This window comes from Cryobacterium cheniae (assembly GCF_004403395.1).
GTDB classification, from domain to species: domain Bacteria; phylum Actinomycetota; class Actinomycetes; order Actinomycetales; family Microbacteriaceae; genus Cryobacterium; species Cryobacterium cheniae.
Window position 1 is genome coordinate 1 of sequence record NZ_SOGN01000034.1, and the last position, 57671, is coordinate 57671.

47 protein-coding genes and 1 pseudogene (1 of these 48 running past the window's edge) are annotated in these 57671 nt (G+C 68.9%); 21 read left to right on the forward strand and 27 right to left on the reverse strand.

Going from position 1 to position 57671, the window contains the following annotated elements:
• The first annotated feature begins 301 nt into the window (after positions 1–301).
• The 4 genes from E3T23_RS05985 to E3T23_RS06000 all read left to right on the forward strand — a co-directional run bounded on the left by E3T23_RS05985 (position 302) and on the right by E3T23_RS06000 (position 2698).
• Positions 302–961 carry a nucleotidyltransferase family protein gene (locus E3T23_RS05985; RefSeq protein WP_134369478.1) on the forward strand — a complete coding sequence of 220 codons (660 nt, stop codon included), beginning with the start codon at positions 302–304 and terminating at the stop codon, positions 959–961.
• 153 nt (positions 962–1114) lie between these two features.
• Positions 1115–1804, forward strand: coding sequence for a YoaK family protein (locus E3T23_RS05990; RefSeq protein ID WP_338145445.1), 690 nt, complete (start codon positions 1115–1117; stop codon positions 1802–1804).
• Positions 1805–1853: 49 nt separating this feature from the next.
• Positions 1854–2138 (forward strand): ATP-dependent Clp protease adapter ClpS, encoded by a 285-nt coding sequence (gene clpS / locus E3T23_RS05995; RefSeq protein ID WP_241977656.1) that lies wholly within the window; start codon positions 1854–1856, stop codon positions 2136–2138.
• Positions 2138–2698 (forward strand): DUF2017 family protein, encoded by a 561-nt coding sequence (locus tag E3T23_RS06000; RefSeq protein ID WP_241977668.1) that lies wholly within the window; start codon positions 2138–2140, stop codon positions 2696–2698. The genes clpS and E3T23_RS06000 overlap by 1 nt, the downstream gene beginning before the upstream one ends.
• 117 nt (positions 2699–2815) lie before the next feature.
• On the opposite strand, the gene E3T23_RS06005 is transcribed toward E3T23_RS06000, so the two are convergent.
• Both E3T23_RS06005 and E3T23_RS06010 read right to left on the reverse strand, forming a co-directional pair.
• A complete protein-coding gene (locus E3T23_RS06005; protein WP_134369480.1) occupies positions 2816–4132 on the reverse strand; it encodes a glycosyltransferase in 1317 nt (438 codons plus the stop codon).
• On the reverse strand, positions 4129–6387 hold the full coding sequence (locus E3T23_RS06010) for a glycosyltransferase (RefSeq protein ID WP_134369481.1): 2259 nt from the start codon (positions 6385–6387) through the stop codon (positions 4129–4131). Before E3T23_RS06010 ends, E3T23_RS06005 begins: the two co-directional genes overlap by 4 nt.
• 101 nt (positions 6388–6488) lie before the next feature.
• On the opposite strand from E3T23_RS06010, the gene E3T23_RS06015 reads away from it, so the two are divergent.
• Entirely contained in the window at positions 6489–8804 is a 2316-nt protein-coding gene (locus E3T23_RS06015; RefSeq protein ID WP_241977658.1) for an FdhF/YdeP family oxidoreductase, read from the forward strand.
• A gap of 8 nt (positions 8805–8812) precedes the next feature.
• Positions 8813–10213, forward strand: a complete 1401-nt coding sequence (locus tag E3T23_RS15635; RefSeq protein WP_241977660.1) for a phosphatase PAP2 family protein — start codon at positions 8813–8815, stop codon at positions 10211–10213.
• 1 nt (position 10214) lies between these two features.
• Here the strand turns inward: E3T23_RS15635 and fdhD are convergent, their stop codons facing one another.
• The 3 genes from fdhD to fdhA all read right to left on the reverse strand — a co-directional run bounded on the left by fdhD (position 10215) and on the right by fdhA (position 13446).
• Positions 10215–11051, reverse strand: coding sequence for a formate dehydrogenase accessory sulfurtransferase FdhD (fdhD, locus tag E3T23_RS06025; RefSeq protein WP_134369483.1), 837 nt, complete (start codon positions 11049–11051; stop codon positions 10215–10217).
• A 6-nt stretch (positions 11052–11057) separates the two neighbouring features.
• Positions 11058–12086: a GTP 3',8-cyclase MoaA gene (gene moaA, locus E3T23_RS06030; RefSeq protein WP_134369484.1), complete on the reverse strand. Its 1029-nt coding sequence runs from the start codon at positions 12084–12086 to the stop codon at positions 11058–11060.
• Positions 12087–12231: 145 nt separating this feature from the next.
• Positions 12232–13446: a formaldehyde dehydrogenase, glutathione-independent gene (gene fdhA, locus E3T23_RS06035; protein ID WP_134369485.1), complete on the reverse strand. Its 1215-nt coding sequence runs from the start codon at positions 13444–13446 to the stop codon at positions 12232–12234.
• A gap of 193 nt (positions 13447–13639) precedes the next feature.
• Here fdhA and E3T23_RS06040 point away from each other — a divergent pair, with 193 nt between their 5' ends.
• The 8 genes from E3T23_RS06040 (at position 13640) to E3T23_RS06075 (ending at position 20159) form a co-directional block, all read left to right on the forward strand.
• Positions 13640–14863: a ThiF family adenylyltransferase gene (locus tag E3T23_RS06040; RefSeq protein ID WP_134369486.1), complete on the forward strand. Its 1224-nt coding sequence runs from the start codon at positions 13640–13642 to the stop codon at positions 14861–14863.
• Entirely contained in the window at positions 14827–16158 is a 1332-nt protein-coding gene (locus E3T23_RS06045) for a molybdopterin molybdotransferase MoeA (protein WP_338145446.1), read from the forward strand. Before E3T23_RS06040 ends, E3T23_RS06045 begins: the two co-directional genes overlap by 37 nt.
• Positions 16155–16652, forward strand: coding sequence for a cyclic pyranopterin monophosphate synthase MoaC (gene moaC / locus E3T23_RS06050; protein ID WP_134369487.1), 498 nt, complete (start codon positions 16155–16157; stop codon positions 16650–16652). The genes E3T23_RS06045 and moaC overlap by 4 nt, the downstream gene beginning before the upstream one ends.
• A gap of 2 nt (positions 16653–16654) precedes the next feature.
• A complete protein-coding gene (gene mobA, locus E3T23_RS06055; RefSeq protein WP_241977662.1) occupies positions 16655–17353 on the forward strand; it encodes a molybdenum cofactor guanylyltransferase in 699 nt (232 codons plus the stop codon).
• Complete coding sequence (locus tag E3T23_RS06060; protein ID WP_174843843.1) at positions 17350–17637, forward strand: DUF6457 domain-containing protein; 288 nt, start codon at positions 17350–17352, stop codon at positions 17635–17637. Before mobA ends, E3T23_RS06060 begins: the two co-directional genes overlap by 4 nt.
• Complete coding sequence (locus tag E3T23_RS06065; RefSeq protein WP_134369488.1) at positions 17637–17876, forward strand: MoaD/ThiS family protein; 240 nt, start codon at positions 17637–17639, stop codon at positions 17874–17876. Before E3T23_RS06060 ends, E3T23_RS06065 begins: the two co-directional genes overlap by 1 nt.
• 256 nt (positions 17877–18132) lie before the next feature.
• Positions 18133–19458 carry an MFS transporter gene (locus E3T23_RS06070; protein WP_134369489.1) on the forward strand — a complete coding sequence of 442 codons (1326 nt, stop codon included), beginning with the start codon at positions 18133–18135 and terminating at the stop codon, positions 19456–19458.
• Between the two features lie 182 nt (positions 19459–19640).
• On the forward strand, positions 19641–20159 hold the full coding sequence (locus E3T23_RS06075; RefSeq protein WP_134369490.1) for a flavodoxin family protein: 519 nt from the start codon (positions 19641–19643) through the stop codon (positions 20157–20159).
• A gap of 12 nt (positions 20160–20171) precedes the next feature.
• Here the strand turns inward: E3T23_RS06075 and E3T23_RS06080 are convergent, their stop codons facing one another.
• From E3T23_RS06080 to E3T23_RS06165, 18 genes are all read right to left on the reverse strand, one after another.
• Positions 20172–20693: a DUF2231 domain-containing protein gene (locus tag E3T23_RS06080; protein ID WP_134369491.1), complete on the reverse strand. Its 522-nt coding sequence runs from the start codon at positions 20691–20693 to the stop codon at positions 20172–20174.
• Between the two features lie 55 nt (positions 20694–20748).
• Positions 20749–21345 carry a DUF2252 family protein gene (locus tag E3T23_RS06085; RefSeq protein WP_241977670.1) on the reverse strand — a complete coding sequence of 199 codons (597 nt, stop codon included), beginning with the start codon at positions 21343–21345 and terminating at the stop codon, positions 20749–20751.
• Positions 21288–22061: a respiratory nitrate reductase subunit gamma gene (narI, locus tag E3T23_RS06090; protein WP_134369492.1), complete on the reverse strand. Its 774-nt coding sequence runs from the start codon at positions 22059–22061 to the stop codon at positions 21288–21290. Before narI ends, E3T23_RS06085 begins: the two co-directional genes overlap by 58 nt.
• On the reverse strand, positions 22058–22750 hold the full coding sequence (gene narJ, locus E3T23_RS06095) for a nitrate reductase molybdenum cofactor assembly chaperone (RefSeq protein ID WP_134369493.1): 693 nt from the start codon (positions 22748–22750) through the stop codon (positions 22058–22060). The genes narI and narJ overlap by 4 nt, the downstream gene beginning before the upstream one ends.
• The gene (gene narH / locus E3T23_RS06100; protein WP_134369494.1) at positions 22747–24426 is read right to left on the reverse strand and encodes a nitrate reductase subunit beta; all 1680 of its coding nucleotides are present in this window, start codon (positions 24424–24426) and stop codon (positions 22747–22749) included. Before narH ends, narJ begins: the two co-directional genes overlap by 4 nt.
• On the reverse strand, positions 24427–28212 hold the full coding sequence (locus E3T23_RS06105; protein ID WP_420898303.1) for a nitrate reductase subunit alpha: 3786 nt from the start codon (positions 28210–28212) through the stop codon (positions 24427–24429). It abuts the gene before it with no gap.
• Positions 28213–28291: 79 nt separating this feature from the next.
• Entirely contained in the window at positions 28292–28978 is a 687-nt protein-coding gene (locus E3T23_RS06110; RefSeq protein WP_134369495.1) for a helix-turn-helix transcriptional regulator, read from the reverse strand.
• The gene (locus E3T23_RS06115; protein ID WP_241977664.1) at positions 28978–30879 is read right to left on the reverse strand and encodes a heavy metal translocating P-type ATPase; all 1902 of its coding nucleotides are present in this window, start codon (positions 30877–30879) and stop codon (positions 28978–28980) included. Before E3T23_RS06115 ends, E3T23_RS06110 begins: the two co-directional genes overlap by 1 nt.
• A 32-nt stretch (positions 30880–30911) precedes the next feature.
• Positions 30912–31184: a heavy-metal-associated domain-containing protein gene (locus E3T23_RS06120; RefSeq protein ID WP_134369496.1), complete on the reverse strand. Its 273-nt coding sequence runs from the start codon at positions 31182–31184 to the stop codon at positions 30912–30914.
• A gap of 45 nt (positions 31185–31229) precedes the next feature.
• Positions 31230–31910, reverse strand: a complete 681-nt coding sequence (locus tag E3T23_RS06125; protein ID WP_134369497.1) for a Crp/Fnr family transcriptional regulator — start codon at positions 31908–31910, stop codon at positions 31230–31232.
• 142 nt (positions 31911–32052) lie between these two features.
• Positions 32053–34701, reverse strand: a complete 2649-nt coding sequence (locus E3T23_RS06130) for a multicopper oxidase domain-containing protein (RefSeq protein ID WP_134369498.1) — start codon at positions 34699–34701, stop codon at positions 32053–32055.
• Positions 34698–35819, reverse strand: coding sequence for a hypothetical protein (locus tag E3T23_RS06135; RefSeq protein ID WP_134369499.1), 1122 nt, complete (start codon positions 35817–35819; stop codon positions 34698–34700). Before E3T23_RS06135 ends, E3T23_RS06130 begins: the two co-directional genes overlap by 4 nt.
• A gap of 21 nt (positions 35820–35840) precedes the next feature.
• A complete protein-coding gene (locus tag E3T23_RS06140; protein ID WP_134369500.1) occupies positions 35841–36131 on the reverse strand; it encodes a DUF2249 domain-containing protein in 291 nt (96 codons plus the stop codon).
• Between the two features lie 84 nt (positions 36132–36215).
• On the reverse strand, positions 36216–36677 hold the full coding sequence (locus E3T23_RS06145; protein ID WP_241977666.1) for a molybdenum cofactor biosynthesis protein MoaE: 462 nt from the start codon (positions 36675–36677) through the stop codon (positions 36216–36218).
• Between the two features lie 4 nt (positions 36678–36681).
• A complete protein-coding gene (locus E3T23_RS06150; protein ID WP_134369501.1) occupies positions 36682–37875 on the reverse strand; it encodes a DUF6544 family protein in 1194 nt (397 codons plus the stop codon).
• A 117-nt stretch (positions 37876–37992) separates the two neighbouring features.
• Positions 37993–40443, reverse strand: a complete 2451-nt coding sequence (locus tag E3T23_RS06155; RefSeq protein WP_338145447.1) for an ABC transporter permease — start codon at positions 40441–40443, stop codon at positions 37993–37995.
• 113 nt (positions 40444–40556) lie between these two features.
• Positions 40557–41411 (reverse strand): ABC transporter ATP-binding protein, encoded by an 855-nt coding sequence (locus E3T23_RS06160; RefSeq protein ID WP_134369542.1) that lies wholly within the window; start codon positions 41409–41411, stop codon positions 40557–40559.
• 147 nt (positions 41412–41558) lie between these two features.
• Positions 41559–42182, reverse strand: a complete 624-nt coding sequence (locus E3T23_RS06165; protein ID WP_134369503.1) for a TetR/AcrR family transcriptional regulator — start codon at positions 42180–42182, stop codon at positions 41559–41561.
• Between the two features lie 191 nt (positions 42183–42373).
• Here E3T23_RS06165 and E3T23_RS06170 point away from each other — a divergent pair, with 191 nt between their 5' ends.
• From E3T23_RS06170 to E3T23_RS15990, 4 genes and pseudogenes are all read left to right on the forward strand, one after another.
• A complete protein-coding gene (locus E3T23_RS06170; protein WP_134369504.1) occupies positions 42374–43312 on the forward strand; it encodes a CPBP family intramembrane glutamic endopeptidase in 939 nt (312 codons plus the stop codon).
• Positions 43313–43416: 104 nt separating this feature from the next.
• Complete coding sequence (locus E3T23_RS06175) at positions 43417–43776, forward strand: hypothetical protein (protein WP_134369505.1); 360 nt, start codon at positions 43417–43419, stop codon at positions 43774–43776.
• A 66-nt stretch (positions 43777–43842) separates the two neighbouring features.
• Positions 43843–44898, forward strand: a pseudogene (locus E3T23_RS15985) (enoyl-CoA hydratase/isomerase family protein); the annotation flags it as partial.
• Between the two features lie 27 nt (positions 44899–44925).
• Positions 44926–46104, forward strand: coding sequence for an acyl-CoA dehydrogenase family protein (locus tag E3T23_RS15990; RefSeq protein WP_420898305.1), 1179 nt, complete (start codon positions 44926–44928; stop codon positions 46102–46104).
• A 38-nt stretch (positions 46105–46142) separates the two neighbouring features.
• On the opposite strand, the gene E3T23_RS06185 is transcribed toward E3T23_RS15990, so the two are convergent.
• Complete coding sequence (locus tag E3T23_RS06185; protein ID WP_134369506.1) at positions 46143–47267, reverse strand: AI-2E family transporter; 1125 nt, start codon at positions 47265–47267, stop codon at positions 46143–46145.
• A 167-nt stretch (positions 47268–47434) separates the two neighbouring features.
• On the opposite strand from E3T23_RS06185, the gene E3T23_RS06190 reads away from it, so the two are divergent.
• Both E3T23_RS06190 and E3T23_RS06195 read left to right on the forward strand, forming a co-directional pair.
• On the forward strand, positions 47435–50854 hold the full coding sequence (locus E3T23_RS06190; protein ID WP_134369507.1) for a DNA polymerase III subunit alpha: 3420 nt from the start codon (positions 47435–47437) through the stop codon (positions 50852–50854).
• Between the two features lie 37 nt (positions 50855–50891).
• Entirely contained in the window at positions 50892–51416 is a 525-nt protein-coding gene (locus E3T23_RS06195; RefSeq protein WP_166806220.1) for an SOUL family heme-binding protein, read from the forward strand.
• Here E3T23_RS06195 and E3T23_RS06200 read toward each other — a convergent pair.
• The 3 genes from E3T23_RS06200 to pflB all read right to left on the reverse strand — a co-directional run bounded on the left by E3T23_RS06200 (position 51413) and on the right by pflB (position 57324).
• Positions 51413–53866 (reverse strand): transglycosylase domain-containing protein, encoded by a 2454-nt coding sequence (locus tag E3T23_RS06200; RefSeq protein ID WP_166806221.1) that lies wholly within the window; start codon positions 53864–53866, stop codon positions 51413–51415. The two genes, E3T23_RS06195 and E3T23_RS06200, sit on opposite strands and share 4 nt — an antisense overlap.
• 301 nt (positions 53867–54167) lie before the next feature.
• On the reverse strand, positions 54168–55025 hold the full coding sequence (pflA, locus tag E3T23_RS06205; RefSeq protein ID WP_134369510.1) for a pyruvate formate-lyase-activating protein: 858 nt from the start codon (positions 55023–55025) through the stop codon (positions 54168–54170).
• 40 nt (positions 55026–55065) lie between these two features.
• Complete coding sequence (gene pflB / locus E3T23_RS06210; RefSeq protein ID WP_134369511.1) at positions 55066–57324, reverse strand: formate C-acetyltransferase; 2259 nt, start codon at positions 57322–57324, stop codon at positions 55066–55068.
• A 224-nt stretch (positions 57325–57548) separates the two neighbouring features.
• Here pflB and E3T23_RS06215 point away from each other — a divergent pair, with 224 nt between their 5' ends.
• Positions 57549–57671, forward strand: the beginning of a protein-coding gene (locus tag E3T23_RS06215) for a GntR family transcriptional regulator (protein WP_134369512.1). Its footprint extends 561 nt past the window's final position; the window shows 123 of its 684 coding nt (coding positions 1–123); its start codon is at positions 57549–57551; its stop codon lies beyond the right edge, outside the window.

A 57671-nucleotide genomic window follows, 5' to 3' on the forward strand; every position in this document is an offset into this window, starting at 1 on the left:
CTCTGCTGGTACCACCACCACAGCATCGACACCTCCGGCTGGGAAATCCGCATGATCCGCGGCAAACCCGAAGTCCGGGCACCCTTCTGCTACGACCCCCGCCGCACCTGGCGGCCAGCAGCCGGCCATCGGGCGGGGACTCGGAAGGCAAGTCCGCGACTCGGGTCCCGACAGGCTCGACCAGCGTCAACGTGAGTTCCCGGGATCGGCTCGCCGGGGTCTTGACGGGTTCGACCAGCGGGAGGTTCGACCAGCGGGAGGTTCGACCAGCAGAGGCCCGCACCGCCCTACGATGGCAGGCATGTCCACCTCTCGCGCACCGGTCGCCGGCCTCGTGCTCGCGGCCGGCGCGGGCTCCCGCTACGGGATGCCGAAAGCGCTTGCGCGGGGCGACGACGGTCGCCCCTGGTTGGTGCGCACGATCCGCACGCTCACGGATGCCGGCTGCTCGCCGGTGATCGTCGTGCTCGGGGCCGAAGCAGCAGAGGCCCGAGCCCTGCTCGACGAATCCGGCCTCACCCCGGCGGTCGTCGTCGCCCTGGCCGACGACTGGGCAGAGGGACTCTCCGCGTCCCTGCGGGCGGGCCTCCGGAAGGCAATCGCCCTGTCGAGCGCGCCGGTCGCTGTGGCGGTCGTTCCGGTCGATGTCCCGGGCCTTCGGCCGAGCACGGTCGCCCGACTGATCGGCACTCTGCCCGGTGATACGAATGCCGACACGAATGCCGACACGAATCCCGACACGGCCGCCGACACGGCGCCGGTCGGTTCGCACACGCTGCGGCAGGCAAGCTTCAACGCCCGTCCGGGTCACCCGGTGGTGATCGGGCGGGCACACTGGGCCGCACTGATCGGCACCGTCACCGGCGACACCGGTGCCCGACCCTACCTGCAGTCCCACGAAACCCGGCTGGTCGACTGCGCCGACCTCGAGACCGGGCTCGACGTCGACACGCGCGACTGAGCCGCGACGGAGCCGCGACGGAGCCGCGAAACTCACCGGACAGACCACCACGCCCGCGTGCGCGGAAGTGCCCGACATCCGTGGAATCATGGGGACCACGTGCCCGGCACCCGGGTCAGCACCCCTGCAGACGCGCCCTCCGTTAGGACCCCCGTGCTCGAGATCCTCCGCCGCCATCCCGCCAACCTGCACCTGGGCCTGATGCTGGCCCTCACCTTCTCCACGGGCGTGGCGGATGCCGTGGGCTACCTCGGCCTCGACAAGGTCTTCACGGGCAATATGACCGGCAACGTCGTCATCCTCGGAATGGCCATCGCGGGTGCCCCCGGCCTGCCCGTCGCCGGGCCGCTGCTCGCCCTGTTCACCTTCATGCTCGGCGCCGCCGTCGGCGGACGCGTGCTGCGCCCGGTCGCCATCGGCTGGACCACGCACGCCACCGTGTTGTTCGGCGCGCAGGGCCTGATCATGCTGGCCCTGGCGATGGTGCTCTTCGCCGGCGGCGGCGTGCCGCCCCAGCCCTTCGACCTCGCGATCACCGGGTCGCTGGCCGCCGTGATGGGGCTCCAGGCCGCCGTCGCCCGCCACATCGGGGTGAAGGATGTCACGACCGTCGTCGTCACCTCGACCATCACCGGTTTCGCGGCGGACTCCCGGCTCGGCGGCGGCAAGGGCCAGCCCTGGTTCCGCAGGCTGGCCGCCATCGTGCTCATCCTGATGGGAGCAGGAGTCGGGGCGCTGCTGCTGACCCAGGGCATCGCCTGGGGCGTCGCCCTGTCGGCGGTGATCACCCTCCTCGTCACCGCCGTCGGCCACGCCGCCGGCCGCCCGCACCACGCACCCTGACCGACCCAGCCCGGTTGGAATTGTGCCGGCTCCGTGTGAGGCTTAACCTGTGCCGAAGACTGACGAACGACTCGATCTGCGGGGCGCCGTGTCCCTCGATCGCCCCTGGATCACCATCGTCTGGGACGACCCGGTGAATCTGATGTCCTACGTCTCCTACGTGTTTCGCAGCTACTTCGGCGTCTCCGCCGAGGAAGCCGAACGCCTGATGCTGCAGGTGCACAACACCGGGAAGGCCGTCGTCGCCACCGGCAACCGGGAAGCGATGGAACGCCACGTCGAGGCCATGCACGGCTACGGCCTGTGGGCCACCCTCGCCAAGGCCGACTCGTGATGCAGTTCATGCAGGCCGGAGAGAATGCCGGCCGCGTGACGGGACGGTTCGAGCCCGTCGAGGTCGGTCTGCTGCGCCTGGCCGCGAGCCAGCTGATCGAACTGCTGGAAGCCGCCGAAAGCCACGCGGTCGGCACATCCGGCGACCCGGCCCTGCGTCGACTGTTGCCTGATGCCTACATCGACGACACGGATGCCGCCGCAGAATTCCGCCGGTTCACCGCCGACGACCTGTTGGAGCGCAAGGTGCGGAACGCCCGGTGCGTGCTCGCGACACTCGGCGAGGAACCCCTCGACGAGGTCGCCGACGAACCGGACGACGCCGCCCTGCACGCCGCCGCCGATGCCGAAGAACAGCCGGTGACCATCGACCTCGACGCCGACGACGTGCAGTCCTGGCTGCGCACGCTCACCGACCTGCGTCTCACCCTCGCCGAACGCCTCGAGATCGGGCCCGACGGGGTGCCGCAGCGGAGCGACGACGAGGCACCCTTCCTGCACGACGTCTACGACTGGTTCGGCATGGTGCAGGAGTCCCTGGTCTACGCGATCGACGTCTGACACCGCCCGCAGCCCCGCTCCGGCTCCGGCTCCGGCTCCCGCTCCCGCTCCGGCTCCGGCTCCGGCTCCGGCTCCGGCTCCCGCTCCCGCTCCGGCTCCGGCTCCGGCTCCGGGAATCTACAGCTCGGCCGGCACCGCCCGCAGCGCCGCGTACGCGCGCTTGGGCCCGGCCCCGCCCCGCAGCGACGAGCTCAACCGGTCCAGGCTCCGCCGTGCGCCCCCGTCGAGCGCAAGCAGCTCGGCCATGGCGACCCGGAGCTCATCGGCCGTGACCGTGTTCGGCGCGAGGGCCAGCCCGAATCCGGCTGCCTCGACCGCGGCGGCCCCGGCGAACTGGTCGGTGGAGAAGGGCAGCAGCAGCAGCGGCACCCCCGACGTCATGGCCTCGGTGACGCTGTTGTTGCCGCCGTGCGACACCGCCAGCACCGAGCGCTCCAGCAGGGTGACCTGCGGCAAAAAAGCGCGCACGAGCCACGAGTCGGGGATCGGACCGAGCTCGCTCGGATCGGTGGCCCCGGTGGCGACGGCGACCCGCACCTCGAGTGTGCGGAGCGCCTCGGCCACCCGGGCGAGAACGTCCCCGCGCACCGACAGGAAGCTGCCGAAACTGACGTAGACGATGGGCAGGTCGCTGTCCGTGGCGAGCCAGGCATCCACCTCCCCGTCCGCGGCCTCCTGGCGCACGGCCGAGCCGAGGAAGGCGTGCGCCGGCAACAGCTCGCCCCGCGCGGCGGAGTGCAGTTCGGCCGGGTAATTGAGCAGCAGGATGTCCCCGGACTCCATGAAGGCATCCGCGCTCGGCGTCGCGGCCGGGTCGAGAACCCGCAGGGCGTCGTTCCACTGGGTGGTGAACGCGTCCCGCACGCTCTCGCAGATCGCCCGCAGTGCACCGAGGTCGTCGGTGTCGGGCGCGAAGGCGAGCGGCCACTCCGGCGGGAAGCCGTAGACCTCCGCGCCCACGGGCAGGGCCGAGGGATGGCCGAGCACCACGTCGGCGTGACGGATGCCCGCACTGATCAACGCGAGGCGCGCGCTGAAGGCCAGATGGTCGACGATGACGTGGTCGGGTTGCACCTCCGCCACGATGAGCTGCACCGCGCGGGCCACCTCCACCGGGTTCCAGAGCAGGTCGCTGCTGCGGGCCTCGGCCTGGAAGGTGAGTGTCTCGACCATGCCGCGCCGGGTGGCGTCGAAGAACCCGCGGAGCGCGTCATCCTCACCCGTCGGCTGCTCCTCGGCGCGGATCGTGCCCGGGTTCGAGCCGCGCCCCAGCTGCAGGTGCACGCGCTCGAAGCCGAACGCGGCCACGATCTCGGCGGTGGCCGGACCGCTGGCCACCACGACCCGTTCCCCGGCTTCGCGCCAGGCGGTGCCCAGCGTCGCCAGCGGGAACAGGTGCGAGGCGTAGTCCGGGCTGATGATCAGCAGCGTCATGAAACGCTCACCAGGTACGCGCCCGACTCGTTGGTGTCGGCAACGTCGCGGTAGACCCGCGTCAACGTGTCCGCCATGGCCTGGATCGTGAAGGACCGGGACACCATCTCCCCGGCCCGGTCGGCGTACTCCGGGCCGAGGGGGCCGGACGCCAGCTGCAGGGCCGCGCTGATCCCCCCGGCCAGGGACGCCCGGTTGCCGGTGTCGACGAGGAAACCCGTCACTCCGTGCTCCACATAGGTGGCCGGGCCGCCGGAATTCGGGGCGACCACCGTGAGGCCGGTCGCCATGGCCTCGAGCAGGGCGATCCCGAATTCTTCCTTCATGCTCGCGCAGACATACACCCCATGGGGCGCCGCAAGTCCGGGCCGGCCGTACCGGGCCGCGGCCAGCCAGTGCAGGGCGGTGTCGTTGGTGCGGTGCCCGGCGAGCAGCAAACCCTGACCGGCGGCCTCGCCCGGGTCGACGACCGCGTTCATCTGATCCAGCTGGCTTTTCTCGTCGAGCGACGGGGAGTCCAGGTCCCCGCCGAGGATGAGCAGGTTGCAGCGGGCGCGCAGGTCGGCATCCGCGGCCCACGCCTGGACCAGGGCTGCCATGCCCTTGACCCGGTGCAGCCGCCCGACGGTGACGGCCAACGGAAGGCCGCGCCGGCTCGGCGGGAGGGTGGCGAGCAGGTCGTCCAGTTCAGCCAGCGCCGCCGCGCCGGTCGCGCTGGTCGCGCCGGTCCCATCGGCGGACGGGGGTGCGGCGGACGGGGGTGCGGCGGACGGGGGTGCGGCGGACGGGTCGGCGGTGAGGCGGGCGTCCGCCAGGGCACGCTCGATCATGGCGAGGTCGATGCCCTCCGCGATCACGGAGTGGCGTTCCGGATGCTGCCGGATGTCGATTCCGACGAGGTCGCGCATGTCGCGCCGCAGCTCGGGCCGCGGGAAGAGCACGGTGTGCGCGGCATCCGCTGCCAGCCGCTGCACAAGCCGGGCCCGGAACCAGAAGTGCTCGGTCTCGTCGACCGTGCCGAAGTTCGCCCGGGTGAGCGCCCCGGAGGTGTCGAGGGAGTGGATGACGCTGTGCGGGTCGGGGGCGACCGTGAACACGATCGGGATGTCCAGTTCGCGGGCCACGGTGGAGGCGGCCAGCGTGCCGATGTCGGCCATCCGCAGATGGATCGCGTCAACGGTGCCGGCGGCGCGCAGAATGCGACGGATGCCGCGCTCGGTCGCAATCCGCCGCGGCCAGGCGTCGACCGAGGCCACGGGTTCGCCCAGGAAGGGCACGGTCGCGAAGGCGTGCCCCGCGAGAGTGGAGCCGACCTCGGACAGGCAGCCGAGTCCGCCGGCGAAGCCGCCCCGGGAGAGGGTGAGCACCCGCTCGACGGATCCGCCGCGCTCGGTGCCACTGCGAACACCGCCGCCGCCGGAGACGAGCGCGTCGCCCAGGCGCACGAGCAGCGTGGCGATGCCGCCGTTGTCGCCGGCCCCCACCTGGCTGAGCTCGCGGTCGATGTCGGCGTGCAGGAACAGCTGGGCCACCGTGAGCCCCTGGCTCCACGGCGGGCGCGGGTAGGTCGGCACGGTCAGGTCGATCAGGGCGAGCCGGGCCAGGTCGGCGAGCACCCCGCTGCCCTGCGAGAGGTCGCTGACGATGCTGATGTTGGCGTCGTTCGGCCCCAGGTCGCCGAGGGCCGCGATCGCGGCCGCGCGCACCTCGTCCGGCTCGGACTCGTCGACGGCGACGCGGCGCAGCAACCGTTCGGGGATCCGCCCGACGATGAGGCCCATCGTCTCGACCAGACGGGCGCGGGCGCCGCACTCGTGCACGCCGATCAGCGTGCCCTCAAGGGCGAGCGCCACGTGCTCCGGCACCGATGAGCTCCACTGCTCGAGCGTGCGCTGGGCGATCATGCCGGAGAAGCCGCCGTCGACGACCATGCTCAGCAGCCCGGAGAGCGCCGCGAACCGGGGCAGCCGGGCGCCGAACGCCCAGGCCGCGTGCTCGCGGATGAAACGGGAATCGTGGGTGAGCAGCGACACGAGCACGTCGTCCGCGGACTCGTCGAACACCTGGCCGAGCGAGTGGATGGCCGCGATCGCGGTCAACTGGTCACCGGGGTCGGTCGCGGCCTGCGCGAGCAGGCGGACGGCGCGAACCCCGCCGTCGCGGCTCGCTGCGATCGTCAAGTCGTCGGCGCAGCGGATGCCGTCCAGAATCGACCGCGTCTGCCGCATCGCGTCCAGCGTCGTATGGGTTCCCACGGTGCTCTCACTCTCGTCCGATTCAAGCGATCCGCTCCGAACATACACGGGGCCGATGTCGGAACACCCTGTGAATGAGCAGGATGGAGCAGGATGGAGTCATGACACGACGCGCTCCGATCGAGGACATCAACGAAGCCGAATTGAGCGTCAAGAAGCCGAAGAAGACCGCGGCCGGGGTGGAGGCTGTTCTGGTGGCGCTCGATCGCGGGTTCGCGCAGGCCGGCGTGCCCCGCACCGCGAAGGCGCTCCTGCGCCTCAATCAGCGGGACGGCACCGACTGCCCCGGCTGCGCGTGGCCGGAATCGCAGGGTCACCGCAAGACGGCGGAGTTCTGTGAGAACGGCGCCAAGGCCGTCGCCGAGGAGAGCACCCTCCGCACCGTGACCCCGGCGTTCTGGGCCGAGCACTCGATCGAGGAGCTCGCCACGAAGACCGAGTATTGGCTCGGCAACCAGGGCCGCATCACGCATCCGGTGGTCATCCGTCCCGGTGACACGCACTACTCCCAGATCTCCTGGAACGACGCCTTCGAGCTCATCGGCGAGCGGATCCGGGCGACGACGCCCGAGCGCACCGTCTTCTACACCTCCGGTCGCACGGCCAACGAGTCGGCGTTCATGTACCAGCTGTTCGCCCGCTCGATCGGCACGAACAACCTCCCGGACTGTTCGAACATGTGCCACGAGTCGTCCGGCTCCGCCCTGAACCCCACCATCGGCATCGGCAAAGGCACGGTCTCCCTGGAGGACATCCACCAGGCCGAACTGATCTTCGTCGTCGGGCAGAACCCGGGCACGAACCACCCGCGGATGCTGTCGGCCCTGGCCGAATGCAAGGACAACGGCGGCAAGATCGTCGCCGTGAACCCGCTGCCGGAGGCCGGGCTGTTCAACTTCAAGGACCCGCAGACACCGAAGGGCCTCGTCGGCGGCGGCACGAACCTGGCCGACGAGTTCCTGCAGATCAAGGTCGGCGCCGACCTGGCGTTGTTCCAGGCACTCGGCCACCTGCTGCTCGAGGAAGAGGAACGCGTACCCGGCTCCGTGGTCGACCACGAGTTCGTCGCGGCCAACACGGACGGCTTCGACGCCTACCGGGCCGCCCGCAAGACCATCGACTGGGACGAGACCGAGGCGGCGACGGGGCTGTCCCGGCTGGAGATCGCGACGGTCGCCCGGATGATGGTGAAATCCAAGGCCACCATCATCTGCTGGGCGCTCGGCCTCACCCAGCAGCCGCACTCCGTGAACACCCTCAAGGAAATCATCAACCTGCTCCTGCTGCAGGGAAACTTCGGCAAGCCGGGCGCCGGCGCCTGCCCGGTGCGCGGCCACTCCAACGTGCAGGGTGATCGCACCATGGGCGTGTGGGAGAAGCCCAAGGAGCCGATGCTCGCCGCACTGGACAGGGAATTCGGCATCGAGTCCCCGCGCACGCACGGCCTCGACTCGGTCGACACGGTCGAGGCGTTCGAGAACGACGACGTCGACGTGTTCGTGTCGATGGGCGGGAACTTCGCGCTCGCGGCCTCTGACACCGAGGCCCTCGGGGCCGCGTTGCAGCGGGTGGGCCTGACCGTGCACGTGTCGACCAAGCCGAACCGTTCCCATGTGGTGCACGGGCTCACCTCGCTGATCCTGCCGACGCTCGGCCGCACGGACACCGATGACAAGCATCCGGGCGGCCGCCAGGTGCTCTCCGTGGAGGACTCCATGTCCGTGGTGCGCACCACCCAGGGCCGGCTGAAGCCGGTCTCTGAGCACCTGCTCGCCGAACCGGTGATCATCGCCCGTATGGCCACCGCCACCCTCGGCGAGGACCACCCGGTCGACTGGAAGGCGATGGCGGAGGACTACGACGTCGTCCGCGACCACATCGCCCGCGTGCTGCCGGGCTTCGCGGACTTCAACACACGCCTGAAGACGAAGAACGGCTTCGTGCTGCCCAACCCGCCGCGCGACACCCGCAGCTTCGCCACCGACATCGGCCGGGCCCGGTTCACGGTCAGCCCGCTCGAGTACCTCACCCCGCCGGCCGGACACCTGATCCTGCAGACCATGCGCAGCCACGACCAGTACAACACCACGTTCTACGGGCTGGACGACCGCTACCGCGGTATCGCCGACGGCCGCCGGGTCATCCTGATCCACCAGGACGACGCCACCGACCTGGGCTTCGCGGACCGCGACATGGTCGACGTGATCAGCACCTTCCAGGGCGAGGAGCGCCGCGCCGACGAGTTCCGCCTGGTGGTCTATCCCACCCCGCGGGGCTGTGCGGCGGCGTACTTCCCCGAGGCGAACGCCCTGATGCACCGCGAGCTCGTGGCCCGGGAGTCGAACACCCCCGGCTACAAGGCCATGTCGGTGCGGTTCATCCCGCACGAGGGCGCGAATTCGGCGCCGCCGGCATGAACCGGGACGTGAGCAGCGACGTGAGCAGGGACCTGACCGAAAACACCGGGGCCCGGCGGGCCACCCGCTGGTGGCCGCTGCTCGGCGGGCTCGTCGCCGTGGCGCTCGCGGTGGGTCTGGGCAGGGTCATCGCCCAGGACGACACTCCGTTCGCCCTGGACACCGGGTGGATGACGGCCATGTCGGTCATCCGGGCACCGGTCTGGGATTTCATCGCCCTCGTGATGAACGGCCTGGGCGGCGGTCTCGTCGCCTCCGTCGTCGTGCCCGTTCTGCTGATCGGCCTCCTGGTGTTCCTGAAACGCCCCTGGGCCGCGGGGTACGCCCTCCTGGTTACCGTGGTCTCCGGTGGCGCCGTGCGGCTCCTCAAATTGCTGTTCGGCCGGGACCGCCCGCAAGACCTCGAAGACATCCTGGTCAGCGTTGATTTCGGGTCGTTCCCCTCCGGGCATGTCGCCAATGCGGCGATACCGGCGATGGTCCTGGCGCTGCTCGTTCCGGTCTGGTGGGTGTGGCTGGCGGGGGTGGTGTACACGGTCACGATGATGTTCAGCCGCACGTACCTGGGCGCGCACTGGCTGACCGACACCATCGGGGCGGTGCTGCTCGTGATCGGCATCGCGCTGGCGATCTGGGCACCCCTGGCCGCGACACTCGAGGACGAACGCCGGCGGAGCCGGGCGTCCCATCCGTGGCGCACGTTCTACGACCGGTACGTCGTGGAAACGCGGGAACTGGATGCCGGTTCCCGCCACATCCTCCGGGTCACCGCGGTCACCTGCATGGGTACCGGCGCCGTCTTCTTCACGCTCACGCTGCTGAGCGTGCTGGGCGCCGGTGGCGTCACCACCATCGACGTCCCCGTGCAGGAGTGGCTGCTGGAGGCCCGCTCCCCCGTTCTGACGACCGTGATGATCGTGCTGGCGGTGGTGTTCGGGCCGATCGCACTTCCGATGATCGTGCTGGTCGTCTGCGTCGGCTGGGGGCTTCTCACCCGGCACGCCTGGCGCCCGCTGCTGCTGGCCGGCGCCATGGCCACCGGCGTCGTGCTGGCCCAGATCATCGGGCGCACGATCGGCCGCGAGCGGCCGCCGATCGACCTGATGCTGTACGGAACGGACCTCACCTTCTCCTTCCCGTCCGGCCACGTGCTGGGCGCGGCCGACTTCCTGCTGGTGACCGCCTACCTCGTGCTCTCGCGCCGTTCCAGCGTGCGCGCCACCGGCCTCGGCCTCGCGCTCGCCATGGTCGGCGTCGTGCTCGCTGCCCTCAGCCGCCTGTACCTCGGCTACCACTGGACCACGGATGCCCTCGCCTCCGTTTCGATCTCCCTGGTGGTGGTGGGCTGCGTGATCGCCATCGACACCTGGCGCACCGTGCGGGTGGTCGAACCCGTGGGGCGCGGTTAGTTCAGCCGCCGCTCTCGATGCGCGCGGCCCCCGCGTAGATCACCATGGACTCGCCGCGCAGGAACCCGACCAGCGTCATCCCCACCTCGTCCGCGAACTCGGCGGCCAGCGACGACGGCGCCGACACGGCGGCGAGCACCGGGATCCCGGCCATCAGCGCCTTCTGTGCCAGTTCGAAGCTCGCCCGGCTCGACACCATCAGCACCGTGCCGGTGAGCGGCAGCAGGTCTTCCTTCACCGCCCAGCCGATGACCTTGTCGACCGCGTTGTGGCGGCCGACGTCTTCGCGGAGCACCAGCATCCGTCCGGTCGCCCCGTCGAAGAGGGCGGCCGCGTGGATGCCGCCGGTCTTCTCGAACACGGTCTGGGCGGCGCGCAGAGCCTCGGGGAAGCTCGTCAGGAGTGCCGCGTCGACCCGCAACGGGTCAGCCGCCACCGGGAACGCCGACTTCGTGCGCACGGCGTCGATGCTCGCCTTGCCGCAGAGACCGCAGGAACTGGTCGTCAGGAACGACCGCTCAAGGCTCGGGTCGGGCGGTGCGACGCCGGCTGCGAGCGACACGTCGAGCACGTTGTAGGTGTTCACCCCGTCGACGGTGGCGCCGGCGCAATACCGGGCCGTGACGAAGTGCTCGCCCCGGGTGATCACGCCCTCCGACACCAGGAACCCGGCGGCCAGGTCGAAATCGTTGCCGGGGGTGCGCATCGTGACGGCGAGGGAGCGGCCGTTCACGCGGATCTCGAGCGGCTCTTCGACCGCGAGCACGTCTTCGCGGGTGCTGAGAGTACCGCCCACCGTCAGACGCACGACCTTCCGTCGCACCGTGATTCTGCTCATCGTGATTCACCCACCGATATACGACATTTCGATTCTTTTCTTCCCGGATGCGCGCAGCTGGCCGGTCTCGGCGCTGCGCAGCTCCGAGTAGCGGTCGGTGCGCGCGCGCCAGATCTGCGCCATCACGGTGGACAGTTCCTCGTCGGTGCAGCCGCCGCGCATCAGGGCGCGCAGGTCGTGCCCCTCCGTCGCGAACAGGCAGGTGAACAACTTGCCGTCGGTGGAAACCCGCGCCCGGGAGCAGGAGTGGCAGAACGACTGGGTGACGCTGGAAATGACGCCGATCTCCCCGCCGCCGTCGCGGTAGCGCCACCGGCGGCTGGTCTCGCCGGTGTAATTGGGCGCCACCTCGTCCAGGGGCAGTTCCGCGTTGATGCGCGCCACCACCTCGGACGAGGGCACCACGTCGGCCATCTCCCAGCCGTTGCTCGAGCCGACGTCCATGAATTCGATGAAGCGGAGGATGTACGGGGTGCCCTTGAAGTGGCGTGCCATCGCGACGATGTCCTGGTCGTTCTGCCCGCGCTTGAGCACCATGTTGATCTTGATCGGTCCGAGCCCCACCGAGTGGGCCACGTCGAGGCTGTTCAGCACCTTCGCGACCGGGAACTTCACGTCGTTCATGGTCTGGAAGGTGGCGTCGTCGAGGGAGTCGAGCGACACCGTGACGCGTTCCAGCCCGGCGTCTTTCAGGGCCTGGGCCTTCAGCGCCAGAACCGAACCGTTCGTGGTCATGGCGATGTCGATCGGGCGGCCGGCCGGGGTGCGGAGCTCCGCCAGCATCGCCACCAGTTCCTCGATCCCCTTGCGCAGCAGCGGCTCACCGCCGGTGAGGCGGATCTTCTCGACCCCGTGCGCCACGCTGATCCGGGCCAGCCGGGTCATCTCCTCGAAGGAGAGCAGTTCGTCCCGCTCCATGAACGCGAAGTCCTTGCCGAACACCTCTTTGGGCATGCAGTAGACGCAGCGGAAGTTGCAGCGGTCCGTCACCGAGATACGCAGATCGTGCAACGGACGTTGGAACTGATCAATCATCTCTCCACACTAACCGCCGCCCTGTGCGGCACGAATCCCGGGGGACGGTGACAAATGCCCTCCCCGCGTGAGAAAAGCACACCCGGCCGGGGCGAACCGCCGGCCGGGTGTCTCGTTGCAGGTGTTGCGCGCGAATCGATCGCGTTTACTTGATGTACTGGTTCGGGTTCAGCACGTACTTGACCGACTTGCCGGCGTCGAACTCGGCGTACCCGCGCGGGGCATCCTCCAGGCTGATCGCCTGGGCGTTGACGGCCTGGGCGATCTGCACCTTGTCGTGCAGGATCGCCATCATCAGGCCCCGGTTGTACTTCATCACCGGGCACTGACCGGTGGTGAAGGAGAGGGACTTGGCCCAGCCGAGACCCAGCCGGATGGACAGCGAGCCGACCTTCGCCGCCTCGTCGACCCCGCCCGGGTCACCGGTGACGTAGAGCCCCGGGATGCCCAGGCCACCACCGGCCGCCGTGACCGTCATGAGGGAGTTCAGCACCGTGGCCGGTCGCTCCTGACCGGCGTCCTTGCCGTGGCCGCGGGCCTCGAAGCCGACCGCATCCACACCGCAGTCGACCGTGGGCTCCCCCAGGATCTGCTCGATCTGGTCCTGCGGTTCCCCCTTCCGCAGGTCGATGGTCTCGCAGCCGAAGCTGCGGGCCTGCGCCAGCCGGTCCTCGTTGAGGTCGGCGACGATGACGACGGCGGCCCCGAGCAGCTGGGCGGATGCCGCCGCGGCCAGACCCACCGGGCCGGCTCCGGCGACGTAGACGGTCGACCCGACCCCGACGCCGGCGCTGTACGCTCCGTGGAAACCGGTCGGGAAGATGTCGGAGAGCATGGTGAGGTCCATGATCTTCTCCAGCGCCTGATCCCGGTCCGGGAACTTCAAGAGGTTCCAGTCCGCGTAGGGCACCAGAACGTACTCGGCCTGGCCGCCGACCCAGCCGCCCATGTCCACGTAGCCGTAGGCGCTGCCCGGCCGGTCGGGGTTGACGTTCAGACAGATCCCGGTCTTGCGCTCCTTACAGTTGCGGCACCGGCCGCAGGAGATGTTGAACGGCACCGAGACGATGTCGCCGACCTTGATGAACTCGACGTCGGGTCCGCATTCGACCACCTCGCCGGTGATCTCGTGGCCGAGGACGAGGTCCGACGGCGCGGTCGTGCGCCCACGAACCATGTGCTGGTCCGAGCCGCAGATGTTGGTGGTGACCGTGCGGAGGATGACACCGTGCGGCACCTTGCGGCCCACGTTCGCCGGGTTGACCCCCGGACCGTCTTTCAGCTCGAAAGTCGGATAGTCGATGTCGATGACCTCGACGACCCCCGGGCTCTTGTAGGCAACTGCTCTGTTCCCAGTCATGAAGTACCTTCCTAGTTCCTGTTTGCTTCCCTCAAAGCGAGACCCGTCGGGCCGCGCGAGACTGCATCGAAATTTCTAGTTGGTGCCTGTTGCCCTCCTAGAGGACTACATCGCGGCTGGGAATTCAAGGGGCTCGGCCAGATGACCGGCATCGGGTACGCACCGGACGCCGCCAGCGCCTACCGTGGTACGCATGGCCATTCCCCCCCTCGTCGAACCGATCGCCCGCCTCAGCGGCGCTGAATCCGTTCGCACCGCCCGCCAACGCCGCCTGCCCCAGCTGAACGAGCTCGGCCAGCGCCGCCTCGCCAACGCCCGGGTCCTCGTGCTCGGCGCCGGCGGGCTGGGCTCCCCCGCACTGGTCTACCTGGCCGCGGCCGGGGTGGGCACGATCGGCATCGTCGACGGCGACGACGTCGAACCCAGCAATCTGCAGCGCCAGATCGTGCACGGCCAGGCGGATGTCGGACGCCCCAAGGTGGTCAGTGCCGCCGAGTCGATCGCCCGGATCGCGCCGGAGGCCGTGGTCGTGCAGCACGCCGAACGGCTCGACGCCGTCAACGCCGCAGCGATCATCGGCGGCTACGACGTGGTCATCGACGGCACCGACAACTTCCCCACCCGTTTCCTGGTCAACGACACCTGCGCGGCGCTGGGCCTGCCACTGGTGTGGGCATCCGTTCTCCGCTTCGACGCCCAACTGTCGGTGTTCTGGGCCACCCCGCCGGCCGACAGCGGCCTCACCGGAGTGCACCTGCGCGACCTGTTCCCGACTCCCCCCCAGGAGGGTGAGGTGCCCAACTGCGCCGAGGCCGGCGTGCTCGGCGCGCTCTGCGGCCAGGTGGGTTCACTGATGGCCACCGAGGCGATCAAACTCATCGCCGGCATCGGCAACCCGCTGATCGGGCGGATCCTCGTGATCGACGCGCTCTCGGGCCGATTCACCGAGGTGCCCCTGATCGGCACCGGCATCGCCGCCGCCGACCCGAACCCGGCCGCGGCCCTCGCCGCCGCAGAGGCCGCCGCGGCTCCGGCCTGGCCGACTCTGACCCCGGTGGAGCTCGTGGCCCGGCTCGGCGCCCGCGCCGACGGAACAGACCCGTTCGTGGTCGTCGACGTGCGCGAGCCCGACGAGCACACCGAGAGCGCCATCCCGGGCGCCGTCCTGCTGCCGCTCGGCGAGTTGCTCACCGCTGCGGGCATGGCGACCCTGCCGCGGGACGTGCCGCTGGTGCTGCACTGCCATCAGGGCTCGCGCGCGGCCCGCGCCGCGACCGCGCTCACCGCGGCCGGTTTCACCGGCCTGACCCTGCTTGCCGGCGGCATCGTCGCGTGGGACGCCGCCGTGGACGCCCGGACCGCTCCCGGCGTGGGCAGCAAGTGGGCCGGCGAATCGTCGACAACGGCGAGGAACTGACCGTGCACGGGCACGACGCTTCCGGCTGCGCCCTGCCGGACTCGGCCCGCAGCGTCGCCGACCAACTCTCGGCCGTGCTCGCCGCGGTCTCCCCGCTGCCGCCCGGGCGGGTCTCGCTCGACGAGGCGCTGGGTCTTGTGCTGGCCGAGGACGTCCGCAGCAGGACGGACACGCCCCCCTTCGACAACTCGGCCATGGACGGCTACGCCGTGCAGCGCGCCGACCTGCTGCAGGCCTCCGCGGAGCATCCGGTCACGCTGCCGGTGGTCGCCGACCTCGCGGCCGGAACCAGCCAGAACCCGAATTTGCAGCCCGGGCAGGTGGCCCGCATCATGACCGGGGCGCCGATCCCCGACGGGGCGGATGCCGTGGTGCCGATCGAGGACACCGATCAGGGCACCGACACGGTCACGATCGTGCGCGCGCCGCAGCCGGCCGCGCACATCCGCCGCGCCGGGGAAGACGCCCACGCCGGCGACACCGTGCTCACCCGCGGCTCGGTGCTCTGGCCGACCCGGGTGGCCGCGGCCGCCAGCGCCGGTACCTCGTCGGTGCAGGCGCACCCGGCTCCGCGCGTGGCCGTGATCTCCACCGGGAGCGAGCTCGTCACTCCCGGCGAGCCCACCCGGCGCGGCCAGATCCCCGACTCCAACTCCTACCTGCTCGCGTCGGCCGTCGCCGCGGCCGGCGGGCTGCCGATCCGTCTCGGCGCGGTCGCCGACGACGAGAACACCCTCCGCAGCCTGCTGGCCGGCCTGGCCGGCACGGTCGACGCCATCGTGCTCTCCGGCGGGGTCAGCGTGGGGGCGTACGACGTCGTCAAGGCCGTGCTCGCCCCGCTCGGCACCGTGCGGTTCGGGCCCGTCAAGATGCAGCCGGGCAAGCCCCAGGGCTTCGGCCGATGGCCGTCCGAGGCGGCCGCCGAGAACACCGACGGCACCGTGGCGGGGCCGCTCATCTTCGCCCTCCCCGGCAACCCGGTCAGCGCCTTCGTGTCGTTCGAGGTGTTCGTGCGGCCGGCCCTGCGCCGTCTCGGCGGCCACACCGAGCTGTTCCGCCCCACGATCTCCGCGACCGCCGGGGAGAGCTGGGCCTCTCCGCCCGGCCGGGCCCAGTACATGCCGGTGACCCTGGCGGGCGAGGGCACCCGCAGCGTGGCACGCCGGGCCGCGGCCGGCGGGTCGGGATCCCATCTCGTCGCCGGGCTTGCTCAGGCCGTCGGGCTGGCCATCGTGCCGGAGAACGTGACCCGCATTGCCGCAGGTGACCGGGTCACTGTCATGCTGGTGACATGAGCATCCGCGACACGACCGCACACCCCTTCACACACCTCGATTCCGCCGGCCAGGCCCGCATGGTCGACGTCACCGAGAAGCAACCCACCGTGCGCAGCGCCACCGCCGCCGGCTTCGTGGCCTGCGGTCCGACGGTCATCGCCGCGCTCCGCGACGGCAGCACCCCGAAGGGCGATGTGCTCGCCGTGGCCCGGATCGCCGGCATCCAGGGTGCCAAGAAATGCGCCGACCTGCTCCCCCTCGCGCATGTGATCGGGGTGCACGGCGCCGCCGTCGACCTCGTCATCGAAGACACCGGGGTGCGCGTCACGGCCACCGTGCGCACCGCCGACCGCACCGGCGTCGAGATGGAGGCGCTGACCGCCGTGTCGGTCGCCGCCCTCGCCGTGGTCGACATGGTCAAGGGTCTCGACAAGTCCGTTGTGATCGAGAACGTGCGTTTGATCACGAAGACCGGCGGCAAGTCCGGCGACTGGCACCGCCCGAACGCGTAGCCATGACCGAGGACCTGATCGTTGACCTGATCGTGCTGGCCGGCGGCCGCGCCCGCCGCCTCGACGGCGCGGTCAAACCCGCAGTCGAGGTGGCCGGGCGCACGCTGCTCTCCCGGGTGCTGGACGCCCGAGGTCTGGCCCGACACGTGGTCGTGGTCGGTCCCGAGGAGGCCCGCGCGGCCGTCGCGACCGACGACACCGCCGCACTGACCTGGACGCTCGAGGATCCTCCGTTCGGTGGTCCGGTCGCCGGGATCGCGGCCGGACTCGCGGCGCTTCAGCGCGTGACCGCGACCGGGCCCGCCGACTGGGTGCTGCTTCTCGCCTGCGACCTGCCCTGGGCAGCGGATGCCGCCCGACTGCTGGTGCCGGCGGCGACCGACCCGGGGCTGCCGGCATCCGTTCACGGCCTGCACCTGGTGGATGCGGGCGGCCGCGCGCAGTGGCTCGCGGGGATCTACCGGCCGGCCCCCCTCACGGCGGCCGCGCACCGGCTCGGCGCCGACGCGCACGGCGCGAGCATGCGCGGGCTGCTGGCCCCTCTGACGCTGCGGGGCCTCCGCGACCAGACCGGCGCCGGGAGCGACGTGGACACATGGCAGGATGTGGAGAGAAGTTCCGCTCTGCTGACCAGCACCCCACCGCGGAGCAAACCGATGAGTGAACCGATGAGTGAACCGATAAGGAGTGATCCCGAATGAGCACCTCGACCCCGCTCCCGCCCGAGGCTCTGGACGACTGGCTCGTGGCCCTCGCCGCCGCCCTCGGGCTCGATCCGGCCGACGTCCCCGTGGGCACGCTGCTGGACGTGGCCCGCGATGTGGCCCACAACGTGGCCCGTCCCGCCGCCCCGCTCAGCACCTTCCTGGTCGGCCTGGCCGCGGCCCGGAACGGTGGCACGGCCGCCGACATCGAGGCCGCCAGCGCACTGGCCACCCGGCTCGCGCTCGGCTGGGCGAACAACCAGCCGGGAGGGACCCGCTGATGGCGAGCATCCGTTTCTTCGCCGCGGCGGCCGAGGCGGCCGCCGTCGATGCGGCCACCATCGACGCCGCCACGATCGGCGCCCTGCGCGCCGCGCTCACGACCCGCTACGGCGCCGAGTTCGAGCGCGTCCTCGGCCGGTGCTCCCTGCTCGTGAACGGCACCCGGGCGACGGATGACGCGGTGCCGCTCTCCGGCAGCGACACCGTCGACGTGCTGCCGCCCTTCGCCGGCGGCTGACGCCCGGCCCATCCGGTCCGGTCCGTTTCGATTCGGTTCGGTCCGTTTCGGTTCGGTTCGGTTCGGTTCGGTCCGGTTCGGTCCGGTTCGGTTCGGTTCGGTCCGGTTCGGTTCGGTTCGGTCCGGTTCGGTTCGGTCCGGTCCGGTCCGACGGATTCATTTTTCACGGCGTTCACCCGTTGTCGCATTCCGGCCGCACCGCGAAGGTGGAAGCTACGCGGGCCGTGTGCCCGGCAGCACCCAGCCGAGGAAGCCCATGTCAGTCGCAACGTCTCCGCAGTTCGCCTCGAAGCTCAAACCCGATCTGTCCAACTGGGATCCGGAGAATGACGAAACCTGGGATCCGGGACTCGCCTGGCGCACCCTGTGGATCACCACCTTCAGCCTGACGCTGAGTTTTGCCGCGTGGTACCTGGTCAGCGCGATCGCCCCGCGACTGAACGACATCGGTTACTCCCTCGCGCCCAGCCAGCTGTACTGGCTCGTCGCCCTTCCCGGCCTCGCCGGCGGCCTGCTGCGCCTGGTCTTCATGTTCCTGCCGCCGATCATGGGCACGCGAAACCTGGTCGCCATGTCGTCGGCCCTGCTCGTGATCCCGATGCTCGGCTGGACCCTCGCCGCCCGGGACACGTCCACGCCCTACTGGGTGCTGCTCGCCCTGGCCTTCGCGGCCGGCATCGGCGGCGGGACCTTCTCCGGGTTCATGGCGTCGACCAGCTACTTCTTCCCGAAGCGACTCGCCGGCACTGCCCTGGGCCTGCAGGCGGGCCTCGGCAACTTCGGCATCGGCCTGATGCAGCTGATCCTGCCCTGGGTCGTCGGCTTCGGCCTGCTCGGCACCGCCGCCCTCACCCCGCAGAGCAGTGCCGAGGGTGACCTCGTCTGGCTGCACAACGGCGGACTGGTACTCGTCCCCTGGGCCCTGCTCGCCGTCGTCCTGGCGGCGGTGTACCTGCGCCGGGTGCCGATCACGGCCAACTTCCGCCAGCAGATGGACATCTTCCAGATCAAACACACCTGGATCATGACGGCCATCTACCTGATGAGCTTCGGCGCCTACAGCGGCCTGGCCGCCCAGATGGGCCTGATCATCCTCAACGTCTACGGCGACTTCCCGGATGCCCCGAACCCGCTGGCCTTCGCCTTCATCGGCCCCGTCCTCGGCGCCCTGGTGCGAGCGGCAAGCGGACCGTTCTGCGACAAGTGGGGCGGCGCGATCTTCACGTTCGTCGGCGGTCTCGGCATGGTGGCAGGCACCACCCTCACCGCCTTCTACCTCACGCCGACCAGTGTGAACGAGTTCTGGGGCTTCCTCACCGGGATGCTGACCATCTTCTTCTTCGCCGGGCTCGCCAACGCCGGCACGTTCAAGCAGATGCCGATGATCTTCCCGAAGCGTCAGGCCGGCGGCGCCATCGCCTGGACATCCGCCATCGCGGCCTTCGGACCGTTCGTCGTGGGCATCTCGCTCACCGTCATCAGCCCGACCGCGTTCTTCGTCGGCTGCGCCGTGTTCTGCGTCTTCTGCACCTGGCTCGCCTGGTTCTACTACGCCCGCAAGGGTGCGCCCTTCCCCAGCTAGCAGTCGATCCCGGCATGGACAAGCTGCACTTCATCTTCCTGGAGATGCGCGGCCAGGTCGCCGGCCCTCGCCCGGCTCACCGAACTCGCCGAGCAGCGGGCATCCACCGCGGACTAGGTGTGCGACTCCCGGTTCCCCGTTCGGTTCCATCGACATACTCTGGGAAGAAACCGGAGGTCATCATGCGAGCACTCGTCGTCTACGAATCCCAGTGGGGCAACACGGAGAAGGTCGCGCGTGCGATCGCCGCCGAACTCGGCAGCACCATGGAGGTGGAGGTCGTCGACTCCGACGCAGCACCGGCATCCGTGGACGGCTTCGACCTGGTGATGGTGGGCGGCCCGACGCACGCCTTCTCGATGACGCGGCCCAATACCCGGGAGGATGCCGTGCGCCAGCACGACGCACCCCGGCTACCGACCCACGGCATCCGGGAATGGCTGAACGAGCTCGCCTCGGCACCGGGCGTCAAGGCGGCGACCTTCGACACCCGTGCGAACGCCCCGCGGGTGCCGGGTTCGGCGGCGCGGGCGGCGAAGCAGGAGCTGAAGAGCCTCGGCTTCGAGATCGTGGTCAAGCAGAGGAGCTTCCGCGTGCACGGCTACGGCGGCCCGCTCGTGGACGGCGAGCTCGAGCGCGCGGCCGAGTGGGCCCGCGAGGTTGCCGCCGCTCTGCGCACCGGCAGCGCTGTGACCGACTGAGCCTGGCGCGGCTCAGTCCTCGTCTTCGCCGCCCGTGGACGCCGGCACTCCCCCGACCTCAGACCAGACGGAGGCGGCCCCGCTATGGCCGATGCGGATGGCCTGCACGGTGGTGCCGGTCGCCACTCCCAGCGCGGCCACGACCAGCACGATGGCGACCCATTTCGGGGCGCGGGCGACGGATGTCCGGCCGACGATCTCCCGGTAGTTCCACCAGAGCAGCAGGGCGGCGACGACGACCAGCCCGGCAACCCACGGCAGCAGCCCCTCGGCCATCTCGGTGTGCGTCTCGACCAGCGCGGTCTCGGAGACCCGCTTTTCGAGCGCTTGACCGGATTCGGTCGCCAGCGGAACGAGAACGAGGGCGGCGAGGGCCAGGAGCAGCGGCAGGAACTTGGCCCACCGGCGGAACCGGGGCCAGAGCGCCGCGACGAGGACGACGAGGGCAGCCGTGGGAACGACGACCTCCGTGGCGTGCACCACGAGGGGGTGCACGGGCAAACCGAAGATGGTGTCGAGCAGCGCTTCAAACATGTGTCTCCCTGAGTGGCGTTCAGGCAGACCCGAAGGCGGGCCTGCATTGGCAATGCTAGGCAGCTCGGCGGAATCCCGCCACGAAGTACAGGCTGTGCTGAGTTGCCCCTGCACGGCCCTGGAGCAGGGCGATGAAGGACCGGGTGCCGACACTGCCGACGCCCACGACCTTGCGGGCCACGTCGACGAGCTGGAACCGCTCGAGCAGATGACGCCGGTCATCCAACAGCTCCCGGGCCGGAATGACGATCGGCGGCTGGCTGACGATCCGGTACTGCCCGTCGACGTACTCGGCGAGCTTGGAGAGGGCCTGCCGGCTGTTGCGGCTGCGGGCCTTCGCGGCGTTCCGCTGCGCGTTCTCCCCGATCGCCTCCGCCGCTTTCCGTTGCCTGCCCTTCCGGGTGCCGATCGTGAAACTGGCGGTCATCCGCAGCACGTCGTACTCGAACGGCCCAGGGAGGGTCTCGTCGAAGACGTTCAGGTCGAACAGAAGCAGCCGTTCCGGCGAGGCGAACACGCCGAAGTTCGAGAGGTGCGCGTCACCGCAGAGCTGGGTGATCAGGCCAGCCCGCGGGGTGTCCTGGCCGGGTACAGCTAGCGGCGGCTGCCTTCCTTGTCGCGGGTGTCGCGGGGAAGTTCGCTCTTCTCCCAGCCGCGCCGGGCCTTCACGGCACCCGCTCCGCGGTGCCCGTCCCGCGAGCGGTAGACGATATAGGGCCGCACGAAGTAGCCGAGCGGCGCCGAGAAGACGTGCACCAGGCGGGTGAAGGGCCACAGCAGGAACAGGCTTGTGGCAGAGAGCACGTGCAGCTGGAAGAAGAACGGAACATCGCTCATCAGTGCCGGGTCCGGCTGGAAGCCGTAGAGGCTGCGGATCCACGGTGAGATCGACCCGCGGTAGTCGTAGCCGGCCCCGAGCACCTGGTACAGCACGGTCGCGATCGTGCCGAACACGATCGTGCCGGCCAGGAACAGGTACATCACCTTGTCCATCACGGTGGTGACCAGCTTCACCCGGGCGACCAGGCGACGACGGACCAGCAGGATGACCAGGCCGGCGATGGTCAGCACTGCGGCGACGCTGCCCAGCCAGGTGGCCCCGAGGTGGTAGATGTGCTCGGTGACGCCGAAGAACTCGAGCCACGGCTTGGGGATGAAGAGCCCGACGATGTGCCCGCCGAAGACCATCAGGATCCCGTAGTGGAACATCGGCGAACCCCAGCGCAGCCACTTGTTCTCGTAGGTCTGGCTCGACCGCGAGGTCCAGCCGAACTGGTCGAACCGGTAGCGCAGCAGGTGGCCGACGATGAAGACCCCGGCGGCGGCGTAGGGGAAGGCCACCCAGAGCAGAATGTCGAGCGGATTCATACCCGTACTTCCTCGCTGTTCGCGCCGGACGGCGAGAACGGTTTGAGATTGCCGAGGAAGGTCATGCCGACCGTCTCGGTCGGCGGACCCTCGTTCACCAGGTTGAGGTAGCGCTGGCGCGTTTCCTCGTCGATCTTGGGCAGAGACAGGGAGACCGCCTCCACGACGTGCGCGTAGGGGCTCGGCACGGCCTCGAGCGCCGTGCGGAGTACCTCGATCCCGTCCCGGTGCGCCGCGAGCAGCTCCTGGGCGATCGGCGAGTCGCTGAGGGCGGAGAATTCGAGCACCATCGGCAGGTAGTCGGGCAGTTCATCGGCCGCGACCTCCCAGCCGGCAGCGCGGTAGGCCTCGACGAAGCGCACCAGCGCCATGCCGCGGCGACGGGTGTCCCCCGCGGCGTAATAACTCAGGTACGGGCAACACTTGCGCTTGAGGTCGAAGGTGGCCGTGAAGTGGATCTCCAGCTCCTGCTGTGTCATCGCATCCGCTGCGCTGAGGAACGCCTCGAAGGCGTGGCGGAGCGGATCCGGCAGCAGCGCCACCGACGCGGCGACGGCCGCGAAGCGCGCCCGTCGCTCCTCGTTCGGGTAGTCGAGGAGGATGGATGCCGCCATGTGCGCCATCCGGCCGTCCTCCGCGGACAGCGGCAGCGCCGTGACCTTGCGGGGCGGCAGCTTCGGCAGCCTCATGCGGGGCTCCCGGTGGCGCCATCGGCCGTTCTGGGCGGGAACATGCCCTTCGGCACACCGTTGCCGGTCCAGTTCAGCAGGTTGACCCGGCCCGGCGTGGTCGGTTTCGTTCGCTCCCCGCCCTTACCGACCATCTCGTTGTAGTTGTCGACGGTCGCGTTCAGCGGCATCCCGGGGGTCTTGCCGTAGGGGCCGGCCGCCGTGGAAGCGGTGGGGCCGCCCATGCCGGGGCCGCCGTCGGTGTCGAGCGAGCAGGCGAGTTCCTCCAGCTCGCGCGCCGTCTCGACGTGCGCCTTGGGGATGACGTAGCGGTCCTCGTACTTGGCGATGGCCAGCAGACGGTACATGGCCTCGATCTCGGTGCCGGTCATGCCGACCGCCGCCGGGATCGACTCGTCCCGATCGCGACCCAGGTTGATGTCGCGCATGTAGGACCGCATGGCCGCGAGCTTCCGCAGGGAGTCCTCGACGGGGACGACGTCCCCGGCCGAGAACAGCCCGGCGAGGTATTCCACCGGGATGCGGAGCTTGTCGATGGCGGCGAACAGGGTGCGGGCATCCTCCCCGTCGTTGTTGGTGGTCGAGATGACGTCGACCACCGGGGACAGCGGGGGGATGTACCAGACCATGGGCATGGTGCGGTATTCCGGGTGCAGCGGCAGGGCCACCTTGTACTCGGAGATGAGCTTGTAGATCGGGCTGTTCTGGGCCGCGAGGATCCAGTCGTCCTCCATGCCCTCGGCCTTCGCCGCGGCGATGACCTCCGGGTCGAACGGGTCGAGGAAGCAGGCGCGCTGGGCGTCCAGCAGGTCGTGCTCGTTCTCGACCGAGGCCTGCGCGAGGACCGCGTCGGCGTCGTAGAGCATCAGGCCGAGATAGCGCAGCCGGCCGACGCAGGTCTCCGAGCAGATGGTGGGCTTGCCCTGCTCGATCAACGGGTAGCAGAGCGTGCATTTCTCGGCCTTGCCCGTTTTGTGGTTGAAGTAGACCTTCTTGTAGGGGCAGGCGGAGACGCACATGCGCCAGCCGCGGCATCCGTCTTCGTCGACGAGGACGATGCCGTCCTCCTCGCGCTTGTACATGGCGCCGGAGGGGCAGGCGGCGACGCAGGCGGGGTTCAGGCAGTGCTCGCAGATGCGCGGCAGGTAGAACATGAACGTGTTCTCGAACTCCATCTTCACGTGCTCGCTCATGGTGGCGAGGATGGGGTCGTCGGCCGCGGTCTCCTGCGAGCCGCCGAGGTCGTCGTCCCAGTTGCCGGACCACTTGATGTCCATGTTCTGGCCGGTGAGCAGCGACTTGGGCCGGGCTACGGGGCTTTCCGTGCTCAGCGGAGCCTTGGTCAGCATGTCGTAGTCGTAGGTCCACGGCTCGTAGTAGTCGTCGATCACGGGGAGGTCGGGGTTGTTGAAGATGGTGGCGAGGCGCTTGATCCGGCCGCCGGAGCGCAGTTTCAGGCGTCCGCGCTTGTTGCGCTGCCAGCCGCCCTTCCACTTCTCCTGGTCTTCATAGCGGCGCGGGTAACCGACGCCGGGCTTGGTCTCCACGTTGTTGAACCAGACGTATTCGACGCCGGTGCGGTTGGTCCACACCTGCTTGCAGGTGACCGAACAGGTGTGGCACCCGATGCACTTGTCGAGATTCATGATCATCGACATCTGAGCCATTACGCGCATTTAGTACTCAACCTCCTGGCTGCGTCGACGGATCACGGTGACCTCGTCGCGTTGGTTCCCGGTCGGGCCGAGGTAATTGAAAGCGAAGGACAGCTGGGCGTAGCCACCGATCAGGTGGCTCGGCTTCAGCAGGATCCGGGTGAGCGAGTTGTTCGTGCCGCCGCGCATGCCGCTCGTCTCCGCGATCGGCACGTTGATGGTGCGGTCCTTCGCGTGGTACATGTACACGGTGCCCTCGGGCATCCGGTGCGAGACCACCGCGCGGGCCACGACGACGCCGTTGCGGTTGTAGGACTCGATCCACTCGTTGTCGCGCACCCCGATCTTGTCGGCGTCGAGCGGGGACATCCAGATGGTGGGCCCGCCGCGGGACAGCGACAGCATCATCAGGTTGTCCTGGTACTCGGAGTGGATCGACCACTTCGAGTGCGGGGTGAGGTAGCGCACGGCCACCTCGGCGCGACCCTTCGAGCCGGCCGCGCCGGTGGCAGTGGTCGCCCCGACGATGGAATCATCGAACAGGCGGTGCATGTCCAGCGGCGGCCGGAAGATCGGCAGGGTCTCCCCCAGTTCGATCATCCAGTCGTGGTCGAGGTAGAAGTGTTGTCTCCCGGTGAGGGTGTGCCAGGGCTTCAGATGCTCCACGTTGATCGTGAACGCACTGTAGCGTCGGCCGCCGTGCTCGCTGCCGGACCATTCCGGGGAGGTGAGCACCGGCACCGGGGCGCCCTGCACATCCGGGTAGGAGAAGCGGCGGCCCTCGTTGTCGCTGGCCAGGTGCGCCAGCTTCTGGCCGGTGCGTTCTTCCATCTGGCGGAAGCCCTGCGTGCCGAGCCGGCCGTTGGTCGTGCCGGAGAGGGCGAGCACCATTTCGCAGGCCTGGATGGCGGTCTTCAACTGCGGCCGGCCGGCGGCGGGCCCGCTCGTCACGAGCCCGTTCTTCTGCGCGAGGTAGGCCACCTCGACGTCGGGGTTGAACTTGACGCCCTTGGTGACCATGCCGAGCTTCTCGGTCAGCGGCCCGAGGGCGCCGAGCCGGGCGGAGAAGGCCGGGTAGTCCCGTTCGACCACGACCAGCTTGGGCATGGTGACACCGGGCACCAGCACCTGGCCGTCGTCGACGATGCCGTGCGGGGCACTCATCGCATCCGGGGTGTCGTGCAGCAGTGGAACGGCGACGAGGTCTTTCCGCACCCCGAGGTGTTCCACGCTCATCTCGGAGATCTTCTCGGCGAGGATGTGGAAGATGTCGAAGTCGGTCTTCGCCTGCCACGGCGGGGCGATCGCCGGGTTGAACGAGTGGATGAACGGGTGCATGTCGGTCGTCGACAGGTCGTTCTTCTCATACCAGGTGGCCGGCGGCAGCACCACGTCACTGAAGATGGTGGTGCTCGTCATGCGGAAGTCGCTGGTGACCATCAGGTCGAGCTTGCCCTCGGGCGCGGTCTCGTGCCACTTCATGGTCTTCGGGCGCTTCTCCGGCGGCGATTCGGGGGCGCGCACGGCGTTCTTGGTGCCGAGCAGGTGCTTGAGGAAGTACTCGTTGCCCTTGCCGGAGGAGCCGATCACATTGGCCCGCCAGATGTCCAGGATGCGGGGGAAGTTCTCCGGCGCATCCGGGTCTTCGATGGCGTATTCGAGGGTGCCGTCGCCGAGGGACTCGACCACGTACTGCGCCGGGTCCACACCCGCGGCGACCGCGTCGTCGACGAGGTCGAGCGAGTTGCGGTTGAAGGTGGGGTAGCCGGGCATCCAGCCGCGCTTGGTCGACTCGACCAGGCAGTCGGCGGTGGTGCGGTCCTTGAAGGTGCCCACGCCGAGCGGGCTGGACAGGGTGTCGGCGGAGAGGCCGTCGTAGCGCCACTGGTCGGTGGCCAGGTAGAAGAAGCCCGTGCCGATCATCTGGCGGGGCGGGCGCACCCAGTCCAGGCCGAACGCGTACTGACCGTAGCCGGTGAGCGGGCGCACCTTTTCCTGGCCGACGTAGTGGGCCCAGCCGCCGCCGTTGACGCCCTGGCAGCCGGTCATGGTGGTCAGCGCGAGGAAGGCGCGGTAGATGGTGTCGGAGTGGAACCAGTGGTTGGTTCCGGCGCCCATCAGGATCATCGAGCGCCCATTGGAGTCTTCCGCGTTCTGCGCGAACTCGCGGCCGATCCGTTCGGCGGCCTGCATCGGCACCGAGGTGATGCCCTCCTGCCAGGCGGGGGTGCCGGGCGAGGTGGCATCGTCGTAGCCGGTGGGCCAGACGCCGGGCAGGCCGGGGCGGCCGACGCCGTACTGCGCGAGCAGCAGGTCGAACACGGTGGTGACCAGCTGGCCGGCCACCATCCGCACGGGCACGCCGCGACGGATGACGCCCGCGCCGCCCGCGTGCTGCTCACCGATCTCGTCGGTCTCCGGAGCCACGTCGAACCGGGGCATGTCGATGGCCACGGATGCCTGGTCGTAGTCGGGCGCGTCCGCGATCGACAGCAGCGGGTCGACACCCTCGAGGTCGAGGTTCCACTTGCCGACGTCGGTCTCGGAGAAACGGTGCCCGATCGAACCGTTGGGCACGACCACCTGGCCGTTCTGGTCCAGAAGCACCGGCTTGAACGCGGCGCTGGCGACGGTCGGGTCCAGGCCCGGGAGGGCATCCGCGGTCACGAACTTGCCGGGAACGTACGCGTCTCCGCGCGGGGTGAGACTGATCAGGTAGGCGGAGTCGCTGTAGCGCTTCATGTAGTCGACGAAGCGGGGCGTGCGGCGGTCGACCAGGAATTCCTTGAGCACGACGTGGCCCATGGCCAGCGCGAGCGCACCGTCGGTGCCGGGATGCACGGCCAGCCACTCGTCGGCGAACTTGGAGTTGTCGGCGTAGTCGGGCGAGACGGTGATGACCTTCTGGCCCTTGTACCGGGCCTCGACCATGAAGTGAGCGTCGGGGGTGCGGGTGACCGGCACATTGGAGCCCCACATGATCAGGTAGGAGGAGTTCCACCAGTCGGCCGATTCCGGCACGTCGGTCTGGTCGCCGAACACCTGCGGCGAGGCGACGGGCAGGTCGGCGTACCAGTCGTAGAACGAGAGCATGGTGCCGCCGAGCATGGAGATGAACCGGTTGCCCACCCCCTGCGAGACGATCGACATGGCGGGGATCGGTGAGAAGCCGGCGATGCGGTCCGGGCCGTACTTCTTGATGGTGTGCACGTGGGCGGCGGCGACGATCTCGGACGCCTCGTCCCAGCTGGTGCGCACCAGACCGCCCTTGCCGCGGGCGCTCTTGTAGGCGCGGGCACTCTCGGGGTCACCGGTGACCTCCGCCCAGGCGAGCACCGGGTCGCCGGTGCGGGCCTTCGCCGCGCGGAACAGGTCGAGCAGCACACCGCGCACGTAGGGGTACTTGACCCGGGTCGGCGAGTAGGTGTACCAGCTGAAGGCGGCGCCACGGGGGCAGCCGCGGGGCTCGTATTCGGGTGAGTCGGGGCCGACGGAGGGGTAGTCGGTCTGCTGGGTCTCCCAGGTGATGATGCCGTCCTTGACGTACACCTTCCAGGAGCAGGAGCCGGTGCAGTTCACGCCGTGGGTGGACCGCACCTCCTTGTCGTGGGTCCAGCGGTCGCGGTAGAACGAGTCGGCGTCACGGCCGCCCTCGAGGAACACGGATCGCAGGTCGGGCGAGGCCTTGCCGCGGCGCAGGAACCGTCCGAGCTTCAGAATCGTGTCGTCGATGGGGCCGTCGATGCCGGGCTTGACCGGCAGGGTCTTGGCCGGCTTGACGAAGGCCGAATTCTTGACTGTTTTCACAACGTACCCCTTGCACTGCCCGGGGTCGCCACGGTCGGCAACCACCCTCGGAGTCCAGTCTCAGGGGCGGCCAAAATCGCTACAAGCCGGAAACGCCGTGATAAATGATTGCCGGCTGAGGCTGCACGTCCGGGGCGGGTTCGACGTCGGAACGGTGCAGGTCGAGGACACAGGTGTTGGGTTCGACCAGCGGATGCAGCGCGTCGGCGCTCAGCGGGCCCTCGGTCCCTTCGAGCAGGCTCTTCAGCAGTCCGAAGTGCACCCGGCAGACCTCCGGGTGCGCCTTGACCATCTCGCTGTACGGGCACTCGTGCAGGTGCACCCGGTCGCCGACGGCACCGTCGATCTCGAGCCGGGCGTCGAAGCCGGACCCGTCGAGGTGGTCGTCGAGGGCGTCCAGTTGCCGCTGCAGCGGCGAGTGGATGACGGCCTCGACCCGCAGCATCCGTCGCACCTGATCGCCGTGGCGCTCGGCGGCCTCAGCCTTCGCCGCCCGGATGGACCCGTCGGCGTGGTCCGGGCCGGCTGCGGCGCTGTACAGCATCCGGGGCCGGCCCTTGGAGTCCTTTCGTTCCGGCCGGCAGGTGACGAAACCATCGCCGATCAGGCGTTGGAGGTGCTCCCGGGCCGTGTTGTGGTGCAGACCGGTGGCCTCCGCCAGGTCCCCCACCGTCATCGTCCCGCGTTGCTGCAGGAAGTACAGCAGCTGGATCCTGCTGAACGAGGCGAGCGTGCGGTAGCTCGACACGGGGTAGGACGACGTCATCAGGCCATCATCTCCTGTTTCTCCGATTTCTCTGATTTCTCCGACTTTTTCCGTGCTGCCGGTTCCGCACGCGGCCCGGACCGGCGCACCAGGCGCATCGCGTTCACGATCACAATCAGCACGGATGCCTCGTGCACGAGCATGCCGACGGCCATGGTCACGCCGCCGAGCAGCACCCCGGCCAGCAGCAGGGCCACCGTGACTAGGGCGAGAGCCACGTTCTGGTGCATGACGCGCACCGTGCGGCGGGCCAGGTCGACGGCGGCGGGGAGCATCAGCAGGTTGTCGCCCATCAGAGCGATGTCGGCGGTCTCGACCGCGACGGCCGAACCGGCCGCGCCCATCGCGATGCCGATGTCCGCCGTGGCCAGGGCCGGGGCGTCGTTGACGCCGTCTCCCACCATCGCCACGACGTGGCCGTCCCGCCGCAGCCCGGAGACGACATCGAGCTTGTCGCCCGGCAGCAGCGACGACCGGATCTCGTCGATCCCGACATCGGCGGCCACGGCCTGCGCCACGCGCGGGCCGTCGCCGGTGAGCATGACGACCCGGGCGACCCCGGCGGCGTGCAGCGCCGCCACCATGTCGGCGGCGTCGGGGCGCACCTCGTCGGCCACGGCCAGAACACCGGCGATGACGCCGTCGAGCACGACGATCAGCGGCGTGCGCCCGCGGGCGGCGAGTTCGTCGGCCACCGCGGTGGCGGCATCCGTGCCCCGAACCCCGCGGGCATGCAGCAGGGCCGGATTGCCGACCAGCACGGTGTGGCCGGCCACCGCGGCGACGATGCCCTGCCCGGGCACCGAGATGATGTGTTCCGGCAGGGCACCGTCCTGCGCGGCGGCCTGCACGATCGCTCCGGCCAGCGGATGCTCGGAGCCGTCCTCCGCCCGCGCGGCCCAGCCGAGCACCTCCGAACGGGTCAGGTCGGGGTTCAGCACCACGACGTCCGTCAGGGCCGGGCGGCCTCGGGTGAGGGTGCCGGTCTTGTCGACGGCGACGACGGTGATCTTCGCGGCGGTCTCGAGGAACTCCCCGCCCTTGATCAGGATTCCCAGCTGCGCGGCGCGGCCGATCCCGGCGACGATCGCGACCGGGATGGAGATGACCAGGGCGCCGGGGCAGCCGATCACGAGCAGGGTCAGCGCCAGGAGCACGTCACCGGTCACCAGCCCCACCACGATGGCGAGCACCAGGATGCCGGGGGTGTACCAGGCCGAGAACCGGTCCATGAAGACCTGGGTCGGGGCCGTGGCCTCCTGGGCCTCCTCGACCCGGTGCACGATGTGGGCCAGGGTGGTGGCCGCGCCCACCTCGGTGGCCAGCACCTGGAGGAAGCCGCCGGTCGAGATCGTGCCGGCGAAGACCCCGTCTCCGGCGCTCTTGTCCACCGGGAGGGACTCACCCGTGATGGAGGCCTCGTCGAGCGTGCCGGCGCCCTGCTGCACGGTGCCGTCGACGGGCACCCGCGCGCCGTTCTTGACCAGGATGGTCTCCCCGGTCTGCACGGACCCGGCCGGGACCTCGACCTGCTCGCCGTTCCGCAGCACGAGGGCGACGTCGGGGGCCAGTGCCACGAGCGCGGTCAGGGCGGAGCGGGTGCGGTTGAGGGTGGCCGTTTCGAGAGCGTGCCCGATCGCGAACAGGAAGGTCACGGCGGCGGCCTCCCCGTATTCGCCGAGCACGACGGCGCCGATCGAGGCGACCGAGACGAGCAGGTCGATGCCGACGACCCGGGCGAGCAGCGCGCGCCCGGCGGTGCGCAGGATCGGGAAGCCGGCCACGGCCGCGGCCGCCACCATCGCCGAGTCGGCGACGATGGCGGGCACCGGCAGGAGGCCGAGCAGCCAGGCGGCGGCGATCAACCCGCCGGAAATGATGGGAATCAGGTGGCGGCGCACGATGGTCAGCTCACTCCCCCCGGGTCACCGGGTCAGAACGCGGCCAGGCGGGCGGTGTAGCCGGCCTTGCCGACGGCGGCGATGAGGGCATCCGTGCCGACGACGGCCGGGTCGTGGTCGATCTCGATTCGGGCGGTGGCGAAGAACACGGTCACGGCGCTGACTCCGGTGAGGCGGCCGATCTGCTTCTCGATCTTGGCGACGCAGGACGGGCAGGAGAAGCCGTCGGCCCGCAGGATGGTGTGCACGGTGGATGTCGGGGTGGATGTCGGGGTGGATGTCGGGGTTGCGGTGTTCGTTGTCATGACAACGACGTTACGAACCCGCGGCGGCGGCGACCATGACGGCCGTCACTTTGCCGCAATCAGGCCGGGCCGGTCGAGCACGGCAGTCCAGCGCCGACCCGAATCGATGAGTCCGTGCCGGCGCAGGCCGCTCATGGCGCGGGACGCCGACTCGGCGCTCGTGCCGGTCATGGCGGCCAGGTCGGCGCGGGTCAGGGGCAGCTGGATCAGGGTTGTGCCGACCGTCTCCCCCGGCACGCCGAAGGCGTCGGCGAGGCGCAGCAGGGTGGCCGCCACCCGCGTGGTAACGGTGGCGGAGGCCTGCTCGGCCTCCATCGACCGGGCCCGGTGCAGACGGTCGACGACGACGTCGAGCACGCGCAACGCCACCGGCGGATGCGTGAGCATCACCTGTCGGAAGGCGGCGGTCTCCAGGCGCAGGGCGCAGGTGGTGACCAGCGCGACCGCCGTCTCGGGGTACCGGCCCGCGTCGAGCGCCGTCAGGGAGCCCAGCACGTCTCCCGGGCCGATGAAGTCGAGGCTCGTGGACTGCCCGGACGAGGTGGAGCGGAACACCTTCGCCTGGCCGGCGGCGAGCACGAACACGTGCCCGGCCGGCTCGCCGGCGGCGAACAGCGTGTCTCCGGGAGCCCAGGAGAGGGACAGCATCCGGTCGGCCAGGTCGGCCAGGTCTTCGGCCGACAGGTCGCGGAAGATCGGGACCTGGCCGAGAATGGTGAGCCGCATGACGGCGTTGCACGGATGCGGACGCGCGCAGGTGCTCTGCAGCGGCACCCGCCGCCTGGCCACGGTCACGGTGTCTTCGCCGGGCAGCGGTGGAGTTCGATCACGACCTGGCCGGGGGTCTGACCGGACTGCCGAGTCGATCTCACGGCGCCACCCGGACGATCCCCCGGGCACCCTTCTCGGCGTCGGACATGACGTGGCTGACGAAGGGGTAGTTGCCCGCCTCGGGGAAGGTCAGCTCGACGAAACCGCCCTGGGCCACGGCCAGGTCGAGCACCTGGGCGCCACCCGTGCCGGTGCTGCCGCCGTCACGCAACAGGTAATCGCCCTCCTTGTAGACGGTGTCGAACTGGCCGCCCACGATGTGGAAGGAGCTGCCCACGTTCGGGCCGGCGTCGAGCACCCAGATGCGCACCTTCTCGCCCACCTTCGCCGTCAGCGGGCGAGCGCCGTACTGGTTGGCGCTGCCGTTGAAAACCACCAGGTCGGGGAACTGCGCCGCCACCTTGTCGGCGTCGGCCTCCCCGCCCTGCGCTCCGAGGTAGAGCTCCGACTGCACAAGGACGTATTCCCGGTCGACCGCGGTCAACCCGGGTGGATCGATGATCACGGCCCCGAACATGCCGTTCGCGATGTGCACCGACATGGGCATCGTGCTGCAGTGGTAGAGCCAGATCCCCGACCGGGTCGCGGTGAACCGGTAGGTCAGGCTCTCCCCCGGATTGATGCTGCGCATGGGCCGGTCGGGCGCGAGTGCACCCGCGTGGAAGTCGATGGAGTGCTGGATCGACCCGTCGTTGACGAAGGTGATGTCGAAGACGTCGCCGACCTTGCCGTGCAGGGTCGGGCCGGGGGCGGTGCCGTTGAATGTCCACAGGGTCTGGGTGACGCCGGGCGACACCTCGGTCTCCACGTCCTCCACCCGCATGGTCAGGGTGTGCACGGTCTCCGCCCCTGCGGACTCCAGCACCGGGTCGCGGGCGACGAAGTCGGCGTCCGGCTCCCGCATCAGGTCGAGGTCGTCCGCCGCGCTCGGCGCGACGCCGGCGGCTGCGGCTGCGGGGCCGTGATCCATCGCCAGGGGCTCGTCGCCGGCGGCAGGATCCGCCCCGCCAGAGCCCACGGCCACGATTGTGAACACCATGCCCAGAAGCTTGTGCCCGGCGATCGAGCACCAGCCCTCGACGTCGGCCCCCACGACGCCGGCATCGAACGCCAGGCCGGCACCGGGGGCGATGGAACCGGAGACCGCCCCGGTGGCGAGCACCAGGTTGTGCACCATGTCGTCGGCGTTGGTCAGGTTGATCACCAGGGTGTCACCGACCGGCACTTCGATGCTGTCCGGGCTGAAGCGGGTGTCGATCATCTCGACGTCGACCGTGGTCGTGTGGCCGGTCGGCTCCACGTCGCCGGAGGCCGCGCCGACGGATGCCCCGCCACTCGCGATCCCGGCGGCGGCCGGGTCCAGGGCGATCCCCAGGGTCACGGCCAGGAGCAGGGCGCCGACGGCCGTGATGGTCGCGCCGGTGCGGCGTGGCGGTGCCGGGGCAACCTGCGGTGACGCCGACGCACGCCCGGAGGGCGTCGCATCCGTCGCCCCGCGCAGCCGGCGGTTCTGCCGCAGGGCCCGCGTCATCAGCACCAGGAAGGAGGCGAGCGTGCCGACGACGAGCAGGGAGAGGGTGACCTTCACCAGGCTGGGCACCGGCAACAGGTACAGAATCAGGCCGACGTTGACGACGATCGCCCGGAACAGGCCGCCGCGCTCGAGTTCGCGGGCCGTGGCCTTGGAGACCCGCGGTCCCCCGCCGAGCACGACCGGCAGCAGGTGGCTGAGGGCTCCGAGCAGGATCTGGGCGGCGAAGCCGACCGCGAACACCGGCACCAGCTGCTCGAGCCGGTCGGCCGCGAGAACCCAACTCGGCGCGAACGCCACGAGCAGGCCGAACCCGAGCACGCAGGCGAAGAACCAGGCGAGGGCGGCGCCGAGGCTCCAGCCGGCGAAGGTGACGGCCGGGGACTGCCTGGCCAGGCGCACGGCTTCTACCAGCACCAGTCCGAGGCCGACCAGGTAGAGCAGCACGCCCGCGGCGGCGACCAGCCGCTGGTCGATCAGCAGGCCGAGGCCGAGCACGGCGAGGCCGGCCAGGAACAGCGGCAGGGTTCCACGGTTCGAGGCGCGCGTCGTCTGCACCCGGGCGTGCAGCACCGTCGGCCAGAGCAGAGCCACCGTGCCGATGACGGTCAGGCCGACCCAGCCCAACAGGTTGAGCCCGATGTGGGCGATGAACATGCGCTCGAACGGGTCGCCGTCGATGTCGGTGCGCGCCATCAGCACGCCCAGGGCCACGCCGATGGCCAGCGCGATTCCGGCCGCGATGTAGTACCGCACCAGCGGCGCGAACCGGGCCGGCAGCGCTCCCCGCGACTGGCGGAACAGCAGCAGGGCGTGGGCGAGGGCATTCGCGCCGACCAGGATGCCGCCGGCCAGCACGAGAGGCCACCAGCCGCCGACGATGCCGGTGATCACGAGCACCGCCCCCACGGTGTGCGCGCCGAGCCGTGCGGCGAGCGAGGCGCGTCCGCCGGGGGCCGGGTGCCGGAGCAGGGTGTCGGCGAAATGCTGGCTCCAGACCAGGATCGCGGTGCTCACGGCGCCCAGGAACAGGAGGTGCACCATCAGCCACGGCGCGACCGGGATGAAGCGGTGGATGAGCACGGCGATGAGGGTGAGGAGGAGCCACGCCGGAGTCAGGAGCCCGGTGATGCGGTGCCACAGTCGGCGATTCATGGTGTGACTTTCAGTTGAGGGTTTGGCTGGCTGGGCCGGGGCTGGCGGCGCGGCACCCCGCGCAGCACCGAGATCACGGCCAGGAGCACGAACAGGAGCACCGCCACGACGTTGGCCACGCCGCCCCACTGCACGAGTGCGGGCAGGTCGCGTGCGTCGCCGAGGAGGATGCGCACCAGCAGGGAGACGTGCAGCAGCAGCACCGGCAGGTAGAGCACCGGGCGGTACGGCAGCGGCCGGCGCAGGACGGCCGGCAGGATGGTGGGGGCGTGCGCCATGATCATCGACATCACGAACCCCAGGAAGACGGCGTGCAGCACGGCGTCGTAGCCGGGACCGGAGAAGCTCGGGCCGACGATGACCCAGCTGGCACCCACGACAAGCAGCCAGCCGTACCCGGCCAGCAGGCACGCGGCCATATACCGAGGCAGACCGGTGCTGCGGATGAGCCGGGTCGCCACGTCGTGCCGGAACAGCCAGGCCACCAGCCCGAGTAACCCGAGCCCGAGAACGGGGTAGCCGAGCACGGGCCAGACGAGAGCGAGAACGGTGCCGAGGGTGAGGACCAGGCCGGCGGCCAGCATCCGGATTTCGGCCCGGTGGTCGACGGATGGTGAGATGCGCGCGAGTTCGAGCCGCTCACCGGCGATCGTGAGGACCAGGTAGAGCGTCATCGCGGGCACCAGGACGGGCACCGGGACGCCTCCGAGCCAGAGCACGGTGGCCGTGAGGCCGAGCAGGGCACCGAGCGCCTGCACCGCGGCGGACGTCGACGGCTGCCGGAGCCAGATCGCCCGGTAGATGACCAGGAGCACGGCGGACCCGGCGACGAAGGCGAGCTGGCCGACCATCAGGGGAAGCGGCGACATGAGCGCCAGGCCACCGAGGCCGAGCAGCCCCGGCGACAGGAAGGCCCAGTTCTTGCGCACGGCGACGGCCCGCTCCAGCACGACCACGGTGCCCACGAACCCGAAGACCATCAGGGGTCCGTGCACATCCGCCAGGCGTGCGGTGACCACCGGCGCCGAGAGGCCCAGCAGGAGCAGTGCCCCGTCGAGTCCGGCCAGCAGGGAGAGTCCGCCCAGCAGCAGGAATGCCAGTCGCCCGTTGCCGTGCACGGTGGTGTCGACTATCGGGTGTCAGGCGGCGCGGGTGAAGCGGATGCGCCAGGCCTCCGGGCCACGCTCCACGTACGACACGGTGAATGCGCCGGGACGCGCCTTCTCCAACTGTGCCAGCAGGGGCAGCGGGTCGTGCGGGGCGATCAGATCGAGCGAGAAGCCGAGCTGGATGGACTCCAGGGCGCCGAAGATGGCCGCGTGGCGGACCGCGTGCGGGATGGTGCGGCCGTCGAGCACGATGGTCTCGGCGTCGTCATGGTTGCAGTTGCAGGTGTGCGCGGTGGTCAGCGTGATGGGTTCGGCGGTCATGGGATGGATCCTCCTCAGTGGCACGACCGAGCCGTGCGCTAATAAACAGGATACACGTCCGGTTTAATAAACCGGTACGTCGAATCAGGTCAGGCCCACCCAGCCGGTCGACCCGTCGACCTCGTACTGTTTCTTCCAGATCGGCAGCTCGAGCTTGACGGTCTCGACCAGTCGCCCACACGCCTCGAAGGCGACGGCCCGGTGTGCGCTCGCCGCAGCCGCGACCAGGGCCAGGTCGCCCACCTCGAGGTGGCCGATCCGGTGACTGACCGACAGGTTCACCTGCGGGTACTCGAGGGAGAACCGGGCGACGATCTCGGACAGGATGCGGCCGGCATCCGGATGCGCGCTGTAATCCAGGCCGGTCACCTGCCCGGCGGCGTCGGGATCGTGGTCGCGCACCTGGCCGATGAAGGTCACGACGGCTCCGCAGGATCCGGTGGAGACGGCCGCGACATGCGCGGCCAGGTCGAGCGGCAACGAGGTCACCTGATTGATGGCGCTCTCGCCCTGCGCCGCGTCGTCGGTCGTTCCTGCTGAATTCACACATTCAGATTACGCGCGGAAGCTGGCGGGTGCTGGCCGAGTGCGGATTGATCGCACCGCCATCGCCCGCTGTGGCGGAGGGTGTGTAGGTGATGGTGTCGAGGTTGTATTCGAGGTAGACGAATTCGTCGTGTGGGGCTGTGGGGTGCCAACGGCCTTCCCCGCGGGTGGCGAGTCGCCGGGTGCCGAAGGAACGATAGTCGCTCAGGGGTGTCGACCAGGGTTGAGGTGACAAGGTCGAGCCGTCCGAAGAGGTGCTCATCCGATCGTCGGAGATGAAGTCGACGAGGTCGCCATCGCGGAAGGTCAGGTCGGCGGTCACGGTCTGCGCACCGTTGGTGAAAACACCGCGGACATGGCTGTCGTCGAGGGACTGCCAGACGATGGGTGCGTCAATGAGCGCCGCGGGGGCGAGGATGCAAAGGTCGTTGAACAGTGTCACGGTTTCGGCCCGGTCCATCTCCGGCCCCGCGACGTTCACCATCCGCAGCACCGAGCACAGCTTGACGCGCATGGTGGCGGTGCGCCCGACGAAGACGTGCAGGACATCGACCGGCAGGCCGACCATCGTGGCGTCCATCCAGAACAACCGGCTGGGCGCGGGCCCGAAAGTATTGACCTGCTCGCCGGTGTACGTCATCCACCGCGACGTCGCACTGGCACGTATTCGGCCGTGAATATTGGCGCGCAGAGCGGTCACCCGGGGTTGACCGACGGCCCCGGAGCGCCGTACGTGCTCGGCGACCAACCCGGGCAGGTGGGCCAGGTCTGCTTCGGTCAGGGCCGTACCTGTGCCCGGAGGGGATTCGCTGAGCGCGGCCTGGACGCGACGCCGGTACTCGGCACGGTAACTCGTTGGGCCGTGGGACAGGAAGGTGTATCCGAGAGCGGCCAGCAGCAGAAGGTTGGCCAGCGTTCCTGTTCTGGCGTCGCTCCACGAGGTGAGGATTGCGATCTGCGAGATCACGACTCCGGCGGCGCCGGCGACCCACCACATGCGATTGCGGGCTGCGACCAGCACCCCAGTCGCTACGACCACGATCGCGGCGGTCAACCAGACCACACCGAGCGCCGGTTCGATCGGTTCGGTTAGAGCCTCCACCTCCGCCCAGCCAAACCCCTTGGCTGCGCCGAGCAGATGGATGAGACCGTGCCCGACGAGCACGACAACGACGAACCACCGCAGAAAGGCTCTCATCGGGTCGCCTCTCGAATCTGTCGGGGAAGAGAGTTTTCGACGCGGTCCGTGCGCGTGGCTGACATGGTGTGCCTTCGTTTTCATTGGGGTGAGTTGCGCGGGTGTGGTGGTGGTGACTCAGTCGGATGCGACGGCGTCGAGCACGGGCAGTCGGGCGGCCCGGGACGCTGGCCATAGTGCGGCCAGCACGCCGACGACGACAGCCAGGACGAGCATTCCGGCGAGCTGCGCCCAGGGAATGGCCAGCGTGGTCAGGCCGACCCCGTTGAATACGGTCGGCATCACTGCTGCAACGGCGACGCCGAGAACAATGCCGACGACGGTGCCGAACAGGGCCGTCAGGACGCTCTCGATGGTGATGATCCCCGCCAGTTGGAGCCGGCCGAGGCCGACGGCGCGCATGAGGCCGATTTCGCGGGTGCGCTCGATTACCGACAGGGCCAATGTGTTGACGATGCCGAGGATGGCGATGATGATCGAGAGCCCGAGGAGCGCATAGAGAATCACCAGGATCTGGTTGACCTGGCCCGCAAGGTCGTCCGCAAAGTCACCCTTGTCTGATACCGAGAGCACCACATATGGGCCGACCGCCTTGACCAGGTCGGCGCGCAGGGTCGCCGCAGTCACGTCAGGAGCAGCGTTGACGAGCAGAAACTCGATTGTCACCTGACCTGGGGGAACGACTTGGGCGAGAAGCCGGTCGGACATGACGATGGGAACGCTCACAAGGTTCGAGTCGATGATTGCACCCACCCGCGCCGACGCCGACACGGCACCGGCGCGGGAGGCGAACGTCACCGTGTCACCGAGAGACCAGCCGCGTTCCTTCGCGGTCGCCGCCTTCACCGCGACGGCGCCGTTGGCAAGGGTGTCCAGGGAACCTTCCACGACATCGAGGTCGATGGTGCGCCCGAACGCCTCGGCAGGGATTCCGACGGCAAACGAGGCATCCTGCGTGCCTGCCCTCTCCCCCGGGCCGACGACGACGGTGGGGCCGTAGGCGAGCACGTCCATCGCGCCGACAGTGTCCAGCGCACGGATGTCTGCCACCGCGCCGACGGGCACTCCGGTAGTCGACCGAATGGAGAAGTCCGACGTCCAGCCGTCGTCGACGATCGCGCGGGTGGAGACCGTGGCCGAGGCAGCCAGGACCGAGGCGGCCCCGACCAGTGCCATGCCGACCATCAGCGCGCTGGCGGTGTTCGCGGTGCGTCTCGGGTTGCGGGCGACATTTGCGCGGGCCAGCCTGCCCAGCGGCCGGACTGCCGCGACGAACACCGCGGCGAGCACTCCCAGGCAATGGCGAACGAGGAACGGGGCCAGAAGCAGCGTGCCGAGGGCGAGCAGCCCCGCACCGACGCCGACCAGAGCTGACCCGTCGCTGTCGGGCGCGAGTAGCGCCACGACGAGCCCTGCGGCACCCAGGGTGGTGAGGACACCGCCGACGATAGTGCGCACAAGCAGAGACCTTTCGGTCGCCGTCGTCTCGCGCATCGCCTCGACCGGCGCGGTGAGGGCTGCGCGGCGGGCCGGCAGGGCGGCCGCCACGACGGCCACGACGGTACCGACAAGCAACGAGACGATCACGGTCGGAGCGTCAAGCGGGATAGATCCTGAGAGGTCCATGCCGACCTGATCGAAGCCGATTCGAAGCAGCGAGACCAGGCCGAGGCCCCCGGCGATGCCCAGCGCGGACCCGAGCAGACCCACAACGGCGGCCTGAGTCAGGATGGACGCGAACACCTGGGTCGGCGACGCTCCTACGGCGCGTAACAGGGCGAACTCGCGAGTGCGCTGACGCACCAACATGGAGAACGTGTTCGAGATGATGAAGGCCCCGACGAATAGCGAGATGCCTGCGAACACCAACATGAACGCCTGCACGAACCCAAGCTGAGCTTCGATGTCCGTGCGCGCCTCGGCTCGCATCGCGTCGCCGGTGAGAGCCTCGGCCACGGCCGTCTGATCGCGCGAAAGCACCGGGGCCAGGTTCGCGACCAGGCTGGTTTCGGTCACGTCCGGGTGTGCATACACGGCGATCGTGGACACCATACCGTCCGGGGCATAGATCGCCGTCGCGGTCGCAACGTCGAGGTACACGATTGTGGCCCCGGCCAATGCGGTTCCCATCGAGATTTTTCCGGTGATCTGAACAGTGCGAATTTCGCCGGCCACAACGACTTGTGTCCGGTCTCCCACCGACAAGCCGGATGACGTCAGGGTTGCGGACTCGAGGCCGATCTCGGTCGGTCCATTGGGGGCGCGACCGGAGGCGATCGTGACCGTGGCGTCGTCGGGATACAGCGCCACCCCGAAGCTGGGCGACTGGGTGCTCTGGACCGCGGTACCGTCTTTCCCGACGAGGACGATCGGGCCGGAAATCTCGGCGAACGCCTGATCGACACCGCGCACTGTGGCGATCCGATCGGCGAGACCGGCTGGCACGGTATTGCGGGTTTCGCCGGTTGTGCCGGTCATGCTGCGCCCGAGCGCAGGTTCGGCTCCGCGAACATATGCGTCACCGAGCAGGGTCGAGTCCACGATCCCGGAGAATGTGGAAGACATCATTGTGCGCAAGGAGAAAGTGCCGGCCACGAAGGCGACCCCAAGCGCGACAGCCAGAACCGACAGGACGAATCGCACGAGATGCGCGCGTATTCCGCGCAACGCCACGCGGCGCATCAGACACGCACCGGGAGAAGCATTGCAGAATCGTCGGCGTCGTTGTCGGCGTTGCCATTGTCCGCAGTGGGTGCAGCGTCGAGGCTGCCGAGCACCTCGAGCACGGATGCCTGTGTGGGGTTTACCAACTCGCCAACGAGCCCGCCATCGGCCAAGAACAGAACTCGGTGAGCATAGGTGGCCGTGCGGGGGTCATGGGTGACCATGACGACACTTTGGCCTAGGTCGTCGACGGACCGGCGCAGAAAGCCCAGCAACTCGGTGGCCGCCCTCGAATCGAGATTACCGGTGGGCTCATCGGCGAAGATCACCGCGGGTTTGGCGACGAGCGCCCGGGCGCAAGCGACTCGCTGCTGTTGACCTCCAGACAGCTCGCTGGGGCGATGGTGCAGGCGGGACTCAAGCCCCACGGCGGCCACGACCTGGTCGAAGTGCGCACGATCGACCGGCCTGCGGGCGATGTCCAGCGGCAATGTGATGTTCTCCGCCGCGGTGAGCGTAGGAACCAGGTTGAAGGCCTGGAAGATGAACCCCAGACGGGTGCGGCGCAGCTTCGTCAGTTGGCGCTGGTTCATCCGGCCGACGTCTTCGCCGTCAATCGTCACGGTCCCGGAGGTGATTGTGTCCAGGCCCGCCATACAGTGCAGGAGGGTGGACTTGCCCGACCCGGACGGGCCCATGATCGCCGTCAGCTCACCACGAGTGAAATCAACATCGACAGCCGCCAAAGCCTGCACCGCCGTGTCGCCCCGCCCATAGGTCTTCACCAGTCCCCTCGCCGATGCAATGGCCGACGCGGGGATGGCTGTCGCGGAGCGAATCTCAAGGGGGTGGGGGGTTGGGTTGTCGGTCATGTCTTTTCCTGTCGGAAGGGGAGATGGGATGGAAATTGATCGTGCGGTGAGCGCGTTCGATCGGCGCGGGCGCTGTGCGGCGCAGGCGCGTTCGAACGATGCGGTCAACTGAAGGCGTCAAGCCAAAAAGGTGCCGACGTGCGGGTACTAGCTGGAAGCGGTTTTGTAACGGGCGAAGACAAGGTGGACGGCCGCACGTGCGTAGCCGGCCGCGATGGGCTCTCCCGTGATCAGGAGGTTGAAATACAGGGGGCCGACGAGGGCGTTGATCACGAAATCGACATCCGTATCGCCCGCGAGCTCGCCGGAGGCGATTCCGCGCTCGATGGCCGCGTGCCAGTGCCGCACATTCGGCTTGATGATCAGATTGCGGTAGCTGGCGGCGAGTACCGGATCGGCGGCCATCTCTGCCACCAGGCCAGGCAGCACGCGGCCGAGGGGCGTCAGGGTCAAGAGGTCGATCAGCTGGTCGGTCAAGGCAATCAAATCGTCGGCGGCGCTGCCGGAATCATTGTCGTTTCCGGGACGCATTTGGGTGACCATCGCTTCGACGACAAGCTGGGACTTTTGCGACCACCGCCGGTAGATGGCCGGCTTACTCACCCCCGCCCGCCGGGCGACCTCCGCCACCGAAACGCGGACGTAGCCGACCTCGGAGAGCAACTCAATCGTCGCCCGAAGGATGGCCTGATCCATGTCCGGGTCACGGGGACGCCCGATATCGCTGCCGCGACCACCGGGGCGGCGCGGCGCCATCTGCGACTCGGACATCGAAACCAACTCCCTCTTACGTAATTATCAGTAACGTAACAGAATTGGCGGGGTTACGCAACTAGACGTTACGGAACTGCCCGTAATGGTTTATGCTCGGGAGTGCTCTCGAACTCCGCATAACCACCGCACACCCGCACGACGAGGCCAACCCAGGCCGGTCGAGGCGATGCAACAACGAAGGGTCAGTCATGAGCAAGAACGCACTTTCAATATTCGTCTTTCTGCTGATCGCCTTCGGGCTCTCCTGGCTGCTATCACTGCCGCTCTGGCTGGGTGACGGACTCGCTGACCCACTGTTCGCGGTGGTCGCACTGGCCATGATGTTCACGCCGGCGATCGCAGCGATCATCGTCGTGTTCGCCATCGAACGACCCCGGGACAAAGCCCGGGTGCTCGGATTGTGGCCGTTGAAGCCGGCCGGTCGCTTCATCGGCTACCTCGCGCTCGGCCTCACCGTTCCCGTGGCCCTCATTCTCGTCGCACTCCCCATCGGCGCTGTGCTGGGCGTCTATCCCGCCGACTTCGTGACATTCTCGGCCTTCCAGGAAATGCTCGATGCCCAAATGGCGTCGGCGGGCGCATCCGAACTTCCGATCCCGATCGCTGTCCTGGTCGGACTCCAATTCATCAACGTGCTGGTCGGAGCGTTCATCAATCTGGTTCCGGCGCTCGGTGAGGAGCTCGGCTGGCGCGGCTGGCTGCTGCCCAAGCTCATGCGACTCGGCACGGTACCGGCACTACTGCTCTCGGGAGTGATCTGGGGGTTGTGGCATGCCCCACTCATCCTGCTCGGCTACAACTATCCGGGAGCCCCGGGCTGGCTGGGCCTGACCATGATGATCGGCATGTCCACCGTTGTCGGCGCGGTCTTCGGATGGCTCCGACTGCGCTCCGACTCCGTCTGGCCGGCAGCCCTGGCCCACGGCGCGTTCAACGCCGCCGCCGGATTCTCTCTCGTCTTCGCCGCCGCCGGTGAGTCAATCGACACGACTCAGGCCACCATTCTTGGGTGGTCCGGATGGATCGTGCCTCTGGTTCTCGTTGGAGTCCTCATCACCACCAAACAGTTCACTCCCGCGGCGCCGAAAGTGACGGTTCACGAATCGGTTGCTGCGCGCACGTCCTGACCGGCAACGACGGAAGGACAGCCAAAGGCCAGCCAAAGGCCAGGGACGAATGGGACCACCTCCCGACAACGGAACGTCCCGAATTGGGGCGTTGACACTCACGTGTGTACGCCGCGCTTGCCCGTTCCAATCGGCGCCGGCAGCAGCTACTCGCGCTCGGCCTGCTCGGCTACCTCTTCTACGCGTACGGCATCTACGTGATCGAGCGGGCCTACAACGGCTTCTACCTGGTCTACCTGGCGATCTTCACCCTGGCGTTCTGGAGCGTGGTCTACGGCACGGCCAACCTGCGGCGAGAGGTGATGGCGCGGACAACGATGCCGCGCGGGCTGTGGGTTGTCTCCGCTGTCGGCGCGCTACTGCAGCCTCTGATGTTCGGCGGGCTGCACCTGCGTCGCCTGGGGTTCACCGTCTGTGGAGAGGAGATCGTCGTCGGCGAGGGCGGAGCTGCTCCCCGATTCTGAGTCGCCGGTGAGTGAACCCGTCTGATCGGAGTCGGCGCCGGTAGCGTGGGGTCCATGCTCGAGATCATGGACGACCGGCCGGACCTACTGCTGCGCCGAGACGGGCGGCTCGCCCAGATCGTCCTGAACCGCCCGGCGGCCCTGAACGCCCTCACCCACGCGATGATCCGACAGATGTCCGCGGTGCTCGCCGACTGGGCCGCCGACGGTCTGGTCGAGACCGTCCTGCTGACCGGCAGCGGTGACCGGGGTCTCTGCGCCGGGGGCGACATCGTGGCGATCTACCGCGGTGCGGACGCGGGCGCGGACGATCGAGCGGACGCTGACGCCGAGGCCGAGGCCGAGGCCGAGGCCGCCCGGTTCTTCGCCGACGAGTACCATCTGAACGCGCAGATTCACCGTTATCCCAAACCGTACGTGGCCGTGATGGACGGCGTCGTGCTCGGCGGCGGGGTCGGCGTCTCCGGCCATGCGAACACCCGGATCGTGACCGAGCGCACCCGGCTGGGGATGCCGGAGACCGCCATCGGCTTCGTCCCCGACGTCGGCGGAACCTGGCTGCTGTCCCACGCGCCCGGCGAGCTCGGCACCCACCTCGCCCTGACCGGCGCCCTGGTCTCCGGGTCCGACGCCATCGCGCTGGGCCTGGCGGACCACTTCATTCCGAGCGACCGGCTCCCCGCGCTGGCCCGCGCCCTGGCCGGGACCGACGCGGCCGAGGCGGTGCGCGCCCTGGCCGAGACGCCCCCGCCGTCCGCCCTGTTCGCCCAGCGGCACTGGATCGACCGGTGTTACGCGTTCGACGACGTGGGCGAGATCGTCGCCGCCCTGCAGCGCTCCCCCGTGGAAGCCGCCCGCGAAGCCGCCGCCCTCATCCTCACGCGGTCTCCGACCGCCCTCGCGGTCACGTTGGCCTCGCTGCGCCGGGCCCGGCGGCTCCCGGGCCTGGACGAGGTGCTCGACCAGGAATACCGGGTGACGCTTCGTTTCCTGCAGCGGAGCGAGCTGCAGGAGGGTATCCGGGCCCAGGTGATCGACAAGGACCGCTGCCCCCGGTGGTCGCCGGCGAGCCTCGGCGAGGTGACGGAGGCATCCGTCGACGCGTTCTTCGCGCCGCTCGGCGGGCAGGAGCTGGGGCTGGGGCAGGAGCTGGGGCTCGGCCGGGAAGAGGCGCCCTACCCTGACGCCGACCTGATCTTCGTCACCGACCTGCTCACACCGGATGAGCGGGAGAGGCTGGCCGCCGCGCGGTCGTTCTACCAGGCCGAGGTGCGCCCTCTCGCCGTGGACTATTGGAACCGCGCCGAGTTCCCGTTCGAGTTGCTGCCCCGCCTTGCCGCGCAGAACCTCGCCGCGACCGGTGCTGCCGCGACCAGCCACCTGCTCACGGGTCTGCTGCAGATGGAGCTGACCCGGGCCGACACCTCGATCTCCACGTTCTACGGTGTGCACCACGAGCTGTTCGCCACGGCCATCGACGAGCTCGGTTCGCCCGAGCAGCGGGAACGTCTGCTGCCGGGCCTCCTGGCCCTGGAGAAGATCGGGGCCTTCGCCCTGACGGAACCGGGACACGGGTCCGACATCTCCCGAATGATGGAGACCACGGCCACCCGCAGCGGCGACGAGTGGGTGCTCAACGGCACCAAACGCTGGATCGGCAACGGCGCCATGGCCGACTACGTGCTGGTCTGGGCCAGGGACACCGCCGACCGGCAGATCAAGGGATTCATCGTCGAGAAGGAGCGGCCCGGGTTCACCGCCACCCCGATCGAGAACAAGATCGCGGTGCGGATCGTGCAGAACGCCGACATCACCCTCACGGACGTGCGGATCCCGTTCACGAACTGGCTGCCGGGCAGCCGGAGCTTCCGGGACACGAACGTGCTGCTCCGGAACTCGCGGGTCTGGGTGTCGTGGCAGGCGGTCGGCCAGCAGCTCGCCGCCTTCGACGTGGCCCGCGCCTACGCGCTGGAGCGGCGGCAGTTCGGTCGGCCCATCGCCTCCTTCCAGCTGGTGCAGGAGCAGCTCTCCCGCATGATCGGCAACGCCACCCTGTCGCTGTCGCTGATGGTGCAGCTGGCGCGGCTGCAGGAGAGCGGGCGGCTCACGATGGACCAGGCGGCCCTCGCGAAGGCGGCCTGCACGACCCGGATGCGCGAAACCGTGGCACTGGGTCGTGGTCTGCTCGGCGGCAACGGGATCAGCACCGGGTACGAGATGGCCAAGATTTTCGCCGACGCCGAGGCGATCTACTCGTACGAGGGCAGCTACGAGATCAACGCGCTGCTGGTCGGACGTGCCGTGACCGGCATCTCCGCCTTCGACTGATCCCCTCGCTCGAACGAATTGGTTGGTTGGTTGGTTGGCTAGACCGTTGCGCCGGCGGCGCCGATCGACTGGGCGGGCGGGCCGGCTTCCCCCGGCAGGACCGACTGCATGGGCGGCGGCGGGGTGGGCGCGTTCCAGGCCTTGATGACGGCCCAGCCCACCGCGGCGATCGGCACCGAGATGACCGCGCCGACGATGCCGCCCAGAATTGTGCCGGCCGTCAGGGCCAGCAGGATCACGAGGCCGTGCAGGCGCAGCGACTTGCCGAGCACCACCGGGGAGAGGAAGTTGCCCTCGAGCTGGTTGACGGCGATCACGATCGCGACCACGATGATGGCGGTCGTCAGGTCGTTCGTGACCAGGGCCACCAGCGCCGCCAGGATGCCGGCGGCCGTCGCCCCGACGATGGGGATGAAGGCACCCACGAAGACGATGACGGCGAGCGGAAGCGCCAGCGGAACCTGCAGAATCCAGAGCCCGATCCCGATGAACAGGGCGTCGACGATCGCGACGATCGCCGTGCCGCGGACGTAGTTGCCGAACACCTCGACGCTGCTCACGCCGATGCGCACGGCCCGCGCGTGCCGCGTGCCGGCGAGCGGCTGGATCAGGAAGTCCCAGATGCGGGGGCCGTCCTTCAGGAAGTAGAACAGCACGACCAGGCCGAGCACCAGGCCGGCCACGATCTCGGCGGCCACGGAGACCCCGGCCAGGGCCCCGGACCCGAACTGGCTGCTGGTGGCGAAGTCGATGACCGACTCGCGCACGGAATCGATCTGGGCGGAATCGATCGGCAGCGCGCCGCTGGTGAGCAGCTCCTGCAGGGCGTCGAGGCCATCGTTGGCCGAGGTGAGAAGGGTGTCCCATTCGCCACGGATGCCGAAGACCACCAGTGTGATGATCCCGCCGAAGACCGCGACGCCGGAGATCAGGGCGATCGTCGCGGCGAGGGTCTCGTTCACCCCGCGGGCCAGCAGCACCCGCACGAAGGGGCGCAGCGCCGAGGCCACGATCAGCGCGAGCAGGAGCGGAGTGAAGACCAGCTTGAGCTGGGTGATCCCGTAGATGGCCACCACCAGCAGGGCGAGGACCAGCAGGGCCTGGCCGGAGCGGATGGCGGCCCGGCCGAGATAGTCCGTCCAGGATGAAGTGGGCGTAGTCATGGGGTATCTCCAAACGAGGCGAACAGCGGCTGAGTGACCCAGCCTAGCCAGACCGCCGCTTGAGCCGAACTGCCGCTGGCGCGTGTCGGCCGGGTGACGTACACTCCCCATATCGAACATTCATTCGATATGGTCCCCGTCGAACTGACCGCCAGAGGAGTACACACATGTTCGCACACCTCCACGTCGCGAGCGCCTACTCCACGCATTTCGGGGTCACCCTCCCCGAGGCGCTGGTGGAGCAGACGCTGGCGCAGGACGGCTCCTTCCTGGCCCTCACCGACCGAGACGGTCTCTACGGCGCCGTCAAGCACGTGCGCGCCTGCGCGGCCGCGGGCATCCGGCCGGGGCTGGGCGCCGACCTCGCGGTGCACGACGACGACGGGCACCCGTTGGGCCGGGTCGTGGTGCTCGCCCACGGGGATATGAACGGTCGGGGCTACGCGGCCCTCTGCCGCGCGGTCAGTTCCGCTCACAGAAGCGCCGCCCACAGCGCTACCGGCCAACCCAGCATCGCCCGTGCGCACCTCGCCGAGCTGGCCGGGCTCCGCTGCCTCACCGTGCTGCTCGGCCCCACCTCCGATGTGGGCCACGCGGTCGAACGCCGCGACACCGACGCCGCCGGCGCCTGCCTCACCGCATGGCTGCGCGCCCTGCCGCCGCAATCGGTGGCCGGTGAGATCGTCTGCCACCTGACGGAGCCGGGCACTCCCGGCAGCGTGACGCCGGCCACCCGCATGCTCGCCCTCTTCGAGCATGCCGCCCTGCCCGCGGTGCTCACCAACGCCGTGCGCTACGGCGCCCCCGACGAGGCCGTCACCGCCGACCTGGCCGACGCGGCCCGCACCCTGACGGCGCTGGCGAACCTGGAGCAGCTGCAGACCAATGGGCAGGCCTGGCTGAAGCCCGAGGGTGCCATGAGGCAGGTGGCACGCATGGTCGTCGACGCCGGGCTGCACGACGACGGCGCCGTCGACCGGCTGTTCCGCGACACCGAGCGGCTCGCCGAGCGGTGCAGCCTCGACCCGGACTCCGACATCGGCCTCGGCCGCCCGCGCATGCCGGAGGCGCGCATCATCGGCGTCAGCGGCGACCCGCTCACCGAACTGCACGCCCGGGCTCGGGCCGGCATCGACGATCTTTATCCCGTCACCTCGCCGGCGGGCAGGTCGCTGGCGGATGCGGCGCACGCCCGCCTCCTGCACGAGCTGAAGACGGTGGAGCACCTCGGTTTCGCCGGCTACTTCCTCACCGTCGCCCGGGTGGCCGACATCATCCGGGAGATGGGCATCCGGATCCAGGCGCGCGGGTCCGGCGTGGGGTCGGTGCTCAACTACGCCCTGCACACCTCCTCCGTCGAGCCCATCTCCAACGGTCTGCTGTGGGAGCGGTTCCTCTCCCCCGAGCGGCAGACCCTGCCCGACATCGACCTCGACGTCGAGTCGGCCCGGCGGCACGACGTCTACCGCAAACTCTTCGACACGTTCGGCAGCGACCGGGTGTCGCTGATGTCCATGACGAACGCCTACCGCGGGCGCGGGGCCGTGCGCGACGCCGGGCTGGCCCTCGGCATGGACTCGGGGCAGGTCGCCGCGGTGGCCAAACAGATGTGGCGCTTCAACGCGCGCGACTTCCGCCGCGCCCTGGCCGAGAAGCCCGAGCTCGAGCTGCTCGCCGCCGAGGTGCGGGCGTCCTCGCAGCTCGACCTGCTGGTCGACCTGACCGCCAAACTCGACCGTCTCCCGCGGCACATCTCCGTACATCCCTGCGGCGTCATCCTCTCCGACGCCTCCCTGCTGGACCGCACCCCGGTGCAGGCGTCCGGCATGGGACTGCCGATGTCCCAGTTCGACAAGCACGACATGGACCCGATGGGCCTGATCAAGCTCGATATCCTCGGTGTGCGGATGCAGTCGGCCATGGCCCATGCCGTCGAGGAACACCACCGGTTGTCGGGCGAGACCATCGACCTCGACCGGATCCCGCTCGACGACCCGGCGACCTTCGAACTGATCCGCTCCACCCGCACCCTCGGCATCTTCCAGATCGAATCGCCGGGTCAGATGGAGCTGGTCGGCAAGCTGCAGCCCGAGGTCTTCAACGATCTCACCGTGGAGATCTCCCTGTTCCGGCCCGGACCGATGCAGAACAACATGCCGCTGAAATACCTCCAGGCTCGGCACGGGGAGGTGCTGCCCGACTACATCCACCCTCGGTTCGAACCGTTCCTGCGGGAGACCCAGGGTGTCGTGATCTTCCACGAGCAGGTGATGCGTCTGTTCGACGAACTGACCGGTTGCGGGCTCGGCCGAGCGGATGTCTTCCGCCGCCACCTCGGCAAACCGGAGCAGCTTCCCCGGATCGAGGAGTACGTGCGGGAGCGCGCCCTGGATCGCGGGTTCACCCCCGCCGTGATCGACCGCGCCTGGACGGTGCTCGCCGGGTTCGGCAGCTTCGGTTTCGCCAAGGCGCACGGAGCAGCCTTCGCCCTGCCCACCTACCAGTCCGCCTGGCTGAAAACCCACCACCCCGCGGTGTTCCTGGCCGGACTCCTCACCCACGCCCCCGGTATGTGGCCAAAGGACCTGATCGTGGCCGAGGCGCGGCTGCTCGGCGTGCCGGTACTGGGCCTGGACGTGCAATACAGCGGCCTCGACTACCGGGTGGAGCAGACCGGCGGCGAGCAGACCGGCGGCGAGCAGACCGGCGGCGGCCGGCGCGGCATCCGTCTCGCCCTGCCGGAACTCTCCGGCTGCACGGCCGCCGAGCGCGCCCGGATCGTGCGCCACCAGCCGTTCACCTCGCTGCAGGACTTCCGCGACCGGGTGCGCCCGCGGCGCAGCACGTTCGAGGCGCTCGCCCGGGTGGGCGCACTCGACAGCTTCATCGGCTACGACCGTGCCCGCCGGCACGAGCTACTCGCCCACATCCAGTCGCTTCGGGGCACAGCGGTCACCATCCACGACGACCAGCTCGCCTTCGACGTGCCCCTGCCTGTGCTCGAATACGAGGGGTCCCGGTTCACTGCGGTGACCTCGCTCGAGCTACGCGGCCGCAGCCAGACCGACCTCGAACTCAGGGATCTGGGCCTGGCAGTGTCCGGGCACCAGATGGCCCGGTTCTACCCGCTGTTCACCGAGCTGGGCGTGACGCCGGCCTCCGAGCTGATCGACCTGCCCGGCGGCACCGAGGTACTGCTGGCCGGGGTGCGCCGGGCCACGAACACGCCCCCGATGCGGAATGGACGCCGGGTGGTTTTCGTCAGCCTCGACGACGGCACCGGACCGGTCTCGAACGTCGTCTTCTTCCACGACGCCCAGGAGCGCATCGGCGGCCCGGTGTTCCACACCGGCCAGATGCTGGTGCGCGGCCGCACCCGTCGGTCCGGCGCGAGGGGCGTCTCCGTCACGGGCGAGAACCTGTGGGACCTCACGGATGTCGCCCGCCGGGTCAAGCTGCGCCACGCCGCCGAGGCGGCCTCCCGGAGCGCCGACCGTGCCCACGACCTGGGCGACGAGCTGGCTGCCGAGCTGGCTGCCATGGCGACCACGAATGTGCACCATCTGTGGCCCCGGCGCACCGCCTGACCCGCGCCCACACTGTCACGCGCCTAAAATAGCTCTCATGACCGAGAGACAGCGCTACGACGTGGTCCGTCAGTATGCCGACTTCGAGCTGCGTCACTATCCCCGCACCGTGTTGGTGCAGGTGGAGGTGGCCGGGGACTTCGCCTCGGCCGGAAACCGCGGCTTCGGACCGCTCTTCCAGTACATCAGCGGCAATAACCAGACCTCGACGCGCATCGCGATGACCGCGCCGGTGATCCAGGAATCCACGACCCCGATGAGTCACACCATCAGCTTCGTGCTCCCGGACGGGATGCCGGCCGGGGAGGTGCCCGTGCCCCGCAATTCGCAGGTCAATACGAAGGAGGTTCCCGAGCGCACGGTTGCCGCCCGCCGCTTCAGCGGCGGCTGGAGTGACGAGAGGTTCGCGCAGAACGGCACCATCCTCGTCGACGCTGTGCGCCGCGAGGGCCTCCTCCCCGAAGGCCGGCCCTATTTCGCCCGCTTCGACCCACCGTGGAAGCCGGGATTCCTCAAGCACAACGAAGCGCTCGTCGCCGTGGCCGGCCGTCAGAATCCCTAACCTCCGGAGTCGACCGTCGAGTCGCCGTTACCCCCGTCACCCCCTTTACCCCCGTTACCCCCGGGATCGACGGCACCCCCGGGATCCACAGGAACAACGGGCTCGACAGGAACAACAGGCTCCACAGGATCCACAGGAACAACAGGATCCACAGGAACAACAGGCTCCACAGGATCCACTGGAACAACGGGCTCCACAGGATCCACAGGAACAACGGGCTCGACAGGATCCACGGCATCACCGGCATCGTCCGAATCTCTGGTATCCCCGCTATCCCGGCTATCCCGGCTATCCCCGGCATCCGTGGTATCCGTGACCGGAACGACCACCGGGGCCGGCCCGAGTTCGGCCAGTTCGCCTCCCCCGTACTTCGCGTTCGCGACCGACATGACGTCCGGCCACATCCGGTGCCTGGCCGTGGCGGCCGGACCGCTCGCGAAGCTGATGGAGCGCTGCCGGGCCTCCCCGGTAACGCTGACGACGGCGGCGACGGTCGCGACCGTCGAACTGGCCCCCGCCATCCAGGTGTCCTTGCCGCCGTCCGTGGTGCCGGTTTTGCCGATCAGGGGCACGCGGGGGGCGGTGGCACCCCAGGACTGCTGCGCCGTGCCGTCGGTCATCACCCGCCGCATCGCGAATACCATGCCGGCAGCCACCGTCGGGTCCACCGAGGCGGCGCAGTCAGGCTCCGGCACGGGAACATCGTCGCCGTCCGCGCCCACGATGCGGTCGATCGCGATCGGCGAGCAGGTCACCCCGCGGTTCGCGATGCCCGCGAAGGCGACGGCCATGGTCAGCGGCGCCACCTCATTCGTACCGATCACCGCCGCCGCAGTCTGCACGAGTGGGTCGCCGTCGGCGCGATGCACGCCGAAGGCCTCGGCCGTCTGACGGATGCCGCACAGGTCCAGTCGCTTCGCCATCCCGATGAAGCCCGTGTTGATCGAGCCGAGCATGGCCTCCAGCGCGCTGTACTTGCCGCCACTCTCCCCCGCGTCGTTCCTCGGGTTCCAGTTCTGCGCGTCGTAGTTCTGCGGCCCCAGGCAGCTGTCGTTGAATGTGCCCCAGTTGGCCTTCCGCGCCGAGTCGACGCGCTCATCCAGCCGGTGGCCCGTCTTCAGCCATTCCGCCAGGGTGAAGACCTTGTAGGTCGACCCCGGCTGGAACCCGCGGGAACCGCCGTCGGCGTAGTCGGTGTTGTAGTTGACACCGGTGTAAGCGGCGCTGGTGGCCTGCACGGCCGGGTCCTGGCTATACCGTTTGTTCTGAGCCATGGCGAGCACGCGTCCGGTGCCGACCTGCACGCTGGTGATGACGCCGCCCACATCCCAGCCGGGGTGCTCCATCGGCACATTGGCCGCCATGGTCGCTTCCGCCGCCCGCTGGAGGTCGAGGTCCAGAGTCGTGTACACGTCGTAGCCGCCGCGGCGGAAGTTCTGCAGGCGGGCCTCGTCGTCCTCCCCGAACGCCGGGTCGTTTCGGAGCAGGTGCGTCACGTAGTCGCAGAAGTAGGCACTTCCCTCGGCGGTCTGGCAACCGGTGCTCGGCTCCGTGATGGCCGGCTGGACCGGCGTGGCCACGGCAGCCTCGAATTCCACGGCGGTGATCTTCCCGCGCCGCAGCATCTCGCGCAGGATGTAGTCCCGACGCGCCTTGTTCACCGCGTAACCGTTGGCCTCACCGTTGGTTTCGCTGCTGGGGTTGTCGAGGCGGAATTTGGCCGGGTTGTTCACGATCGTCACCAGGCTCGCGGCCTGCGGCAGGGTGAGCGCCGCCGCCGTCGTACTGAAGTAGTAGTTCGCCGCGGCCTCGATGCCGTAGACGGTGCCGCCGAAACCGGTGATGTTGAGGTACTGGCGCAGGATGTCGTTCTTGGGGAACTTCTTCTCCACCCCGATCGCCAGGCGCATCTCCTTGATCTTGCGGTCGGGACTGGTCTCGGTGACGACGTCGTAGCACCGCTTCCGCAGCCGGTCGTCCAACTCCAGTTCGCACTTCTGCACCCGCACGTTCTTGACGTACTGCTGGGTGATCGACGACCCACCCTGCGTGACGCCGCCGAGAGCGGTGGTCACCGCGGCACGCAGCGTACCCTGGGCGTCGACGCCGCCGTGCTCGTAGAAGCGCGGGTCCTCGCTGGCGATGACGGCATCCCGGGCGTAGGCGCTGATGTCGTCCCAGCCGACCTCGATGCGGTTCTGATCGTAGAGGGAGGCCAGCAGCACGGGTGTGCCGTCGTTCTCGGTGGCGTAGATGTTGCTCTTCTGGGAAAGCGGTTGGATGTTCAGGTAGCCCGGCAGGTTCTCGAACACGGTGATCGAATTGGCGGCACCGAGACCGGAGAGCGCGATGACCGGGGTGACCGCGGCGGTGACGAGCAGCCCGGCCAGGGCACTCATGGTCACGAGGCCCAGCAGCGCCCCGGCAACGCCCCCCGCGGTTCTGCGCATGGTGATATTCTCCGTACCCATTGCACCACCCCTAGCGTCCACGGGTCCCGATTGGGTCCCACAGCATGCAAACCCGAGTTCCTCTCAGCCGCTAGGGGTTGCGCAAAAAAAAGGGCCCGGCAGCGTGTGCTGCCGGGCCCGAGGACGAAACGGTCCCGAGAATGAGGCGTTAGACGGTGCTGCCCTGGCCCGGGATTTGAGGGTGGGCATGTTCTGATTCATGTCGCCTGTTTTCGGGCGCAGAAAAGGCGTGACATCTGGGGAGATGCCACGCCTCGTCTGATCCGGGTCTGATTCGCGGTTAGAAGACCGTCAGGCCCCGCGCCGCGAACTGGGCCCGCACCCGCACCAGGAGTGCCTCATCCGGAGGATGAGCTCCGTGCAGCGGATACGGAATGTTCAACCGGTCCCATTTGTCCTCTCCCATCTGGTGAAAGGGAAGCACCTCGACGCGCTGCACGTTCGGCCACCGCGACACGATCTCGGCGACGGCGTCGACATTGTCGACCGCGTCGGTGAGACCCGGGACGAGAACGAAACGCGCCCAGACGGGAATGTTCCGTTCGCTCAGGCGGTCACCGAACGCGATCGTCGGAGCGAGGTCGCGGCCGGTCACCTCCTTGTACGTCTCGGGGATGCCCGACTTGACGTCCAGCAGCACGAGGTCGAGGTTGTCCAGCAGCTTGTCCGACGCGCTCTTGCCCAGGAACCCGGAGGTGTCCAGGGTGGTGTGCACGCCGAGCTTGTGGCACTCCTCGAAGAGTCGCGCCACAAAGGCAGGCTGCATGAGTGGTTCGCCACCGGAGATGGTCAACCCTCCGCCGGTCGCGTCGAAGACACCCTTGTAGCGCTTGACCCGGGCGACGAGGTCGTCCAGCGTGGTGAGCAACCCGTCCTTCATCTTCCAGGTGTCCGGGTTGTGGCAGTACTGGCAGCGCAGCAGACACCCGGAAAGGAAGAGTGTCAATCGCGTGCCGGGACCGTCAACGGCGGTGACCAATTCCCACGAGTGGACGCTGGCAACCGTTCCGTTGTGGATCGCTTCCATTTCGAGGTGGTGAAGGTCAGCCAGTTCGGCTTGTTCACTGCTGACGGATGAACCGTCCACCAAAGCGATGGCCGCGCCGGCGCTGGGCAGACCGAGGTTTACTGCGGGCATTGTCTCGTCCTACTCAGCGTCGCCGCGTCGATATCAGTGATCAGTGCGAGTGGAACGTGCGGCTGATGACATCCATCTGCTGCTCGCGGGTCAGGCGGACGAAGTTCACCGCGTAGCCGGAGACGCGAATCGTCAGCTGCGGGTAGTTCTCCGGGTGGGCCATGGCGTCTTCCAGCGTGTCGCGGTTGAGCACGTTCACGTTGATGTGGTAGCCGGTTGCCGACGTGAACGCGTCGATGAGGCCGACCAGGCTCGTGATCTGCTCTTCCTTGGTGTGGCCGAGACCACTGGGGATGACCGTGTTGGTCAGCGAGATGCCGTCCTGCGCTTCACTGTAGGGAAGCTTGGCGACGCTGAGCGCCGACGCGAGCATTCCGTGGGTGTCGCGGCCGTTCATCGGGTTGGCACCCGGAGCGAACGACTCGCCCGCACGGCGACCGTCCGGCGTGTTGCCGGTGGCCTTGCCGTAGACCACGTTGGACGTGATCGTCAGGATCGACTGGGTGTGGATGGCGCCGCGGTAGGTCGGGTGCTTGCGGATCATGGTCATGAACCGCTCCATCACGTCGACGGCGATGGTGTCGACGCGGTCGTCGTCGTTACCGAACTGCGGGAACTCTCCCTCGATCGTGTAATCGACGACCAGGCCGGTCTCGTCCCGCACCGGGCGGACCGTGGCGTACTTGATGGCCGACAGGGAGTCGGCAACCACGCTGAGGCCGGCGATGCCGCAAGCCAGCGTGCGGATGATGTCCTTGTCGTGAAGTGCCATTTCGAGGCGCTCGTAGGCGTACTTGTCGTGCATGTAGTGGATGCAGTTCAATGCCGTGACGTAGGTCTCGGCGAGCCATTCCAGCGTTTCCAGGTAGGCCGGGAAGACGGTGTCGTAAGTCAGGACCTCTTCGGCGTTCGGCGTGGTGGCCGGGGCGATCTGCTTGCCGGACACCTCGTCCTTGCCGCCGTTGATCGAGTACAGCAGCGCCTTGACGGCGTTGACGCGGGCCCCGAAGAACTGCATCTGCTTGCCGACGCGCATGGGCGAAACGCAGCAGGCGATCGCGGCGTCGTCGCCCATCTCGGCGCGGATGATCTCGTCGGACTCGAACTGGATGGCGGAGGTGTCGATCGACACCTGGGCGCAGAAACGCTTGAAGCCCTCGGGCAGAGCGTCGCTCCAGAGAACGGTGAGGTTCGGCTCCGGTGCTGCGCCGATGTTGTACAGCGTCTGCAGGAACCGGAACGTGGTCTTGGTGACGAGCGGGCGACCGTCTTCACCAATGCCGGCGAGCGACTCGGTGACCCAGGTCGGGTCGCCGGCGAAGATCTCGTCGTATTCCGGGGTGCGCAGGAAGCGCACGATGCGCAGCTTGATGACGAGGTCGTCGATGAGCTCCTGGGCGCCCTCTTCGTTCAGGACGCCGGCGGCCATGTCGCGCTCGATGTAGGCGTCGAGGAAGGCCGCGTTACGGCCGAACGACATTGCCGCACCGTTCTGCTCCTTGACCGCACCGAGGTAGGCGAAGTAGAGCCACTGCACGGCTTCGCGGGCCGTGGTGGCCGGCTTCGAGATGTCGGAACCGTACGTGGCCGCCATCTGGGCGAGTTCCTTGAGGGCGCGGATCTGCTCCGAGTTCTCCTCGCGGGCGCGGATGATGTCCTCGGTCGAGGGCTCCATGTCGAGCTCGGCGCGGTCGTTCTTCTTGCCGGCGATCAGGGCGTCGACGCCGTAGAGGGCAACGCGGCGGTAGTCGCCGATGATGCGGCCACGGCCGTAGGCGTCGGGCAGTCCCGTGATCAGGTGGCTGCTGCGTGCACGGCGGACCGCGGGGGTGTAAGCGTCGAAGACGGCGGTGTTGTGGGTCTTGCGGTAATCGGTGAAAATCTTTTCCAGCTCCGGCGACACGGGGTAGCCGTACGTCTCGAGGGAGGTGGCGACCATGCGCCAGCCACCGAACGGCATAATGGCGCGCTTGAGCGGCGCATCCGTCTGCAGTCCGACGATTACCTCGTTGGCCTGGTCGATGTAGCCCGGGGCGTGGGCCGTAATGGACGAGGGCGTGGTGGCGTCGACGTCGTAGACGCCTTTACGGCGTTCCTCGGGGAACATCTCGGACAGCTTGGCCCAGATCCCGGTGGTGCGTGCCGTGGCTCCGGCAAGGAAGCTTGAGTCGCCCAGGTAGGGCGTGTAGTTGCGCTGGATGAAATCGCGCAGATCGATCGAATCCTGCCAGGGACCGGAGACGAAGTCAGGCCGACCGGCATCATCCGTTCCGCTGCGAACACCTTCAGTGGTTGTCATGTAGATTGCTCTCCTCGTGGGATCGAGTCACCCTCTGCGAAAGCGTCTCTCCCACAGTCGGGCCGAGAGAGCAGGACCACGAGGCTGCGGCTAATGCGACAATGCACCGTGACTTGCCCTCTTTTCCAACCCTACTCCCGTCGGACCCCCCAGGGCACGAAAATACGTAAATTGCATTTATTGATGCATTTATAGATGGGTGCCCAAAGGGTTAGGGTTGAAGGATGAGCGTTTTGCAGGAATCCCGTGGAGCCGCCCGGCAACCCGCCGGGGCGCCTTCAGCCGTCCACCGCGTCTACATGACAGTCGCCGACGCCATCATCTCGGGGTCTCTGGCCGCGAGCTCG

Excerpts from the sequence above, each read along its gene's own strand:
- E3T23_RS05985 (WP_134369478.1), top strand. The coding sequence starts at position 302 with ATGTCCACCTCTCGCGCACCGGTCGCCGGCCTCGTGCTCGCGGCCGGC.
- E3T23_RS06000 (WP_241977668.1), top strand. The coding sequence starts at position 2,138 with ATGCAGTTCATGCAGGCCGGAGAGAATGCCGGCCGCGTGACGGGACGG.
- E3T23_RS06005 (WP_134369480.1), bottom strand. The coding sequence starts at position 4,132 with ATGACGCTGCTGATCATCAGCCCGGACTACGCCTCGCACCTGTTCCCG.
- E3T23_RS06015 (WP_241977658.1), top strand. The coding sequence starts at position 6,489 with ATGACACGACGCGCTCCGATCGAGGACATCAACGAAGCCGAATTGAGC.
- fdhD (WP_134369483.1), bottom strand. The coding sequence starts at position 11,051 with ATGAGCAGAATCACGGTGCGACGGAAGGTCGTGCGTCTGACGGTGGGC.
- moaA (WP_134369484.1), bottom strand. The coding sequence starts at position 12,086 with ATGATTGATCAGTTCCAACGTCCGTTGCACGATCTGCGTATCTCGGTG.
- fdhA (WP_134369485.1), bottom strand. The coding sequence starts at position 13,446 with ATGACTGGGAACAGAGCAGTTGCCTACAAGAGCCCGGGGGTCGTCGAG.
- E3T23_RS06040 (WP_134369486.1), top strand. The coding sequence starts at position 13,640 with ATGGCCATTCCCCCCCTCGTCGAACCGATCGCCCGCCTCAGCGGCGCT.
- moaC (WP_134369487.1), top strand. The coding sequence starts at position 16,155 with ATGAGCATCCGCGACACGACCGCACACCCCTTCACACACCTCGATTCC.
- mobA (WP_241977662.1), top strand. The coding sequence starts at position 16,655 with ATGACCGAGGACCTGATCGTTGACCTGATCGTGCTGGCCGGCGGCCGC.
- E3T23_RS06060 (WP_174843843.1), top strand. The coding sequence starts at position 17,350 with ATGAGCACCTCGACCCCGCTCCCGCCCGAGGCTCTGGACGACTGGCTC.
- E3T23_RS06065 (WP_134369488.1), top strand. The coding sequence starts at position 17,637 with ATGGCGAGCATCCGTTTCTTCGCCGCGGCGGCCGAGGCGGCCGCCGTC.
- E3T23_RS06070 (WP_134369489.1), top strand. The coding sequence starts at position 18,133 with ATGTCAGTCGCAACGTCTCCGCAGTTCGCCTCGAAGCTCAAACCCGAT.
- E3T23_RS06075 (WP_134369490.1), top strand. The coding sequence starts at position 19,641 with ATGCGAGCACTCGTCGTCTACGAATCCCAGTGGGGCAACACGGAGAAG.
- E3T23_RS06080 (WP_134369491.1), bottom strand. The coding sequence starts at position 20,693 with ATGTTTGAAGCGCTGCTCGACACCATCTTCGGTTTGCCCGTGCACCCC.
- narI (WP_134369492.1), bottom strand. The coding sequence starts at position 22,061 with ATGAATCCGCTCGACATTCTGCTCTGGGTGGCCTTCCCCTACGCCGCC.
- narJ (WP_134369493.1), bottom strand. The coding sequence starts at position 22,750 with ATGAGGCTGCCGAAGCTGCCGCCCCGCAAGGTCACGGCGCTGCCGCTG.
- narH (WP_134369494.1), bottom strand. The coding sequence starts at position 24,426 with ATGCGCGTAATGGCTCAGATGTCGATGATCATGAATCTCGACAAGTGC.
- E3T23_RS06110 (WP_134369495.1), bottom strand. The coding sequence starts at position 28,978 with ATGACGTCGTCCTACCCCGTGTCGAGCTACCGCACGCTCGCCTCGTTC.
- E3T23_RS06120 (WP_134369496.1), bottom strand. The coding sequence starts at position 31,184 with ATGACAACGAACACCGCAACCCCGACATCCACCCCGACATCCACCCCG.
- E3T23_RS06125 (WP_134369497.1), bottom strand. The coding sequence starts at position 31,910 with ATGCGGCTCACCATTCTCGGCCAGGTCCCGATCTTCCGCGACCTGTCG.
- E3T23_RS06130 (WP_134369498.1), bottom strand. The coding sequence starts at position 34,701 with ATGAATCGCCGACTGTGGCACCGCATCACCGGGCTCCTGACTCCGGCG.
- E3T23_RS06140 (WP_134369500.1), bottom strand. The coding sequence starts at position 36,131 with ATGACCGCCGAACCCATCACGCTGACCACCGCGCACACCTGCAACTGC.
- E3T23_RS06150 (WP_134369501.1), bottom strand. The coding sequence starts at position 37,875 with ATGAGAGCCTTTCTGCGGTGGTTCGTCGTTGTCGTGCTCGTCGGGCAC.
- E3T23_RS06155 (WP_338145447.1), bottom strand. The coding sequence starts at position 40,443 with ATGATGTCTTCCACATTCTCCGGGATCGTGGACTCGACCCTGCTCGGT.
- E3T23_RS06160 (WP_134369542.1), bottom strand. The coding sequence starts at position 41,411 with ATGACCGACAACCCAACCCCCCACCCCCTTGAGATTCGCTCCGCGACA.
- E3T23_RS06165 (WP_134369503.1), bottom strand. The coding sequence starts at position 42,182 with ATGTCCGAGTCGCAGATGGCGCCGCGCCGCCCCGGTGGTCGCGGCAGC.
- E3T23_RS06170 (WP_134369504.1), top strand. The coding sequence starts at position 42,374 with ATGAGCAAGAACGCACTTTCAATATTCGTCTTTCTGCTGATCGCCTTC.
- E3T23_RS06185 (WP_134369506.1), bottom strand. The coding sequence starts at position 47,267 with ATGACTACGCCCACTTCATCCTGGACGGACTATCTCGGCCGGGCCGCC.
- E3T23_RS06190 (WP_134369507.1), top strand. The coding sequence starts at position 47,435 with ATGTTCGCACACCTCCACGTCGCGAGCGCCTACTCCACGCATTTCGGG.
- E3T23_RS06195 (WP_166806220.1), top strand. The coding sequence starts at position 50,892 with ATGACCGAGAGACAGCGCTACGACGTGGTCCGTCAGTATGCCGACTTC.
- E3T23_RS06200 (WP_166806221.1), bottom strand. The coding sequence starts at position 53,866 with ATGCGCAGAACCGCGGGGGGCGTTGCCGGGGCGCTGCTGGGCCTCGTG.
- pflA (WP_134369510.1), bottom strand. The coding sequence starts at position 55,025 with ATGCCCGCAGTAAACCTCGGTCTGCCCAGCGCCGGCGCGGCCATCGCT.
- pflB (WP_134369511.1), bottom strand. The coding sequence starts at position 57,324 with ATGACAACCACTGAAGGTGTTCGCAGCGGAACGGATGATGCCGGTCGG.